Origin of the sequence: Streptomyces sp. NPDC087844, assembly GCF_044742785.1 — a bacterium.
In the GTDB taxonomy this organism is placed as follows: Bacteria; Actinomycetota; Actinomycetes; order Streptomycetales; family Streptomycetaceae; genus Streptomyces.
Window position 1 is genome coordinate 170,848 of sequence record NZ_JBIUVD010000017.1, and the last position, 41,621, is coordinate 212,468.

General features: G+C 70.8%; 33 protein-coding genes, 6 tRNA genes and 1 riboswitch (1 of these 40 running past the window's edge). Of the genes, 21 read left to right on the forward strand and 18 right to left on the reverse strand.

The annotated features are described in order from the left end of the window. Together ACIOKD_RS29315 and bldC are read left to right on the forward strand one after the other, a co-directional pair. Positions 1 to 489, forward strand: partial view of a hypothetical protein gene (locus tag ACIOKD_RS29315; RefSeq protein WP_402089938.1) — the 3' portion only. The gene continues 378 nt to the left of window position 1, outside the view; only the last 489 of its 867 coding nucleotides appear in the window; its start codon lies beyond the left edge, outside the window; it ends in the stop codon at positions 487 to 489. A 498-nt stretch (positions 490 to 987) separates the two neighbouring features. Next, complete coding sequence (bldC, locus tag ACIOKD_RS29320; RefSeq protein ID WP_003949541.1) at positions 988 to 1,194, forward strand: developmental transcriptional regulator BldC; 207 nt, start codon at positions 988 to 990, stop codon at positions 1,192 to 1,194. Positions 1,195 to 1,710: 516 nt separating this feature from the next. On the opposite strand, the gene ACIOKD_RS29325 is transcribed toward bldC, so the two are convergent. From ACIOKD_RS29325 to hrpA, 3 genes are all read right to left on the reverse strand, one after another. Further along, complete coding sequence (locus ACIOKD_RS29325) at positions 1,711 to 1,893, reverse strand: DUF6274 family protein (RefSeq protein ID WP_402089940.1); 183 nt, start codon at positions 1,891 to 1,893, stop codon at positions 1,711 to 1,713. A gap of 301 nt (positions 1,894 to 2,194) precedes the next feature. Further along, positions 2,195 to 2,269 (reverse strand) — tRNA-Asp (locus ACIOKD_RS29330). Positions 2,270 to 2,362: 93 nt separating this feature from the next. Continuing rightward, the gene (hrpA, locus tag ACIOKD_RS29335) at positions 2,363 to 6,379 is read right to left on the reverse strand and encodes an ATP-dependent RNA helicase HrpA (protein WP_402089942.1); all 4,017 of its coding nucleotides are present in this window, start codon (positions 6,377 to 6,379) and stop codon (positions 2,363 to 2,365) included. Between the two features lie 148 nt (positions 6,380 to 6,527). On the opposite strand from hrpA, the gene ACIOKD_RS29340 reads away from it, so the two are divergent. Then, a complete protein-coding gene (locus tag ACIOKD_RS29340) occupies positions 6,528 to 7,619 on the forward strand; it encodes an ABC transporter permease (protein ID WP_402090012.1) in 1,092 nt (363 codons plus the stop codon). Positions 7,620 to 7,880: 261 nt separating this feature from the next. Here the strand turns inward: ACIOKD_RS29340 and ACIOKD_RS29345 are convergent. The 4 genes from ACIOKD_RS29345 to ACIOKD_RS29360 all read right to left on the reverse strand — a co-directional run bounded on the left by ACIOKD_RS29345 (position 7,881) and on the right by ACIOKD_RS29360 (position 9,812). Then, positions 7,881 to 7,954: transfer RNA gene (locus ACIOKD_RS29345), tRNA-Phe, on the reverse strand. A 24-nt stretch (positions 7,955 to 7,978) separates the two neighbouring features. Next, positions 7,979 to 8,053 (reverse strand) — tRNA-Asp (locus tag ACIOKD_RS29350). A 49-nt stretch (positions 8,054 to 8,102) separates the two neighbouring features. After that, positions 8,103 to 8,175, reverse strand: a tRNA-Glu gene (locus ACIOKD_RS29355). An 80-nt stretch (positions 8,176 to 8,255) separates the two neighbouring features. Then, entirely contained in the window at positions 8,256 to 9,812 is a 1,557-nt protein-coding gene (locus ACIOKD_RS29360) for a metallophosphoesterase (protein WP_402089944.1), read from the reverse strand. Positions 9,813 to 9,926: 114 nt separating this feature from the next. Here ACIOKD_RS29360 and ACIOKD_RS29365 point away from each other — a divergent pair, with 114 nt between their 5' ends. From ACIOKD_RS29365 to ACIOKD_RS29385, 5 genes are all read left to right on the forward strand, one after another. Then, positions 9,927 to 10,277 (forward strand): metallopeptidase family protein, encoded by a 351-nt coding sequence (locus ACIOKD_RS29365; protein ID WP_067435541.1) that lies wholly within the window; start codon positions 9,927 to 9,929, stop codon positions 10,275 to 10,277. 166 nt (positions 10,278 to 10,443) lie between these two features. Then, on the forward strand, positions 10,444 to 10,965 hold the full coding sequence (locus ACIOKD_RS29370; RefSeq protein ID WP_402089946.1) for a hypothetical protein: 522 nt from the start codon (positions 10,444 to 10,446) through the stop codon (positions 10,963 to 10,965). Between the two features lie 252 nt (positions 10,966 to 11,217). Next, the gene (locus ACIOKD_RS29375) at positions 11,218 to 13,536 is read left to right on the forward strand and encodes a DEAD/DEAH box helicase (RefSeq protein ID WP_402089948.1); all 2,319 of its coding nucleotides are present in this window, start codon (positions 11,218 to 11,220) and stop codon (positions 13,534 to 13,536) included. Positions 13,537 to 13,750: 214 nt separating this feature from the next. Beyond that, positions 13,751 to 15,286, forward strand: coding sequence for an amino acid permease (locus ACIOKD_RS29380; protein ID WP_402089949.1), 1,536 nt, complete (start codon positions 13,751 to 13,753; stop codon positions 15,284 to 15,286). A 260-nt stretch (positions 15,287 to 15,546) separates the two neighbouring features. Next, positions 15,547 to 15,619: transfer RNA gene (locus tag ACIOKD_RS29385), tRNA-Lys, on the forward strand. Positions 15,620 to 15,670: 51 nt separating this feature from the next. On the opposite strand, the gene ACIOKD_RS29390 is transcribed toward ACIOKD_RS29385, so the two are convergent. Next, the gene (locus ACIOKD_RS29390) at positions 15,671 to 15,961 is read right to left on the reverse strand and encodes a GntR family transcriptional regulator (protein WP_402089951.1); all 291 of its coding nucleotides are present in this window, start codon (positions 15,959 to 15,961) and stop codon (positions 15,671 to 15,673) included. A 187-nt stretch (positions 15,962 to 16,148) separates the two neighbouring features. Here ACIOKD_RS29390 and ACIOKD_RS29395 point away from each other — a divergent pair, with 187 nt between their 5' ends. Genes ACIOKD_RS29395 through ACIOKD_RS29410 form a run of 4 tightly spaced genes read left to right on the forward strand, consistent with a single transcriptional unit; the run spans position 16,149 to position 17,411 of the window. Continuing rightward, positions 16,149 to 16,379 carry a hypothetical protein gene (locus ACIOKD_RS29395; protein WP_402089953.1) on the forward strand — a complete coding sequence of 77 codons (231 nt, stop codon included), beginning with the start codon at positions 16,149 to 16,151 and terminating at the stop codon, positions 16,377 to 16,379. Next, positions 16,379 to 16,711, forward strand: coding sequence for a hypothetical protein (locus ACIOKD_RS29400; protein ID WP_402089955.1), 333 nt, complete (start codon positions 16,379 to 16,381; stop codon positions 16,709 to 16,711). Before ACIOKD_RS29395 ends, ACIOKD_RS29400 begins: the two co-directional genes overlap by 1 nt. Positions 16,712 to 16,740: 29 nt before the next feature. Next, positions 16,741 to 17,088, forward strand: coding sequence for a DUF6247 family protein (locus ACIOKD_RS29405; RefSeq protein ID WP_366781467.1), 348 nt, complete (start codon positions 16,741 to 16,743; stop codon positions 17,086 to 17,088). Beyond that, the gene (locus ACIOKD_RS29410; RefSeq protein ID WP_402089957.1) at positions 17,085 to 17,411 is read left to right on the forward strand and encodes a hypothetical protein; all 327 of its coding nucleotides are present in this window, start codon (positions 17,085 to 17,087) and stop codon (positions 17,409 to 17,411) included. The genes ACIOKD_RS29405 and ACIOKD_RS29410 overlap by 4 nt, the downstream gene beginning before the upstream one ends. 16 nt (positions 17,412 to 17,427) lie before the next feature. On the opposite strand, the gene ACIOKD_RS29415 is transcribed toward ACIOKD_RS29410, so the two are convergent. The 3 genes from ACIOKD_RS29415 to ACIOKD_RS29425 form a co-directional block, all read right to left on the reverse strand. Next, complete coding sequence (locus ACIOKD_RS29415; protein ID WP_402089959.1) at positions 17,428 to 17,892, reverse strand: hypothetical protein; 465 nt, start codon at positions 17,890 to 17,892, stop codon at positions 17,428 to 17,430. Between the two features lie 64 nt (positions 17,893 to 17,956). Continuing rightward, positions 17,957 to 18,586, reverse strand: a complete 630-nt coding sequence (ribA, locus tag ACIOKD_RS29420; protein WP_402089961.1) for a GTP cyclohydrolase II — start codon at positions 18,584 to 18,586, stop codon at positions 17,957 to 17,959. A 123-nt stretch (positions 18,587 to 18,709) separates the two neighbouring features. After that, the gene (locus ACIOKD_RS29425) at positions 18,710 to 19,225 is read right to left on the reverse strand and encodes a MarR family winged helix-turn-helix transcriptional regulator (protein ID WP_402089963.1); all 516 of its coding nucleotides are present in this window, start codon (positions 19,223 to 19,225) and stop codon (positions 18,710 to 18,712) included. 81 nt (positions 19,226 to 19,306) lie between these two features. Here ACIOKD_RS29425 and ACIOKD_RS29430 point away from each other — a divergent pair, with 81 nt between their 5' ends. The 4 genes from ACIOKD_RS29430 to ACIOKD_RS29445 all read left to right on the forward strand — a co-directional run bounded on the left by ACIOKD_RS29430 (position 19,307) and on the right by ACIOKD_RS29445 (position 23,451). Further along, positions 19,307 to 20,452, forward strand: a complete 1,146-nt coding sequence (locus tag ACIOKD_RS29430; protein ID WP_402089965.1) for a dihydrofolate reductase family protein — start codon at positions 19,307 to 19,309, stop codon at positions 20,450 to 20,452. A 52-nt stretch (positions 20,453 to 20,504) separates the two neighbouring features. Then, positions 20,505 to 20,578, forward strand: a tRNA-Met gene (locus ACIOKD_RS29435). 209 nt (positions 20,579 to 20,787) lie between these two features. Beyond that, on the forward strand, positions 20,788 to 21,918 hold the full coding sequence (locus ACIOKD_RS29440) for a PP2C family protein-serine/threonine phosphatase (RefSeq protein ID WP_402089967.1): 1,131 nt from the start codon (positions 20,788 to 20,790) through the stop codon (positions 21,916 to 21,918). A 311-nt stretch (positions 21,919 to 22,229) separates the two neighbouring features. Continuing rightward, a riboswitch (cyclic di-AMP (ydaO/yuaA leader) is annotated at positions 22,230 to 22,387 on the forward strand. A gap of 11 nt (positions 22,388 to 22,398) precedes the next feature. Further along, the gene (locus ACIOKD_RS29445; RefSeq protein ID WP_402089969.1) at positions 22,399 to 23,451 is read left to right on the forward strand and encodes a M23 family metallopeptidase; all 1,053 of its coding nucleotides are present in this window, start codon (positions 22,399 to 22,401) and stop codon (positions 23,449 to 23,451) included. Positions 23,452 to 23,523: 72 nt separating this feature from the next. Here ACIOKD_RS29445 and ACIOKD_RS29450 read toward each other — a convergent pair whose 3' ends face one another. The 4 genes from ACIOKD_RS29450 to ACIOKD_RS29465 all read right to left on the reverse strand — a co-directional run bounded on the left by ACIOKD_RS29450 (position 23,524) and on the right by ACIOKD_RS29465 (position 28,944). Continuing rightward, complete coding sequence (locus tag ACIOKD_RS29450; protein ID WP_402089971.1) at positions 23,524 to 24,816, reverse strand: PrsW family intramembrane metalloprotease; 1,293 nt, start codon at positions 24,814 to 24,816, stop codon at positions 23,524 to 23,526. Between the two features lie 69 nt (positions 24,817 to 24,885). Beyond that, complete coding sequence (gene trmB / locus ACIOKD_RS29455; protein WP_402089973.1) at positions 24,886 to 25,770, reverse strand: tRNA (guanosine(46)-N7)-methyltransferase TrmB; 885 nt, start codon at positions 25,768 to 25,770, stop codon at positions 24,886 to 24,888. Between the two features lie 224 nt (positions 25,771 to 25,994). Continuing rightward, positions 25,995 to 27,206 (reverse strand): L-2-hydroxyglutarate oxidase, encoded by a 1,212-nt coding sequence (gene lhgO / locus ACIOKD_RS29460; protein WP_402090014.1) that lies wholly within the window; start codon positions 27,204 to 27,206, stop codon positions 25,995 to 25,997. A gap of 313 nt (positions 27,207 to 27,519) precedes the next feature. Next, a complete protein-coding gene (locus tag ACIOKD_RS29465; protein ID WP_402089975.1) occupies positions 27,520 to 28,944 on the reverse strand; it encodes an MFS transporter in 1,425 nt (474 codons plus the stop codon). A 774-nt stretch (positions 28,945 to 29,718) separates the two neighbouring features. Here ACIOKD_RS29465 and ACIOKD_RS29470 point away from each other — a divergent pair. Next, complete coding sequence (locus ACIOKD_RS29470) at positions 29,719 to 31,809, forward strand: asparagine synthase-related protein (RefSeq protein ID WP_402089977.1); 2,091 nt, start codon at positions 29,719 to 29,721, stop codon at positions 31,807 to 31,809. 148 nt (positions 31,810 to 31,957) lie between these two features. Continuing rightward, on the forward strand, positions 31,958 to 32,716 hold the full coding sequence (locus ACIOKD_RS29475; RefSeq protein WP_402089979.1) for a hypothetical protein: 759 nt from the start codon (positions 31,958 to 31,960) through the stop codon (positions 32,714 to 32,716). On the opposite strand, the gene ACIOKD_RS29480 is transcribed toward ACIOKD_RS29475, so the two are convergent. Together ACIOKD_RS29480 and ACIOKD_RS29485 are read right to left on the reverse strand one after the other, a co-directional pair. Next, on the reverse strand, positions 32,696 to 34,600 hold the full coding sequence (locus tag ACIOKD_RS29480; RefSeq protein ID WP_402089981.1) for a sigma-70 family RNA polymerase sigma factor: 1,905 nt from the start codon (positions 34,598 to 34,600) through the stop codon (positions 32,696 to 32,698). The two genes, ACIOKD_RS29475 and ACIOKD_RS29480, sit on opposite strands and share 21 nt — an antisense overlap. Before the next feature lie 265 nt (positions 34,601 to 34,865). Further along, positions 34,866 to 35,669, reverse strand: coding sequence for a TetR/AcrR family transcriptional regulator (locus ACIOKD_RS29485; protein WP_402089983.1), 804 nt, complete (start codon positions 35,667 to 35,669; stop codon positions 34,866 to 34,868). A 379-nt stretch (positions 35,670 to 36,048) separates the two neighbouring features. On the opposite strand from ACIOKD_RS29485, the gene ACIOKD_RS29490 reads away from it, so the two are divergent. Both ACIOKD_RS29490 and ACIOKD_RS29495 read left to right on the forward strand, forming a co-directional pair. Then, a complete protein-coding gene (locus ACIOKD_RS29490) occupies positions 36,049 to 37,416 on the forward strand; it encodes an NAD(P)/FAD-dependent oxidoreductase (protein ID WP_402089985.1) in 1,368 nt (455 codons plus the stop codon). 129 nt (positions 37,417 to 37,545) lie between these two features. Next, positions 37,546 to 39,204, forward strand: coding sequence for a SpoIIE family protein phosphatase (locus ACIOKD_RS29495; protein ID WP_402089987.1), 1,659 nt, complete (start codon positions 37,546 to 37,548; stop codon positions 39,202 to 39,204). Positions 39,205 to 39,235: 31 nt separating this feature from the next. Here ACIOKD_RS29495 and ACIOKD_RS29500 read toward each other — a convergent pair whose 3' ends face one another. Next, positions 39,236 to 40,507 carry an MFS transporter gene (locus ACIOKD_RS29500; protein ID WP_402090016.1) on the reverse strand — a complete coding sequence of 424 codons (1,272 nt, stop codon included), beginning with the start codon at positions 40,505 to 40,507 and terminating at the stop codon, positions 39,236 to 39,238. A 147-nt stretch (positions 40,508 to 40,654) separates the two neighbouring features. Here ACIOKD_RS29500 and ACIOKD_RS29505 point away from each other — a divergent pair, with 147 nt between their 5' ends. Then, positions 40,655 to 41,200, forward strand: a complete 546-nt coding sequence (locus ACIOKD_RS29505) for a MarR family winged helix-turn-helix transcriptional regulator (protein WP_402089989.1) — start codon at positions 40,655 to 40,657, stop codon at positions 41,198 to 41,200. Positions 41,201 to 41,621: the final 421 nt, after the last annotated feature.

A 41,621-nucleotide genomic window follows, 5' to 3' on the forward strand; every position in this document is an offset into this window, starting at 1 on the left:
CTGACCCGCAACCCGGACGCCCGGCCCTGGATCCGCACCTCGACCTGGCAGGTCCCGCTGCACTGGTTCGTACTCGTCTCGGACGAGGAGCGCGAGTACGACAAGGGGGCCGGGTCCGGGGGCGGTTCGCGGGCCGGGGAGGACGCGCCCGTGCTCCGCTACCGCACGCCGATGGTGCAGGCGCGGCGGCGGGTGGCGCGGGCCCTGCGGACGCTGCGGGACACCCTCGACGAGGGGCCGCTCATCGACGGCCTGGTGGACGTGGGGCGCTGGCTGGAGGAATTCCATCCGCGCTCGCTGGTGGAGCTGGACTACGGGGGCCTCGTCCACGTCCTGCCCGCGGGGGAACTCGACGGCGACCACTCCGCCGCGGATGTCGCCGAGGGCATCGAGGCGTTGCGTACGGGCGACGGGCCCGGCGCGGGTGAGGCATACGGTCGGCTCGTGGAACGGTGGCGTTCGGTCCGGGACCGCCGCTCGGCGAACTGAGGGCGGCGCGAAGGCTCTTCAGGGCCGACGGTTCCTGTGCGTCACGCAGCCTGACAGGACGTAAGTCCCGATCCGGGTCGTACGGGGTAAGCGTGACGGACGGCACTAACACGGACCTTGCGCCCAACGCCCCTCCTCATGCCAAAATAGGACAAGGAGTCCGGGGAGGGCTCCCTCTGCCCGCTTTTGGGTGGAATCTCGGCATTGCGCTGCAGGGGGGTCCCGTGACTCCTGACGCCTCTGTGACTGATCGTCACAGAGGCGTGACTGTCCGCTATGGCATGGTCCATCGGCTTCCGTCGCTGATGAACACCTGGGAGGGCAATTCCATCGGTTTGGCCGACGTGGCTGGACGGATGGTGTAGTTGTAGTGCCGAGGACAAGCCGTTCGTCCTATAACCGACTCGACCCGCATCCGCCATTTCGGGCAACGCGGGTCAAGGTGCAGAATTTAGAGGAAAGAACCGAGAACGATCGGTTCTCCCGAGGAGGCCGCTCATGACCGCTCGCACCCCTGATGCCGAGCCGCTGCTGACCCCGGCTGAGGTCGCCACGATGTTCCGCGTGGACCCGAAGACGGTCACGCGGTGGGCGAAGGCCGGCAAGCTCACGTCGATCCGTACGCTCGGCGGGCATCGCCGTTACCGCGAAGCAGAGGTACGTGCACTGCTCGCGGGCATCCCGCAGCAGCGCAGCGAAGCCTGAACAACAACTGCATAGCCACATAGCAGGGTATTTCGGCAGGTCCCCCAACTTGTCGGTAGGGCCCTGACGCAGTACCGCTCAAGCGTCACCCAAGCACCACCCAGGTACCAAGCGACGCGGATCCCGCCCCAACGGGGTCCCCGCCCGAGCAAGAACCACAAGCACTGTGGGTGCGTCGTAGATCGCGCTGGACTCCGCCGGGTCCAGCGCGATCTTTTTTGTGCGCTGGTCATGGGGCGTGCGCGCTTACAGGGTCGGTCTGTGAGTGGCCTTGTCGCAGTCTGGGCGAGGCTGTCGGATCGGCTGTGAGTCCCTTCGGGGCTCAGTGCAATTGCACATATTAAATTGACCAGTTGTAGGTGGGGGGTAAGATCCGCAGGTTTGAAAACTTATGCGGTGACACCCGTCACATGTCGTGGTCCTTGTTGCGCGTGGCATACCTGCGCTAATGGGGGACGCGTTCATCTGGGGCCATGTGAGGGGTAGTTGATACGCGGCCATCGCTCAGGCGGTCGCTCACGCCGGGGAGGGGCCCTCGTCCTCCGAGGTGCCCTCCAGGTCCTCGGGGCCGGACTCCGAGGCCAGCCGCAGGAGGCGATGGCAGATCGGGCAGTGCCTCGTCCGGTGGCGGTGGCCGGAGGCGGCCGACAGATGGGCGCGGAGCAGGGCTCGCGTCTCATGCCGAGCGGTTGTCGCCATGGTCACCTCCGGTGGGGTCTGGGGCCCTGTTTTCTAGGTACTTCGGGAATGTGCCCGCGTCAAGGGCGCGTGGTTGCGGGGCGGGCCCGGAGGGGCTTGTGGGGGTGGTGTTGGCATCTGTGCCGGCCGGTCGGTGGGCTTGTTGCGCAGTTCCTCGCGCCCCTGGGGGGTGGGGAGGCGGGGATGTTCGTCGGCTGCAGGCCGGTGAGGGCTGGCCGGGCCGTTCCCCGCACCCCTGAAAGGGCGCACGAAGAAGGCCCCGCTTCCGTTGCTGGAAGCGGGGCCTTCTCTTCTTCTTCTGCGGTCCTGACGGGATTTGAACCCGCGGCCTCCACCTTGACAGGGTGGCGAGCACTCCAAGCTGCTCCACAGGACCTTGTTTCGCAGTGCGATCTTGCGTTGCGCTGCGAAACAAGACTGTACAGGAGGGTCGGCCCCCCGAGCGAACTCACCCGGTGTGCGGACGCCGTTACGGTGCGGCCGCGTCGATCGCCTTCACGATGCGCTTGTCGGAGACCGGATACGCCGTGCCCAGCGCGTGCGCGAAGTAGCTGACGCGCAGCTCCTCGATCATCCAGCGGATGTCCCGGACGGAGGAGGGGACGGGGCGGCCCTGCGGCAACTGCTCCAGCAGCCAGGCGTACTCGTCCTGCATCTCGTGGACCTTCTCCATCCGGCTGGTGTCCCGCTGCGCGTTCGTCGGCATCTGCTGCAGACGGCGGTCCGCGGCGACCAGATAGCGCATCAGGTCCGGCAGCCGCCGCAGGCCCGTCGCCGTGACGAAGCCGGGCCGCACGAGGGCGTCCAGCTGCGTCCGTACGTCCGTCAGGTTGGCGAGGAGCACAGGGCTGCGTACGCCCTTCAGACGGCGTTCACAGGCGTGCCAGGCGGCCAGCACCTGTTCGACCTGGCCGACCGTACGGACCGTCGTGTCGACGATCTCCGCGCGCACCTTCTCGTACAGCTTCCGGTACGACTCCTCGTCCCAGGCCGGGCCTCCGAAGTCGCCGATCAGCTTGTCGGCGGCGGCCGTCGCGCAGTCGTCGAACAGGGCCTGGATCGACCCGTGCGGATTCGCGGACAGGGCCAGCTTCTGGGCGTTGGTGAGCTTGTCCGACGCGAACTTCGCCGGATTCACCGGGATGTTGCGCAGGATGAGCCGCCGCGTGCCCCTCCACATCGCCTGCTGCTGCTCGGCCTCGGTGTCGAAGAGGCGTACGGAGACGGTGTTCGCCGCCGGGCCGTCGTCGACCAGCGCCGGGTACGCCTTCACCGGCTGGCCCGCCCGGCGCGTCTCGAAGAGGCGGGTGAGGGAGCCGATGGTCCAGTCGGTCAGCCCCGTGCGCTCCAGGGACTCCCCGCCCTCCCGCTGGGCGGTGGCCGCCGCGGCCTGCGAGATCGCCTGGCGCGCCTTCGGCTTCAGACGGACCTTCAGCGCCTCCAGGTCCTTGTCCTCGGCCAGCTTGCGGCGCCGCTCGTCGACGATCCGGAAGGTGATCTTCAGATGGTCGTCGAGCCTGGACCAGTCGAAGTCGTCGGCCGTGAGCGGCACTCCGACCATGCGCTTCAGCTCGCGCGCCATCGTCACGGTCAGGGGCTCCTGCAGGGGCACCGCCCGCTCCAGGAACCGCCGCGCGAAGTCGGGCGCGGGCACGTAGTTGCGGCGGATCGGCTTCGGCAAGGAACGGATCAGCTCGGTGACGACCTGTTCCCGCAGCCCGGGGATCTGCCACTCGAAGCCGTCGTCCGTGACCTGGTTCAGCACCTGGAGCGGAACGTGGACGGTCACACCGTCCGCGTCGGCGCCCGGCTCGAACTGGTACGTGACGGGGAACTTCAGCCGCCCCTGCCGCCATGAGTCCGGATAGTCGTCCTTGGTGACCGCCCCGGCCGTCTCCCGGATGAGCATCGAGCGCTCGAAGTCGAGGAGGTCGGGCTCCTCCTGGTGCTTGTGCTTCCACCAGGAATCGAAGTGGGCGCCGGACACGACATGCGCGGGCACCCGTTCCTCGTAGAAGTCGAAGAGCGTGTCGTCGTCGACCAGGATGTCCCGGCGCCGCGCCCGGTGCTCCAGCTCCTCGACCTCGGTGAGGAGCCGGCGGTTGTCGGAGAAGAACTTGTGGTGCGTACGCCAGTCGCCCTCGACGAGCGCGTTGCGGATGAACAGCTCGCGGCTGGTCTCGGGGTCGATGCGCCCGTAGTTGACCTTCCGCTGGGCGATGATCGGCACGCCGTACAGCGTGACCTTCTCGTACGCCATCACCGCCGCCTGGTCCTTCTCCCAGTGCGGTTCGCTGTACGTGCGCTTCAGCAGGTGCTCCGCGAGCGGCTCGATCCACTCGGGCTCGATCCTCGCGTTGACGCGGGCCCACAGCCGGGACGTCTCGACGAGTTCGGCGGACATCACGAAACGCGGAGGCTTCTTGAAGAGGGCCGAGCCGGGGAAAATCGCGAACTTGGCGTTGCGGGCGCCGATGTAGTCGTTCTTCGCGCTGCTCCTGCCGCCTTCGCGCCCGCCGTCCTTCCCTCCGGAGTCCTTCCCGCTCTCCTTCACGTCCTTCATGCCGATGTGCGAGAGCAGGCCGGCCAGGAGGGAGAGGTGGACATGCTGCTCGGGTGCGTCGGTACCCGTCGCGGACTCCTCCAGATGGAGGCCCATCTGCTTGGCGACGGTCCGCAGCTGCGAGTAGATGTCCTGCCACTCGCGGATGCGCAGGAAGTTCAGGTACTCCTGCTTGCACATGCGACGGAAAGACGACGAGCCGCGCTCCTTCTGCTGCTCGCGCACATACCGCCAGAGGTTGAGGTACGCGAGGAAGTCGGACGTCTCGTCCTTGAAGCGGGCGTGCTGCTGATCGGCCTGCGCCTGCTTCTCGGCCGGCCGCTCGCGCGGGTCCTGGATGGAGAGCGCCGCCGCGATCACCATGACCTCGCGCACACAGCCGTTCTTGTCGGCTTCCAGGACCATGCGGGCCAGCCGCGGGTCGACGGGCAGCTGGGCGAGCTTGCGGCCGGTGTCCGTGAGCCGCTTGCGGGGGTCCTTCTCCGCGGGATCGAGGGCGTTCAGCTCCTGGAGGAGCTGGACGCCGTCGCGGATGTTGCGGTGGTCCGGCGGGTCGATGAAGGGGAACTTCTCGATCTCACCGAGCCCGGCCGCGGTCATCTGGAGGATGACGGACGCCAGGTTCGTACGGAGGATCTCGGCGTCGGTGAACTCCGGGCGGGCGAGGAAGTCGTCCTCGGAGTAGAGCCGGATGCAGATGCCGTCACTCGTACGGCCGCAGCGGCCCTTGCGCTGGTTGGCGCTGGCCTGCGAGATCGCCTCGATGGGCAGGCGCTGGACCTTCGTGCGGTGGCTGTAGCGGGAGATGCGGGCGTTGCCCGGGTCGATCACGTACTTGATGCCCGGGACGGTCAGGGAGGTCTCGGCGACGTTGGTCGCCAGAACGATCCTGCGCCCGGTGTGGGCCTGGAAGACGCGGTGCTGCTCGGCGTGCGAGAGCCGCGCGTAGAGAGGAAGTACCTCGGTGAATCTGTACTTCCTCTTCTCCAGCGCGTCCGCCGTGTCCCGGATCTCCCGCTCCCCGGAGAGGAAGACCAGGATGTCGCCCTTGCCCTCGCCCTGCAGTTCCTCGACGGCGTCGCAGATCGCGGTGATCTGGTCGCGGTCGGCGTCGTCACCGTCCTCTTCGAGGAGCGGGCGGTAGCGCACGTCCACGGGGTACGTGCGTCCGCTGACCTCGACGATCGGCGCGTCCCCGAAGTGTCTGGAGAAGCGCTCGGGGTCGATGGTCGCGGAGGTGATGACGACTTTCAGGTCCGGCCGCTTCGGAAGGAGCTGGGCCAGATAGCCGAGCAGGAAGTCGATGTTCAGGGACCGTTCGTGGGCCTCGTCGATGATGATCGTGTCGTACGCGCGCAGCTCACGGTCCGTCTGGACCTCGGCGAGCAGGATGCCGTCCGTCATCAGCTTGACGAAGGTGGCCTCCGGGCTGACCTGGTCGGTGAAGCGGACCTTCCAGCCGACGGCCTCGCCCAGCGGGGTGTCCAGCTCCTCGGCGACCCGCTCGGCGACGGTACGGGCGGCGATACGGCGGGGCTGGGTGTGCCCGATCATGCCGCGGACGCCGCGGCCCAGCTCCAGGCAGATCTTGGGAATCTGGGTCGTCTTGCCGGAGCCGGTCTCGCCCGCGACGATGACGACCTGGTGATCACGGATGGCGTCCGCGATCACGTCCTTCTTCTGGCTGACGGGCAGCTGCTCGGGGTACGAGACGGTGGGCACGCGGCCGCGCCGCTCGGCCATACGGGTCTCGGCCTTCGCCACCTCCGTCTCGATCTCGGCGGTGACGGTGGCGCGGGCCTCTGGCTTGCGGATCCGGCGCGCGCCTTCGAGTCTGCGCCCGAGCCGGTGCGCGTCGCGCAGTGACAGCTCGGCCAGACGGGAGGCGAGATCGCCGAGGGCGGGGGCAGGATGCGTAGACATACGCGGTCCAGGATCTCACCTCGGGGAAACGTGCGGCGAACGCTTTTGCGCCGGGGGTGCTCCCGCTGTGAACGTCCGGGGTACTCCCGCGGCGGACGTCGCGAAGAAATATCCCGTACGTCCCTTTAGCGTGGGGCGTATGTCCGAGATGTCGCACGGTGCCCATGGCAGACCGCCCACGCGGCGCGAACGCTGGACCTCCTTCAAGGAGTCCCCCTTCCTCCCCGCGTCGGTGCTGGTGCTGATCCTCGCCGCGGCGGCGGGCCTCTTCGCGGGCTCGTACACGTACTCCATGGCGAACCCGACCCCGCGCCATGTGCCGACCGCGACGGTGGGCTCGTACGAGGAGGGACGGGGCAAGGCGTTCCTCGCCGGGATGGAGAAGGAGCTCGACGCCTCGCTGAGGATCCACGCGTACGACAGCCGGGCGGCGGCCGTGCAGGCGGTGAACGACCAGAAGGTCTTCGCGATCCTCGATGCGCGGGACGACGGCAGGGCGGTGGTCCTCGACGTCTCCGCGGCGTCCGGGGCATCGGTCGCGGATCTGCTGGAGCAGGCGGCGCCGGCCGTCGGCAAGGCCACGGGAGTGGCGGTCACGGTCCGGGACATCAAGCCCCTCCAGGAGGGCGACCCGCGCGGCCTGGCCATCTTCTACATCTCCCTGGCGGCCGTGATCATCGGCTTCATCGGGGCGATCCAGCTCAGCGTGCACGCGCGGGGGCTGAACCCGATGGAACGCATCGCGTTCACCGCCGCGTACGCCCTGCTCGGCGGTTTCGCGATCGTGGTGGCGGTCGACTGGGTCCTCGGAGCCCTGGATCTGCCGTTCGTCGAGTCCTGGCTGATCCTCGCGCTGACCATGTTCACGTCCGGCATGGTCTTCACGATGTTCAACACCCTGTTCGGGCGCTGGGCGATGCTCCCCACCTGGGGGCTGATGGTCATGCTCGGCAACCCCTCCTCGGGCGGCGCGGTCTCCTGGCCCCTGCTGCCGTCCCCGCTCGGCGTCATCGGCCGCTGGCTCCCGCCCGGGGGCTCGGTCAACGCCCAGCACACGGCGGTGTACTTCGCCGGCCACCAGCACATCTTCCCGTTCCTGGTCCTGGGCGGCTGGGCCCTGATCTCCTGCGCGGTCTTCTGGACCTGGCGCCACCGCCACCCGGGCGGCCGCGACTCGGGCCCGTCCCACGCGGCGGGCACCCCACCCCCGGAGAGCCCCGGCCCCGGGACGGCGACCTGAGCGTCACGCCGGCGCCCTTCAGGGCCGCTGGAAAGTGCGCGTCACGCCGGCGTCCTCAGGGGCGCGGGAAGGTGCGCGTCACGCCGATGTCTTTCAGGGGCGCGGGGAGGTGCGCGTCACGCCGATGTCTGTCAGGGGCGCGGGGAACTGCGCGACCAGCCACGACGGACCCGCAGCCGAACACTCCGCCACCGGCCACCAACCACCAACCACCAGGCGCACAGCAAAGGCCCCGTCCACCCGGACGGGGCCTTCGAACTGTGGCTGGGGCCGGGATCGAACCGGCGACCTATCGCTTTTCAGGCGATCGCTCGTACCAACTGAGCTACCCAGCCACGCGATCCGATGAAGAATCGCAGCGGTCCTGACGGGATTTGAACCCGCGGCCTCCACCTTGACAGGGTGGCGAGCACTCCAAACTGCTCCACAGGACCCAGCTGTTGTGCGCGAGCAAGCGAACTCAGTCTCGCACACGGTGTTGCGTGCCCCCAACGGGATTCGAACCCGTGCTACCGCCTTGAAAGGGCGGCGTCCTAGGCCGCTAGACGATGAGGGCTATCGGCCCGCCTGGGCGCTTCGCAGCGCGTCGGGGACGTCAGAAGCATATGGGATGTCGGGAGAGATCGCCAAAACGGTTTACGGGGTGGGGGCGGAAGGGGTGGTGGAGACGGGCGCGCCGGGTTGGTTCTCCTTCGGGAGATGGCGGCTGACCTCGGCCGTTGTCAGTCCGAGGCCGCCCAGTTCGATCTCGTCCCAGGCCTGGAGGCGTCGGGTGTCGCGGTCCAGATAGAGGATCGACGTCTCGATCGGGGCGGGATCGTCGCCCTCCAGCGCGCGCAGGCCGCCCCCGCCGGTCGAGCCCTCGACGCGCAGCCGCGTCCCGTACTTCATGACCTCCATCTCCTGGTGGTGGACATGGCCCGCCAGCACCAGCGGCACGTCCCCGTCCGTCTCGCGCGCGGCCGTCGGATTGTGCGCGACGGCGATGTCGACCGGGGTCCCGGCCGCCTCCTGGTCGCGGAGGGAGGAGGCCAGGCGGGCGCCCGCCAGCTCCTCGGACCGGCCGGCGCCGCCCGCCCCGGCCGAGCGGTCCGGGGTGAACTGCGGGTCGCCGATCCCCGCGAAGCGCAGGCCCGCGACCGAGACGGCCCGGCCGTCGTCGAGCACATGCACGTTCTTCATGCGCTCCAGGTAGTCCTGGGTGACCCGCCCGTCGTGGTTGCCGCGCACCCAGACGTACGGGGCGCCGAGGTCGGCCGCCGGGTCCAGGAAGCCGTTCTCCGCCGCCGTCCCGTGGTCCATCGTGTCGCCGGAGTCGACGATGACATCGATCTTGTACTGCTCCACCAGCGACGCGATGATCTTCCAGCTCGCCGGGTTGAGATGGATGTCGGAGACGTGCAGGACCCGGATCGTGGAGGGGTCCGGCGCGTACGCGGGGAGCGTGGACGTGACGTCGTACAGCTTCGTCACGTTCGTCACCAGGCGGGCCAGTTCCTTCTGGTAGACGTCGAACTCGCTGACGATGCTGCGGGCGTTGCCGACGACCGAGGGTGCCGAGGAGAGCAGGCCCGAGAACCTCGGCTCAAGGACCGACTTGGGGTTCCAGGTGGCGAAGGCCGTCGCCCCGCAGGCGGCCAGCAGCGTCAGCGCCAGGCCGCCCGCCGCGAGGGCGCGGCGCGGGCGGCGGTAGACCGCCAGGCCCAGCCCCGTCGCACCGGCGACCACCGCGACACAGGACCGTACGGCCAGGTCGAGCGTGCCGGCGCCGACGTCCTCGGCGACCTCGTCCTGGAGGCCGGAGAGCCGTTCCGGGTGGTCGACGAGCGCCTGCGAGCGGACCGGGTCGAGCTGGTCGACGTCCACGTCGAGCCGCAGGGGAGCGGTGTGGCTGCGCAGTTCGAGGGCGCCGAGCGGAGAGACGTTGATCTTCGTGCCGCCCGTGAGCGAGGGGCGCAGCGTCATCGTGGTGTCCATCGGGCCGACCGGCGCCCGGACGTTCCCGACGACCAGCAGACCGAGCCAGGCGCCGAGCAGCACGACGGCGACGAGCCCGAGCGCACGGGTGTAGGGGTGCGGCTGGTGGACGAGTTCGATGACGGGGTGGGAACGCCGTGAGCGGTAGTGACGTACGAGGATGCGGGGAACCTTCCGTACGCGGAGCAGAGCGGCGGCAGCGGGGACGCGGGCCATTGGGCCCGTATGCCCAAGTGGTGGGGCGGGTATGCGGCGCCCCGGCCGCCGTCCGTCATGGGTCCCGTACGCGGCAGCCCTACCGTCCGGGCGTCCGTACCGGACAATGGTCCTGTGCTGGAGATGACGCGCGAGGAGTTCGAGGAACTGGTCGCCGAGGCCCTGGACCGGATTCCTCCGGAGCTGACACGATTGATGGACAACGTGGCGGTGTTCGTCGAGGACGAACCGCCCGCCGACGATCCCGAACTGCTCGGGCTCTACGAGGGGACTCCGCTGACCGATCGCGGTGAGTGGTACGCCGGGGTGCTGCCGGACCGGATCACGATCTACCGGGGGCCCACGCTGCGGATGTGCGGGTCGCGCGAGGAGGTGGTGGCCGAGACCGAGGTGACGGTGGTGCACGAGATCGCCCACCACTTCGGCATCGACGACGCGCGCCTGCACGCCCTCGGGTACGGCTGACGTCCGGCCGGACGCGGCCGGCATCCGACCCCGGGCGCACGGGCCGGCGTACGGCCGCGTGTCCTCTCGCGGGCGGCGGGAGTTGGGCAGGGGGACTCCTCGTACCCATCCCCGCGCTCCCGGCTCCGCCCGGACAGGAGGGGACCCCATCCGGAGGTAGCTGCCCGTGCGCGCCATGTACGTACCCGTCCGTCTGGCCGCCGCGGCCCTGGCAGTCGCCGCCTCAGCGGGCTGCATGAGCGTCGGTGACGACGAGGGGAGCGGCCGGGCCGGACCCTCCCACTCGGCGGGACAGCAGGGCGGCGAGGGACCCGACGGGGGGTCCGCGGTGAGCCGCGGGGTCTCCGGCCGACACGGGACGAGTGACGGAAAACACGCCAGGGTGAAGCCGGGCGGTTCCGCGTCGGGGTCGGCGTCGCCGTCGGCGGGGGAGAGCGGTTCGGCCGCGCCGAAGAAGCCGGTCAAGGGCGACACCGGCAGGAAGAAGCCCAGGCCGGGGATGCCTTCTCCGACCAGGGAACAGCCCACGCCGACGCGTCAGGACCCGGAGCCGACGCCCTCCAGGGAGACCCCGCCGCCGTCCCCGGACCCGACCACCGCCGAGCCGTCGTCCTCGGCACACCCGGAGCCCGAACCGCAGCTCGTCGAGCGTCGGGAGCCGGCGCCGGTGGCCGGGATCGCAGCCTGAGCAGGGTCCGGCCGCCTCCGGTGTGGGGGTGTCGTGCGGGCCTCTGACCTGGACATTCGGGCCCGGTTTGCCTTGAGTGGCAGAGGGTGCGTATGGTAGTAGATCGTTTGATCCCATCGCCCGGCGCCATCACAGAGCGCCGCGTGGCGCGTACTCTCCCTTGCCGTGGCTGACCGCATTGAGGCGGTCGTTTGCGAAATCACGGAGTTGACGGGCGCGTGCCGAAGAGACTCCGGAAGGTTTCGCATTCGCATGTCCATTTCCAGTACTGATCACATCGTCGTGCCCGAGAACGAGGCGCCCGAGGTGACCGAAGAGACCGCGGCCCCCGAGCTTTCCGCGGCTCCCCAGACCTCTGAGGCCCCCGAGACCACTGAGGCCGCCGAGACCACTGAGACCCCCGAGACCCCTGGGGTCACCTTCACCGACCTCGGTCTCCCCGAGGGCGTCGTGCGCAAGCTCTCGCAGAACGGTGTGACCAGCCCCTTCCCGATCCAGACCGCGACCATCCCGGACGCCCTGGCCGGCAAGGACATCCTCGGCCGCGGCCGTACCGGCTCCGGCAAGACCCTCTCCTTCGGTCTGCCGCTGCTCACGCAGCTCTCCGGCGGTCACACCGAGAAGAAGAAGCCCCGCGGCATCATCCTCACGCCGACGCGTGAGCTCGCGATGCAGGTCGCGGACGCCCTCCAGCCGTACGGCGACGTGCTCGGCCTGAAGATGAAGGTCGTCTGCGGCGGTACGTCGATGGGCAACCAGATCTACGCCCTGGAGCGCGGTGTCGACGTCCTCGTCGCCACCCCGGGCCGCCTGCGCGACATCATCGCCCGCGGCGCCTGCTCCCTGGAGAACGTCCAGGTGGCCGTGCTCGACGAGGCCGACCAGATGTCCGACCTGGGCTTCCTGCCCGAGGTCACCGAGCTGCTCGACCAGATCCCCGGCGGCGGCCAGCGCATGCTGTTCTCGGCCACGATGGAGAACGAGATCTCCACGCTGGTCAAGCGCTACCTGACGAACCCGGTGACGCACGAGGTCGACAGCGCCCAGGGCAACGTCACGACCATGACGCACCACATCCTCATCGTGAAGCCCAAGGACAAGGCGCCGGTCACCTCCGCGATCGCCTCCCGCAAGGGCCGCACGATCATCTTCGTCCGCACCCAGCTGGGCGCCGACCGTATCGCCGAGCAGCTGTGCGACTCCGGTGTGAAGGCCGACGCGCTGCACGGCGGTATGACCCAGGGCGCCCGTACGCGCGTTCTTGAGGACTTCAAGAAGGGCTACGTCAACGCGCTCGTCGCGACCGACGTCGCCGCCCGCGGCATCCACGTCGACGGCATCGACCTGGTCCTGAACGTGGACCCGGCCGGTGACCACAAGGACTACCTGCACCGCTCCGGCCGTACGGCCCGTGCGGGACGCAGCGGCACGGTCGTGTCGCTCTCCCTGCCGCACCAGCGCCGCCAGCTCTTCCGTCAGATGGAGGACGCCGGCGTCGACGCCACGCGTCACATCATCCAGGGCGGCGCCGCCTTCGACCCGGAGGTCGCGGAGATCACGGGCGCCCGGTCGATGACCGAGGTCCAGGCCGAGTCCGCGGGCAACGCGGCACAGCAGGCGGAGCGTGAGGTGTCGCAGCTCACCAAGGAGCTGGAGCGCGCGCAGCGGCGTGCCGTCGAGCTGCGCGAGGAGGCCGACCGCCTGGTCGCCCGCTCCGCGCGTGAGCGTGGCGAGGACCCGGAGACCGCGCTGGCCGAGGCGGCTGCGGTCGTCGAGGCCGCCGCGGCGGCCGTGGCCCAGGAGCCGGTGGCGCAGGCCGCCGAGCAGGTGCGCGACGAGCCGCGTCAGCGTCGTGACGACCGCGGCAACTACGAGCGTCGTGACAACCGTCGCGACGACCGTCCGTCCGGTGGTTTCCGCCGTGACGACCGCGGTGGCGACCGTGGCGGCTTCCGCCGTGACGACCGTCCGTCGGGTGGCTCCGGTGGCGGCTTCAACCGTGACCGCCGTGACGGCGACCGTCCCTCGGGCGGCGGCTTCAACCGTGACCGTCGCGACGACCGTCCGTCGGGTGGCTCCGGTGGCGGCTTCAACCGTGACCGCCGTGACGGCGACCGTCCCACCGGCGGCGGCTTCAACCGTGACCGTCGTGACGAGCGCCCCTCGGGTTCCGGCGGTTTCCGCCGGGACGACCGCGGTGGCGACCGTGGCGGCTTCCGCCGCGACGACCGTCCCTCGGGCTCCTCCGGCACCTCGGGCAGCGCCGGTGGCGGCTTCAACCGTGACCGCCGCGACGGCGACCGTCCCACCGGCGGCGGCTTCCGCCGTGACGACCGTCCCTCGGGCGGCCACCGGGGCAGCGACCGTCCGTTCAACCGTGACCGGCAGAGCGACCGTCCCACCGGCGGCGGCTTCCGCTCCGGCGGCCACGACCGCCCGTCCGGCCGTCGCGACGACCACCGTGGCGCGGGCTCCGGCGCGGGCACGGGCACGGGCTCCGGTTCGAGCTCGGGTACCGGCTCCTCCTTCGGCCGCCGCGACGACAAGCCGCGCTGGAAGCGCAACGGCTGACGTCCGCTGACGTCGTAGCAGCAACGTAGTAGGCGAAGGGCTCGGACGACCTCGGTCGTCCGGGCCCTTCGGCGTTCGTTCCCGCAGGTCCGGGGCGCGTGCCGGAGCCGGGCTGCGTCGACGTCTGCGTCGATGCCGTGTCGGGGCCGTGTTTCGGCCAGATGAACCGCACTGTGGCGCATGTCATACCCCCGGCGAGGGAATTGCTGGGGGCATGACAGAAGACGCCAGAGTGAGTGGGCTGTCGGACGAAGAGCGGCTGGCCCAGCTCGGTTACACGCAGGTTCTCGCCCGCCGCATGTCGGCGTTCTCCAACTACGCGGTCTCCTTCACGATCATCTCGGTCCTGTCGGGCTGCCTGACGCTCTACCTGTTCGGCATGAACACCGGCGGGCCCGCCGTGATCACCTGGGGCTGGGTCGTGGTCGGGCTCATGACCCTGTTCGTCGGGTTCGCGATGGCCGAGATCTGTTCGGCGTACCCGACCTCCGCGGGCCTGTACTTCTGGGCCCACCGTCTCGCCCCGTCGCGTACGGCGGCGGCCTGGGCGTGGTTCACGGGTTGGTTCAACGTCCTCGGCCAGGTCGCGGTGACCGCCGGCATCGACTTCGGGGCGGCCTCGTTCCTGGGCGCGTACCTGAACCTGCAGTTCGGCTTCGAGGTCACCCCCGGCCGCACGATCCTGCTCTTCGCCGCCATCCTGATCCTGCACGGCCTGCTGAACACCTTCGGCGTACGCATCGTCGGCCTCCTCAACAGCGTCAGCGTGTGGTGGCACGTCGTGGGCGTCGCGGTCATCGTGGGCGCGCTGACCTTCGCGCCGGACCAGCACCAGTCGGCGTCCTTCGTCTTCACGGAGTTCGTGAACAACACGGGCTGGGGCAGCAGCTTCTACGTGGTGCTGCTCGGCCTGCTGATGGCGCAGTACACCTTCACCGGGTACGACGCCTCGGCGCACATGACGGAGGAGACGCACGACGCGTCCACGGCCGGGCCCAAGGGCATCGTCCAGTCCATCTGGACGTCGTGGATAGCGGGCTTCGTCCTCCTCCTCGGCTTCACCTTCGCGATCCAGTCGTACGACGGCGCCCTCACGTCGCCGACGGGCGTACCGCCGGCCCAGATCCTCCTGGACGCGCTGGGCGCGACGGCGGGCAAACTCCTGCTCCTCGTCGTCATCGGCGCACAGCTCTTCTGCGGCATGGCGTCGGTGACGGCCAACTCCCGCATGATCTACGCCTTCTCGCGCGACGGGGCGCTCCCGTACTCGAACCTCTGGCACACGGTGAACCCGCGCACACGTACGCCCGTCGCGGCGGTGTGGCTCGCGGCGCTGAGCGCGCTGGTCCTCGGCCTGCCGTACCTGATCAACGTGACTGCGTACGCGGCGGTGACGTCGATCGCGGTGATCGGCCTCTACATCGCGTACGTCATCCCGACCCTGCTGCGGCTGCGGAAGGGCGAGGCGTTCGAACGGGGCCCGTGGCACCTGGGCCGCTGGTCCCGCCCGATAGGCATCGTGGCGGTCGCCTGGGTGGGCGTGATCACGGTCCTGTTCATGCTCCCCCAGGTCTCCCCGGTCACCTGGGAGACCTTCAACTACGCCCCCATCGCCGTCCTGGCGGTCCTCGGCTTCGCGGCGGCGTGGTGGTTCGCCTCGGCCCGGCACTGGTTCCTGAACCCGGACCACGAGCGCACCCACGCCCGCGAGGCGGCTCGCGCGGGCGCCCCGAAGCCGCTGGACCCGTGACGTCCGGGCCCGCCCTGGAGCCGGTTGATCCGTAACCTCCCGACCTGCCCTGGAGCCGCTGAATCCGTAACCTCCCGACCTGCTCTGGAGCCGCTGGATCCGTGACGTCCCGGCCCGCCCCGAGGCCGGTTGCTCCGTGACCTCCCGACCCTCCGGCGCGGCCGGGACACCGATACCCGATCGGAGTCCCGGCCGCGTCCGGCTATGCTCGTTCCTGCGTCGACCACGGTCGGTGCGCGCGTCGGCGTTGCCCGGCGCGGGGACCCTTAGCTCAATTGGCAGAGCAGTGGACTTTTAATCCATTGGTTGTGGGTTCGAGTCCCACAGGGTCTACGCGAAAGCCCCCAGCTCAGAGGCACTTGAGCTGGGGGCTCGTTTCGTTCGTCATGCCTGACGGGGTTCGCCCTCGTCGCCGGGAGGCCGTTCCACGACGAAGGACCCTTTGCCGCGCACGGTGACGATGAGTCCGCGCTCACGCAGTTCCTGAGCGGCACGCCGGGCGGTCAGCCGGGCCACGCCGTACTCGTCGGCGAGATGGTTCTCCGAGGGGATGGGCCGGTCGGGCGCCAGCTCGCCGGACGCGATCTTCCCCGAGATGACGTCGGCCAGCTGCGCGTAGAGCGGCCTCGCGCTCATCGGATCCAGGACAGCCTTCGGCTCTTCCTTATCGCTCATGTGTCCAACGTAGAGCAGCAGAGATACCCACGAACGTGTGGATCCCTCTCCACTTGTATGTAGAGGGCTGCACCCTGATATAGCTTCACAGACATAAGGACCCCGGCGAGGTGGCAAGACCTCCCGGGGCGTGGTCAACGCCAAATAGGAGCGTCAACATGCTCGACCTTATCCGCCGCACCCTCCAATGGATGCGGCTTCTTTTCTGTCCGGGTACCGCAGGCGGCGGCGCACTCGCCATCGCGCCCGCCTCTGCCTGCACATCACCGCCGTACGGCACCCCTCCCCGTACGAGCTCGTCGCCCGCGACCCGCAAGCGGCACTCCAGCAGCGTCGCCGGCTCGCCCTCGTGCTCGCCGCCGATCTGGGGATCGACCTCGACTCGCATCTGATCGGTGCGCGGGAGGTGGCCGCCTGATGGGGCGCCCCGCCGACCCCGCACCCCGCCTGCTGCCCTGGCAGTCGCTCGACGGGAAGCCCTGTTATCTGGTCACGGACGACAGTGGCGGCCGGCATCTGTCCCGGCTCGCCGACGACCTGGAGGCCGTCCTGCTCGCCACGGGCACCGACGTGCTCGACCTCGCCCGCCCGTTGCTGGACGACCCGGCGTCACCGCCCGCGGAGCTGCGCTTCGCCGGCCGCCGGCTCGCCGAGTGCCTGACCGACGCCCTGCGCGTCGCCGAGTCCCGGGGCATGCGCCTGTCCGCCCCGCAGGCCCCCCGCACAACCGGGAGCGGACTATGGTCGTAACCACGACGCGTCGAAGGAGTTCACCGGTCATGACCGCTCACGCCGCCGAACCGACACCGGCCGTCCCACCCATGCCGGAGCGGAATCCGAAGGCACTGCGCGAGGCCATCGCCGAGTACGCACCGCAGCTCCTTGCCGACTTCGACGAGCACTGGAAGTGGGCCGTCGCCGACGCGTACGACATCAGCACGGTCCCGGCGTTCATGGCCCGTTGGTGGGGCCAGTACGCGATAGCCCGCGATCCGGGGCTCAACGCCCACGTGGCCGACCTCGAACAGCGCGCGGCGGAGTCCACCGACCTCGCCGAAGCCAAGGCGCTCGTCGAAGAGGCATCAAACATCCGCCACCAGGTACGGCGGCTGGAGCCCGGCCAGTGACCGACGAAGGATTCATGGGTCCGCCGTGGCAGATGGACTGGACGCTCAAGGCCCAGGCGGCCCGCGACGCTCTGCCCGAGAACGTGCGAAAAATGGTCGATGCCGCGCGGGCCGAGCTGGTCACTGCGAAGGACCCCTATTTCCGGGGCATCGACGCCGATGTGGATCTTCCTCGCGACATGAAGGTCCGGCCGGTCGACTCCAGCAAGCCGAAGGGAGCCCGAGTCCTCCTCTTCGACAACGGACACGGCTGGATGACCTACACCTTCATCCGGCGCACCGAGGATCCCCAGGTAGTCGTCGAGGAGATTTTTTGGCAGTGATCCCTACAGCTCCGGCTCACGTGATCACCAGCAGCGCCGTCCACATCACCGCCGCCAGGGACGGCAGCAAGTAGGCGATCAGGACGATCGAGCGGCCCCGGCCCCGGCCTCGTACCTGGCCGCGCGTGGACCAGCTCGACCACGTCGCCGCGTACTCCGGCAGGCGTTCCACCGCTCGGCGCTGTACGTGCTGGTAGTACAGGCGGTGCCGGTGGCCCACGTACAGCCAGGTGAGGGCCAGTACGAGGCCGAAGGCTGCCAGGACGCGTGCTGCCACCAGGTGTCGCTCCGAGGTGAGGAGCGTCGTGTACGCCACGGCGAAGAGCGACTGGCCCACCAGGAAGAGGTTGCCCCGCTGGAACAGCATCGTGTTCTCGTGCAGCGCGTGCTGCCAGAGCCGGCCGTCCTCCGCCATGCGCTGTGTCTCCGCCAGCGCCAGCGCCTGTGCCTGGGCGTCGGTGTCACTGTCGTCGTCCTCCATGTCACCGTTCTGCCCCGCCGCACCGCGGAGCCACCGCTTCCGCGCGGCGGTGCCAGCAGCGGTGTCAGCCCGCCGTCAGCTTCGCCAGCGGGAGCGTGTGCTGGGTCTGGAGGACCTTCGCCCGGAGGTAGAGGACGTTGTGGGCCGTCGTGAACACACCCGTAGGGACACGGTGCTGTACGTCGATGCCGAGCGCGCGGAGCTGTTCCGCCTTGTCGGGGTTGTTGGACAGGAGGTCCAGCCCCGTGATGCCGAGCGACGTGAGCATCTGGGCCGCCGCCGTGTAGTCGCGGGCGTCCTCGGGCAGGCCCAGGGCCGTGTTGGCGGCGTACGTGTCGAGGCCTTCGTCCTGGAGGGCGTACGCGTCGAGCTTGTTGTAGAGGCCTATGCCGCGGCCCTCCTGGCGGAGGTAGAGGAGGACGCCGCCGCGCTCGGCGATCTGCTCGACGGCCTCGCGCAGCTGGGGCCCGCAGTCGCAGCGCGACGAGCCGAACGCGTCACCCGTCAGGCACTCGGAGTGCAGGCGGACCAGGGGCGTGGCGCCGGCCGGGTCGCCGAGGATCATCGCCACGTGTTCCTGGCCGTCGGTCAGGCCGTGGAAGGTAACCAGTTCGGTGTCGACGCTGTAGCCGTCGTGGAAGCGCAGGGGCACCCGGACGCGCGAGCGCTGGGTGGCGGCGGGGTAGTCGGGCATGCGGGTACTCCGGTCCACGTTCCTTATCTGCTTCAGATTTGAAGCAGATCCTCGAACCGAGACCCTAGCTCATACTTTAAAGTTGAAGCAATGCAATTCTCGCTGCGGATCCTGGGCGAGGGGCTACGTGCACGGGCCCGGCGAGCGGCGGCGCCACGGGACGTCGTCCGGGGCCGCCCGGGGGTCGTCGCCCTCCAGGCCCCGCGCGACACTCGCGCAGATCTCCTCCAGTTGCCCCACCTGCTCCGGAGTGAGGCGGTCGAAGAGCGCCGCGCGGACCGTCTCCACATGGGCGGGAGCCGTACGCTCCAGCAGCGTCATCCCCTCGTCGGTCAGGACCGCGGTACTGCCGCGCCTGTCGCTGGGGCAGCCCTCACGGCGTACCGCCCCGTCCTTCTCCAGGCGGGTCACCGCGTACGTCAACCGACTGCGGGTGATCTTCGTCCGTCCGGCGAGATCGGTCATGCGCAGGCGGCGGTCCGGCGCCTCGGAGAGGTTGGCCAGGATGGAGTAGTAGACATGCGGCATACCGGCGTCCTGTTGGAGCTGCCGGTCGAGCACGTCCTCCAGGAGGTGGGAGGCGGCGATGTAGGCGCGCCAGGCGCGCTGCTCCTCGGGAGTGAGCCAGCGGGTCGTCATGCCTCCAGTGTAAGTTTGCTTCAAACTTGAACCAAGCGCGGCGTCCAGCCCGGGGCCGCGCCGCCGAAAGAGAGAGCGTCCATGCCCCACCCCTACGTCCTGTTGTCCGCCGCCGTCTCCCTCGACGGCCGCCTGGACGACACCGGCCCCGAACGGCTGCTGCTCTCCGGCCCCGCCGACTTCGACCGGGTCGACGAGGTACGGGCCGACTCCGACGCCATCCTGGTCGGCGCGGGCACCCTGCGCGCCGACAACCCCCGGCTCCTCGTCAACTCCGCCGAGCGGCGCGCCGCCCGTGTCGCCGCGGGCCGGCCCGCGTACCCGCTGAAGGTCACCGTCAGCGGCACCGGCGACCTGGACCCCACCGCCAACTTCTGGTCCACCGGCGGCGAGAAGGTCGTCTACACGACGGACGAGGGTGCCGTGACGGCCGAGCAGGCCCTGCGCGGCCTCGGCGTCGACGTCGTCCCCCTCGGGGCCGGCCTGGACTGGCGGGCCGTACTCACCCACCTCCACGACGTCCGCGGCGTACGGCGGCTCATGGTCGAGGGCGGCGGCCGGGTCCACACCCAGCTCCTCCAGCAGGGCCTCGCCGACGAACTGCAGCTCGCCCTCGCCCCCCTCGTGGTGGGGCAGCCCCACGCGCCGAAGCTGTTCGGGGAGGGCGAATACCCCGGCGGGCCCCGCAACCGGCTGCGGCTGACCGAGACCCGGCCCGTCGGAGACGTGGTGCTCATGCGATACGTGCCCACCGCACCCGGCACCGGGCCCGTACCCTCCGCCGCCGACCACCGGTGGCTGCGGCTGGCCTGCGAACTGGCCGCCGAGTGTCCGCCCTCGGCGACCGCCTTCAGTGTCGGCGCCGTTGTCGTGGCGGCCGACGGTACGGAGCTGGCCCGCGGGTACTCCCGCGAGTCCGACGCCGTCTCGCACGCCGAGGAGGCCGCGCTCGCCAAGATCGAGCCGGGCGACCCCCGGCTCCCGGCCGCCACGGTCTACAGCAGCCTGGAGCCCTGCGCCCGCCGCGCCTCGCGGCCCGCGCCCTGCGCCCGGCTGATCCTCGACGCGGGCGTGCGCCGGGTCGTCACCGCGTGGCGCGAGCCCGACACGTTCGTCGCCGCCGCGGACGGGAACGGGCTGCTCGCCGCAGCGGGCGCCGATGTCCTCGTACTGCAGGAGTACGAGAGCGCGGCAAAGGAGCCCAACCAGCACCTGAACCGAGGCTGACATCCACCCGTGTGCGTCGGGTCCCGCGAATGGCGTACAGTGGTCTTAACGACGCGGGGTGGAGCAGCTCGGTAGCTCGCTGGGCTCATAACCCAGAGGTCGCAGGTTCAAATCCTGTCCCCGCTACTGAAGGCCTGAGGTCGGAATCCAATGGATTCCGGCCTCAGGTGTTTTTCGGGGCGCAGAGGCGCCACGGCACAGAGGTACCGGGCCACAGGGGTTCCAGGGCTCAGAGGGCCCCGTGCTCGCTCGCTCACCCGCCCGGCCCCCGTCCGCTCGCCCCTCCCCGCCGGTCCCGGAACTCTGGACTGAGCGAGGTCGAGGGCAGGAGACGTGTGAACGGGCGACGAGCGGTCGAGCAGCGGTCGCCGGGTTCCGTCGAGCCGCCGGACAAGCGGACCGGACTGTACCCCCGCACCCGTGCGGTCGTCCGCGTGCTGCCCGCGCTGCTGATCGTCGCCGGTGTCCTCTACGACCTCCTCACCCCGCGGTACTTCACCGCCGCGCCCTTCCTCTCGGCCGCCTCGCTCGTCGCCGCGCCCCTGCTGTCGCGCGGCGCCACCGTGTGGACGGGCGTCGCGGGGACGGCGGCCATGGTCCTCGTGAGCCTGCGGTTCGCCATCGACGCGAGCGGGATCACCGAGATCGCCACCGTGGCCGTCGTGGCCTGCCTCGCCGTCGTCATCAACCGGCTCGTGAGCCTGGGCAACGCCCGCCTGGCCTCCGCCCACGAGATCGCCGAGGCCACCCAACGGGCCGTACTGCCCGAACCGGCCGCGCGGACCGGCGGGCTCGACCTCGCGGTCAGATACGTGGCGGCGCAGACCGACGCGCTCATCGGGGGCGACCTCTACGCCGTGCAGGACACCCCGCACGGCGTACGGCTCGTCGTGGGCGACGTCAGAGGGAAGGGCATGGGCGCGGTCGCCGCCGTGGCCGTCGTCATCGGTGCGTTCCGGGAGGCCGCCGAACAGGAGACCACCCTGGAGGCGGTCGCCCAGCGGCTGGAGCGGTCACTGATGCGTGAGGGTGTGCGGCGCGACAGCGTCGAGGTCTTCGAGGGCTTCATCACCGCCGTGCTCGCCGAGATCCCGCACGGCGCCCAGCGCGTCCGACTCGTCAACCGCGGCCACCCCGGACCGCTCCTGCTGCGCGGCGACGGAACCGTACACACGCTCGCCGCGGCGGAACCCGCGCTGCCGCTCGGGATGGGCGACCTGGGCGCCTGGCCCGACCGCGCGCAGGAGGAGGAGCTGCCGTGCGGCGCCATGCTGCTCTTCTACACGGACGGGCTGTCCGAGGCCCGGGACGAGCGGGGCGTCTTCTTCGATCCGGTGCGATGGCTGTCCGGGCGGGACTTCGCCGGCCCCGACGCGCTGCTCGCCGAGCTGGTGGACGACGTGGCCCGGTACGCCGGGGGCGGGGGCACGGACGACATGGCGCTGCTCGCCGTGCGACGGCCGTAAGGGCTGGGGGCTGGGGGCTGAGGGCTGAGGGCTACGGGCTGACGGCTACGGCTGGGAGGGTGTTGGGCGCCGCTCCGGACCTATATCACCTGCAGTAGTCGAACGACGCCCCTGCGCATAGCAACTGACGCACCATCAACAAAAGCGGTACCTGTGAATGGCGAGCAACTCGCCCGATTTACCCCGCTCACAGTGTTTAAGTCCAGGCCGGGAGCCGTAACGATCATCAAGAACAGCTTGGAATCCGGTGCCTGCGTCTATTAACGTTCGATAACGCAGCGCGGTGTCCCAGCCGTCACAAGAGACGGCTCCGTGCGCACGCGCCGAATCCCGCAAGGGAACCGGGGAACCACCTACATGGGGTGAATCGCGGGTCTTTCGTGGTGGTGAACACCGCGGTTGACGCGCGTAGGAGACCTTCCTGCTCCGAACCCGTCAGCTAACCCGGTAGGCGAGAAGGAAGGAAAGGAGCGCGCCCACGTGGCGTTCAACAGGCCTGCCCCCACACCGTCGTTCATACCGGACGAGGTGACGGGAGAGACCTCGGGCGAGAAGAAGCCCGACACCTTCGCCTTCGGCGCCCGCAAGGACGACGAGACCTGGGAGGTCTGGAATCCGAGCGCGGAGACCGTTCCTCCCGTCCGCGGCCGGCACCGCGTCTCCAAGCAGCGTGGCGGGGGACTCGCCCGCAGCTCCACCGTTCTGGGCGTCGGTGTCATAGCCGCCGTCGGCGCGGGCGGCATGGCCTCCGCGCAGACCGGCAAGCCGCCGGTGTCGATCTCGATCCCCGACCTGCCCAACGTCGGCTCGCTGATCTCCGACGACGAAGAGGCCCCGGAGGGTTCCAGCACGGCGCTCACCGCCGCCGGCCTCACCGAGGCCGACGCCGAGGAGGGCAACGCCGACGCCGGCGAGGCCCTGCGCTCGCGCATCATGCTCCAGGCCGAACTCCAGCAGGACCAGGTCGACCGCGAGGCCCAGGCCGCCGCCGAGGCCGCTGCCGCGAAGAAGGCCGCCACGCTCGCGGCCAAGGAGCAGGACGCGGCGAAGGCCAAGGCCGCCGCCGCGAAGGAGAAGAAGGAGGAGGAGGCCAAGGCGAAGGCCGAGGCCGCGCGCTTCGCCGCGCTCGCCAAGCAGTTCACACTGCCCACCTCCTCGTACACGATCACCTCCACCTTCGGGCAGTCCGGCTCGCTGTGGTCCTCCGGTCAGCACACGGGTCTGGACTTCGCCGCTCCCACGGGTACCCCGATCAAGGCCGTTCACAGCGGCACGATCACCGAGGCGGGCTGGAACGGCTCGTACGGCTACCGCACGGTCCTCACGCTCGACGACGGTACGGAGCTCTGGTACGCCCACCAGTCGTCGATCGGCGTCAGTGTCGGGCAGAAGGTCAGCACGGGCGACGTCATCGGGCGCGTGGGTGCCACCGGCAACGTCACCGGGGCGCACCTCCACCTGGAGGTCCACACCGGCGGCGGCACCGGGATCGACCCGATGGCCTGGCTGCGCGGCAAGGGCCTCAACCCGTAAACCACATCTCGGCGGCCGGCGTCGCGGCGGGTGTCCTGTGTCTTCAGGGGCGCGGGGAACTGCGATACGGCGTCAGGACCGGTACGGGTTGTACACGGGGTACGGAGGCGGATACCCGTACCCCGGCAGAGGCCACGGCGCCGGAGGCGGAGCCGTCGCCCGCGCCGCGTACGCCAGCGCGGGGCGCGCCGGCTCCCGCCGCGCCCACAGCTCGTGCAACAACTCCCGCTCGCGCACGGCGAAGTCCGCACCCGCACGCCCCCGCCGCCCCCGGTGCCGCAGAAACGCCAGCGACGTCGCGTACGCCTCGTACTCCGCCACCGCACGCCCCGCGTCCCGCCCGCCATGATGCGTGGCGTACTCCCGGGCCAGCCGCCGTGCCTTCATCGAGCCGAGGACGAACGGCTCGGGCGCGGCCAGCCACCCGGCCACGGCGTACGAGGGCAGTTCCGTACGGACCGTGCCCAGTTCGCGCTGGCGCGTCCAGACGGCCAGCCAGGTGAGCAGCCCGAAGGACGGGACCATGAAGGCCGCGTAGACCGCGAAGAAGCCGTACTCACCGAAAGCCGACGAGCCGTTCCACATCGCGTGCATGCCCATCGCGAGCAACAGCCCGGTGAGGGGCAGGAGGACGCGGCGCAGCCGGTGGCGGTCCGCCGAGAGCGCCGCGATGCCGAAGCCGATGCCCGTCAGCACGGTGAACAGCGGATGGGCGAAGGGCGACATGATCACGCGTACGAAGAAGGTCGCCGCGGTGACGGAGAAGACGCCCGTGTCGCCGGTGAGCTGGTCCGTGCCGAAGGCCGTGCCCAGGTAGAGGATGTTCTCGGTGAACGCGAAGCCGGTCGCCGTGACGCCCGCTATCACCACGCCGTCGACTATCCCCGTGAAGTCCCGTCTGCGGAACAGGAAGACGAGCAGGACGGCCGCCGCCTTCGCCGACTCCTCGACGATCGGCGCTATCACCGTCGCGCCGAGGGTGTCCGCGTGGGACGGGTCCGCCGTGGCCGTCGCTATCCACTGCGTGGCGAAACTGTTCGCGACGATGGCTATCAGCGCGGCCGCGCAGGCGCCCCACGCGAAGGAGAAGAGCAGGTTCCTCCAGGGACCCGGATCGACCCTGTCCAGCCAGCGGAACGCGGCGACGAGCAGGGGGACGGGGAGTACGGCGAGGCCGAGGCCCACCAGGAAGCCCTCCGTGCCGGTCTGTCTGCGGACGAGGGCCAGGATGACCAGGCCCGACAGGGCGAGCAGGGTGGTCAGCGCGGCGTAGCGCACCCACGTGCGCTGCCACCAGCGAGCGTGCCGACGGGCGCCTCCGGCGGGGATGCCGGGGGGTGTCGGGGGTGGAGGGCTGGTGGCCATGACAAAAACCCTAACGAGGGAGGGGCTCGGCCCGCGAGAGCGCCCCGTCCCGGGGGGTGGGGGAGGGGCTCAGGTGCTCGTGCTGTCCGTACCGCTTTCCGTGCTGTCCGTACCGCTGTCCGTACCGCTGTCCGTACCGCTGTCCGTACCGCTGTCCGTACCGCTGTCCGTGCCATGCGGTACGCGGCGGAACAGGAGATCGTTCACCACGTGGCCCTTGTCCAGGCCCTGGCCCTCGAAGCGGGTCAGGGGGCGGAAGTCCGGGCGGGGCGCGAAGCCGCCGTCGGGCCGGGTGTTCTCGAAGTCCGGGTGGGCGGAGAGAACTTCCAGCATGACTTCGGCGTACGGTTCCCAGTCCGTCGCGCAGTGCAGCAGCGCGCCGGGGCGCAGGCGGGACGCGGCGAGTGTGAGGAACTCCGGCTGGATCAGGCGCCGCTTGTGGTGGCGCTTCTTGGGCCAGGGGTCCGGGAAGTAGACGCGCAGGCCGGCGAGGGAGTCCGGGGTCAGCATCTCGCGGAGCAGGATGATCGCGTCGCCGTTGGCCACGCGGATGTTGGACAGGCCGGCCCCGTCCGCGAGGTTCAGCAGGTTGCCCTGGCCGGGTGTGTGGACATCCACGGCGAGGATGCCGGTCCCCGGGTCCGCGGCGGCCATCCGGGCGGTCGCCTCGCCCATGCCGAAGCCGATCTCCAGGACGACGGGGATGTCGGCCGCGAAGAGTTCGGCGAGGTCGAGGGTTCGCTGCCCGTCGATGTCCAGGCCCCACTTGGGCCAGAGCCGCTGCAGCGCGTCCGACTGGCCCTGGGTGACGCGGCTGCGGCGGGGCTGGAAGCTGCGGATCCGTCGCTCGAAGTGCGAGCCTGCGGGGTCGGGCTGGGGGCCGTCGGGGAAGCGGGGTTCGCTTTTCGGGCGCGGGCGCGGGTGTGGGCGCGGGGTTCGGGATGCATCAGACACAGTGCGTCGATTTTACGTCCGTTGTGAGGCGGGCCGCGGTGGGGCGGGGTGGGGCCGTGGTGGGTCGGGGCCGTGCCGGTACGTCGAGTCCGCCGCAGCCGGGCATACGGAACTCCGCTGCCGGGGCGGGCGAGGTTCGGAAGGGGTACGCGGCGGACCGCGACGTACCGGCACGGCCCCTCGCGTGCGATCCCGGCTGCCGCTCCCTTGCGCTTGGTATGCCATCAGGTGGCTGCCAGGGCCTTGAGGGCTCTCTGGGCCACCTCTCGGCCGATGGGGAGGGAGGCTGTGGCCGCGGGGGAGGGGGCGTTGAGTACGTGGACCGTGCGGGGGCCCTCCTGGATCAGGAAGTCGTCGACCAGGGTGCCGTCGCGCAGGACCGCCTGGGCGCGGACGCCCGCCGGGGTCGGGATCAGGTCGTCCGAGGTGATGGCCGGGAGCAGGCGGCGGACCGCGCGGGTGAAGGCGGACTTGGAGAGTGAGCGGTGCAGTTCTCCGGTGCCGTAGCGCCAGTGGCGGCGGGCTATGTGCCAGGAGCCGGGCCAGGCGAGGGTCGAGCCCAGTTCGCGGGGGTGGACGGTTCGCCAGTCGTAGCCCTCGCGCGCCAGGGCCGGAACCGCGTTCGGGCCGACGTGGACGCTGCCGTCGATGCCGCGGGTGAGGTGGACCCCGAGGAAGGGGAACGCGGGGTCGGGGACGGGGTAGACGAGACCGCGGACCAGGTCGGGGCGGGCGAGGGTGTAGTACTCGCCGCGGAAGGGGACGATCCGCATGTTCGGTTCGTCGCCTGTGAGGCGGGCGATCTCGTCGCAGTGGAGGCCGGCGCAGTTGACCAGGACGCGGGCGCGGACGATCGTGCCGTCGTCCGTGCGGACGGCCACGCCGAGGTCGGGGCGGCGGTCGATGTACGCGGCCTTCGTGCCGTACCGGATGAGGGCGCCGGAGGCGTCCGCCAGGTGTCGGGCCACGGCGGCGTAGTCGCACACCCCGGTGGTGGTGACGTGGATCGCGGCGAGGCCCCGTACCTCGGGTTCGTACTCCTCGATCTGGGGGGCGCCCAACTCCCGCACCGGAATGCCGTTCTCCCGGCCCCGCTGGACGAGCGCGTGCAGGCGGGGGAGCTCGTCCCGCTCGGTCGCGACGATCAGCTTGCCGGTCACCGCGTGCGCGATGTCGTACTCGGCGCAGAACTTGACCATCTCGGCCGCGCCGCACGCCGCGAACTGTGCCTTCAGGGAGCCCGGGCGGTAGTAGATCCCGCTGTGGATGACTCCGCTGTTGCGTCCCGTCTGGTGCCGGGCCGGGCCGGCTTCCTTCTCCAGCACGGTCACGCGCGTGCCCGGTGCGGCACGCGTGATCGCATACGCCGTGGACAGACCGACGATCCCGCCGCCGATCACCAGCACGTCACAGTCGTAAGCGATCTCCCGCACCATCCGCCCGCCCACCTCCGTTTCCGACTCCGCCACCTCCGATAGTGCACTGCGCCACTGACAACGCCCTCAAACCACGAATCCGGACGAACGGCGAGCGGACATCGCCAAGGGGGCATGACCGGGGTACTGGTGCTGCTACTCGTGCCGGTGCCGGCACCGGGGCCGGTTGGGGCTGGGCGCCCCGGTTTCTGGGGCGCGGGGAACTGCGCGACCAGCCACAGCGCACCCGCGGCCCCAAGACCTCCGCGGCCTCAGGACCTCCGCGGCCCCAAGACCTCCTCAGCCCCGCAGACGCACGGGGAAGCCTTTACTACTAGGCCGGCGCCATGAGCAACGGCCTGGCCCGTTCCCGTAGCTCGACGACCCGCGGCTCGTCCCCGTACGGCTCCAGCCGATGGAGGAGATCCTTCACGTACTCCGTCGTGCGCGCCGAAGAGATGCGCCCGGCGACCTCCACCGCCCGCACCCCCTGCTCGCACGCCGCATCCAGATTGCCCGATTCGAGCTCGGCGACCGCGGAGACCACCAACCGCAGCCCGTGTGAGCGTACGAACTCCTCCGTCGGCTGCGACAGGGCCTGCTCGGTGAAGCGGCGGACCTGGCGCGGAGCCTTCAGATCGCGGTAGCACTCCGCCGCGTCGGCCGCGAAACGGTCGTACGAGTAGAAGCCGAGCCAGGACGGATCCTGGTCGCCGTCCCGGGCGCGCTCCAGCCAGCCCTCGGCCGCCTTCAGGGCGCCGCCGGCCGCGTGGGCGTCACCCGCGCGCGCGTGGGCCCGTGCCTCGACCAGCCGGAAGAAGCTCATCGTGCGGGCCGTGGACAGCCCCCGGTTGCGTTCGAGGGCGGCCTGCGCGAGGTCCACGCCCTCGTCGCCGAAGCCCCGGTAGGTCGCCTGGAGGGACATGGAGGCCAGTACGTAGCCGCCGAGCGGTACGTCCGCCGCCGCGCGGGCCAGCCGAAGGGCCTGGATGTAGTAGCGCTGTGCCGCTTCCTGCTGACCCGTGTCGAAGGCCATCCAGCCGGCGAGCCGGGTGAGTTCGGCGCTCGCTCCGAAGAGGGAGCGGCCGACCTCGTCCGAGTACGAGCCCAGGAGCAGCGGTGCCGCCTCGACCCGTAAGCACTCCGGCACCATGGACGAACGCCAGTCGCCGCCTCCGTATTTGGAGTCCCAGCGCCTGGCGTCCTCGGCGGCCTCCCGCAGCTTCAGCACGTCGCTGTGGCCGACTTTCAGTGGCGCTGCGGAACCTTCCAGCGGGCCGGCGTCCCGTGCCACCGAGGTGTCGGCCGGGGTTATCAGCCACCGGGACGCGGGGGTCGCGTACGCGCTCACCGCGAACGATCCGGCGAGCGACTGCCAGATGCCGCCGGAGCCTGCCCGGCGTCCGGCGAGGTCGAGGCGGTACAGATCCGTCGCCGACCGCACGGCCTGTCCTACGTCGCGGGGGAAGGCGAGGCCCACCTCCGGTGCGGGATCCGCGTCCGCCAGGCCGATCTCATGGAGCGGCACCGGGCGGCCGAGTTTCTGGCCGATGGCAGCCGCGATGAGGTGCGGCGCGGCACCTTGCGGCACCATGCCTTTCGACACCCAGCGCGCCACCGACGTCTTGTCGTAGCGAAGAGTCAACCCGCGTTGAGCGCCAAGATCGTTGACGCGACGCGCGAGTCCTGCGTTGCTGATTCCCGCGAGGGCGAGAACGGTGCCGAGTTTTTCGTTCGGCCCGCGTTGCTCCCTGGACATGCGCCACCCCTCGACACAGACGGCTGCCGCGCGGGTTCAGCCACGCGGCATTCGTGCTGTGTCTTCCCGGGCCGTCAACCCCTGGAACCCCACCCGCACAAGCACGTGGCTGAGCCCTCAGGAATATGCCTCCCGCGAAAACACAGGCAAACACAGGGTAGTTCGCCGCATCCCAAGCGTTAAGGGGCATTGTTCCGGATGGCGGGATTGTGGTCCGCGGGTCAGCACGGAGCGTCGTGTCGTGCTCCCGCTGTGTGGCAGTGCGCCCGTCCGTGCGCTCTTCTCCGGCCACCGGGGTAGCGCTTCGATGGATGGTGCGTGGGTCGGCCCGCTGTACTGGATCCAGTGGGCTGGGGGACACCGCCGCCTACATCCCCGCGGGCGGCGGACCGGTCCGGGAGGTGGAGTCCGCCTCCCGGACTGTGCGTTGCGCACAGCCTGCACGGAGCGTGTGCAAGCCTGTCTGTTCATCCCCGATTTGGCTGAATATCGCCCCTGTCCTCCGGGGTCAAAAACCGCGTCTACCACGGTACTTGAGGGCGCGTTGGATGTTTTTGGGGAGTGTTTCGGGGGCGCATTCAGGTCGTAGCCCGTGAGTCAATTCTTCGCGATCGCCTTTCGTCGTGCGTGAGTTCACCGCCGAGGGGGCATCTCCCAGGGGCGCACTCCGGGGAGCGCGAGCGGCCCCGTCGGCTCTCCGGTGCGCTTTCTTCGTGGCAGCATGGTGACCGGTTCGTGCGGTGCACTGGTTGTCCACAGCCTGTGGAGGCGGCGATGCGATGGTTGGTGGGATGGAGCAGCACCGCCGCTCGTGCGCCTGGGTTCGGTTCGGCGGGCGCGACCGGCGGCGACGGAGAGACGGTGCATCCGGTCGGGTCCCAGCTCCTGTGGGGCGACCCCGATCCGCTCTGGGCGGTCGGTGACTGGCGTCCCGACGAGGTGCGGGTCGTCAAGGCCGACGACCAGAACCGCATGGCGGTGCTCGGTACCTGCGGCGCCTCCGACGAGGAACTGCGCGTGGGCCTGTTCGCCGCGCGCGGCGGGGCGCTCCGGCATCTGACGGCCTGGTCCGGCAGTTACACGGCCGTCGTCCAGGTGGGCCGCCGTGTCATGGTCTGCGGTGATCTGGCAGGCGTCAGGCCGGTGTTCTACACCCCATGGGCCAGCGGTACGGCGTACGCGACCGCCGCCCTGCCGCTCGCCGACCTCATCGAGGCCAACCTCGACTTCGGGCATCTGGCGGCCCTGCTCGCGGCTCCCGACGTACCGGCCGCCCTCCAGGACTCGACCCCCTACGAAGGCGTGCGGCGCATTCCGCCGGGGCACGCGCTGATCCTGCGCACCGGGGCGCGCGAGATCGCCGGGTACGAGCCGGTGGCCTCCCTCGCCGTGGCGGCCCCCATCGCCGACGCCGACAGCGCGGTGGACGGCGTCCGGGACGCCCTGGTGGAGGCCGTACGCACCCGGCTCGCCGCACCCAGGCACGTACCGGGCGCCGACATAGACCCCGGGCCCGTCCCCGGAATGGGGCCCGCCGAGCGGCGCGCCGCACGCGGTATGCCGGTGCCGGGCATCGGGGCCGACCTCTCCGGAGGGCTCGCCTCCGGCACGCTCGCCCTCCTCGCCGCCGGCCTGCCCGGTGCCCCCGGCACCGTCCTCGGACACGGCACGGGCGCCGGTGAACGCCTGCTCGCGGTCACCTTCAACGACATGGTGGTGAAGGGCCGGGAGGCCGAACTGGAAAGGGCCGGCACGCTCGCCGCCAACCCGCGGCTGCACCACGTGGTGGTGGCCGGCGGCGAAGACGTCCTCCCCTACGCCGAGTTGGAGGGCCCGCTCACCGACGAGCCGGGCCCGTCCCTGGTGACGGCCGCCCGCCATCGCGCACGCCTGGCCTCCGGCAGCGCGGACCACTTCACCGGGTACGGCGCCAGACAGGTCCTGGACGCCCACCCGGCCCGCCTCGCCGACCTGCTCATGGACCGCAAACGACGCCACCTGGTGCGTCCGGTCGCGGCACTGACGAAGGCCGACGGTTCCGTCCTGGTCCCCGCGCGCATGTACGGCGCGGCCCGCAAACTGTCGCGTACGCCCTACCTGGTGGGCATAGAGGGTCTGGCCGACCGGCTGCTGCACAAGCGGTTCGAGGAGCCGGAGGGCGCGGTGGGAGCGTCCCTCGCCGCGCTCACCTGGGCCAGGCCGGGCCCCGCCGCGCGTTGGCTGACCGGCGAGGCCCTCGCTGAAGTATCGGTTCGCCTGACGGGTGCGACGACCCGCGCGAGCGTCGGGCCCGGTCAGCGGCCGGGCGATTTCCGGGCCCGCTCGGCGCTCACCCGGCACGCCGCGGACCTCCGGATCCTGGAGCAGGCCGCCGAGGTCCGCTTCCAGCGCCTGCACGCCCCCTTCCTCGACAACCAGGTCGTACGCGCCTGTCGCGCCCTTCCCGAGGCGCTGCGCGTCCAGCCCGGGGCACGGGCCGCGATCCTCCGTACGGTCCTGGAGGGCGCCGGGGTGACCGACCTGCCGTCCGGCTGGGGCGCACCCTCCCACGCGTCCTCGACCGCCGCCGCGCGCACCGGGCTGCGGGTCGCCGTGGACGAACTGGTGGCCCTCTTCGACACGCCTCTCCTGGCCCAGGCGGGCCTGGTCGAGGCGCGCGTCGTCCGCAAGGCCCTCCGGGCGGCGGCCGACGGCGAGCCCCTCCCGCTGGAAGGCCTCGCGGACCTGGTCTCCCTGGAACTGTGGCTCCGCCGCCTCCTGGACCGCCGAGGCACGTGCTGGACGGGCACACCGGCCCGCCAGCGCGCGGTGCCTGAGGGGATCCGGCCGCAGCGGGGGGCGTTGGGTGCCGGTGCGGGGAGGTAGACGGGGCTTCCGCCCCTGCCTCGGGGGCGCTGCCCCCGAACCCCCGTTGTCCTCGGACGCCGGACGGGCTGTCTCTCCTAGCCCGTCCGGCGTGTGAGGACGAGCGCGCAGCGCGATGAGGGGGGCGAGGGGGCGCAGCCCCCATGCAGTGACGGGGAGGGTAGGGGCGGCGGGCGGCGAGGCGGCCATGGCGCGCAGTCGGTTCGGAGAGGCCAAGGGGGAGTTCGAGGAGGCGCTGCGGCTCGCCCATGAGGTGCGGGCGTACGCGGAGAAGCCGCTTCTCATCGCACGGCTCGGCGAGATCGCCTACCGCGAGTTTGACCGGGTGGCGGCTCTCCGTGCCCTGGACGAGGCGTCGGCAGCGGCGGACCGTTACGCGGTGCCGGACTCACGGGCGTTCGTCCTCCTCGTACGGGCGCGGATGGCCGTCGACGACCGGGAGTTCGACCGGGCACGCGAACTCTGGGAGGCGGCCCGACAGGAGGCGACCCGGGGCACCCCGCCGCCCCAGTTCCTCGCCGCGCTGAACGGCGTCGACGGGCTTCTCACCGCGGTCGAGTCGGGTCCCGGCCAGGGGCTGCTCCGGCTGGCCGACGCCCTGCGGGGGGCCGTGGCGTGGAGATGCGCGGAGGTGGTCCTCGCCACCCTGGCCGAGCAGGCGGCGGGAGTGCTGTCCGGCATCGGCGAGCACGCGCGCGTGGTCCGCGTTCTCACGGCCGCCTCCCACTGGCGGGAAGGTCACCCGCGCCCGCTGCCCCAGCGGGGGCAGCTCGAACGCGTCGAGGCGACGGCTCTGGCCGAACTCGGCCGTCGGGCCTACGACACCGAGCGCGCCACCGGTGCCGCGCTCACCCGGGACGACGTCCTGAAGGAACTGACCGAGGCGTCACCGACACCGGAAGCGTGAGTCGGCCCAGTCCGCCAGAGCCGCCGCGCCGAGACCGGAGCGCGGTTCGACGACCAGGCGGATCGTTTTCCTGCCCGTCAGATCGACGTGCACGGGCACCGCGCTCCGGCCTCCCCGGACCAGCTCCGACTGCCACCTCCGCACACCGTCCGCGAACACGGAGAACCGCACCTGACCGAGGCCCGTCGTCAGGTCGTCCACGCCCACCATCGCGTCGTACGAGGAACACGCGCGGTTGAGATCGATGGTGACCGACGAGGCGCCGTGCACGGAGACACCGTTCGTGTACCGCTTGCCGGCGATGGACATGCCGTACCGCTGCCAGACCCAGCTGCTCTCGCCGAGCCGCATCTCGGGCTCGGTGCCGTCCCCGGTGACGCCGTACTCCAGCTCGTTCCACTGGAAGTCCTCGGGAGCCGGTGGCGGCGGAGGGGGAGCGGGAGCGGGAGCGGGGGGCGGCGTGGGCTTCGGTGTGGGTGCCGCGGTGGGTGTCGGCCTCGGCTTCGGGGTGGGCTCGGGCGCGGGCGTACGGGTCGGTGCCGAGGCCGGCCCCGGTTTCGGCGCCGCCGCGGCCACCACGGGTTCGTTCCCGGCGCTCGGCGGCGGCGGTTTCGAGGACGGAGACGGCGACTGAGACGGTGACGGTGACGGTGAGGGCACGTTCGGTTCGACGACCGGGTCGGGCGGGCGCGGCCCGGCCTCGTCCTTCTTCACCGCCGTGTCGTCGCCCGCGAGCGCGAACACCACCGCGGCGACGGCCGCCGCGACGACCCCCGCGACGATCCCGGCCTTCGCGGGCGTGCCGAGCCCCTCCGCCGCCGCCCCGCCGGCGCCACCCGAGCCGCCACCGGCCGCGGACGCGGCTCCCGCGGCCCCGGCCGCACCGACCCCGGTCCCACCTGCGACGAGGGCAGCCGCCTTCGCGTACCCGGCGGCGCCGAACCAGCCGATGACGGCGACCGGTACGACCGCGGGAATGCCGCTCGCGACATCCTTGATCTGGCCGGCGGCGAGCCGGCACTTGGCGCACTCCTCCAGGTGTTTGCGCAGCCCGCGCTCGGCGCGCGTGCGCAGCCCGCCACGCGCGTACGCGCCGAGCCGGTCGGCGTAGCGCGCGCACTCCTCGTCCGCGGTGAGCGTGGCACTCACATGGGCCTGCAGATAGGCCTGCTTGAGGCCTTCACGGGCCCGGCTGGCCAGTACACGTGTGCCGTTGGCGTCCAGCCCGAAGAGCGTGGCGACCTCGCTGGGCGACTCGTCCTCGACCTCGGTGTGCCACAGCACGGCCTGCCAGCGCTCCGGCAGCGACCGGAACGCCTGCATGGCCATGGACTGCTCGGCCTCGTGCATGGCCTGTACGTCGGCTCCCAGTTCGTGCCCCGCTCCGAAGGAACCGGCGGGCGCGGTGTCGTCCGACATCTCGGAGCCGCGCGCGGCCTGGGCCGCGAACACGGCGAAGTCGTCGACCAGGTGCTCGCGCCGCGCCGATTTCGTCCAGCCCGCCGCGACGCGCCGTACGGTCGTCAGCAGATAGGCGCGTACGGAGTGCTCGGGCCCGCTGCCGCCGCGGACGGCCTGGAGCATGCGGGCGAAGACCTCGGCGGTGAGGTCGTCCGCCGTGTGGGCGTCGCGACAGCAGGTACGCGCGTACCTGCGGACGGCGTCCGCGTGCCGCCGGTACAGCTCCTCGTAGGCAGTGTCGTCGCCCGAGCGCATCCAGTCGATCAACTCGGCGTCCGCAGGCGGCGGTTCGACCATCTGGGCAGGAGGCGGCAACACTCCGCCGTCACCCTGATCACGCCACTCACGCCGCTCGCGCTGCGGCGGAACAACGGCTTCCGGTACGGCGCTCCTGAGCGGCTCGTCCTGATCGTCAACGCTCATCGCGGAAAGCCCCCGCCTGCACACTCGGACCCGGACACCGGGAAAGAGTGCCACAAGCACCCACCGCTGTTACCCACAGGAACGCAGTAACCACTCATCCGTATGGATCACCCGAACGGGGCTTGACGAACACACAAAACCCACTCGGCACCCCCGCCAGGGGCGCGGGGAACGACGCGCTCCACCCCCACGCCCCCCGCACCCCGTCAGGGGCGCGGGGACGGGCAACCGCGCACCAAAGGCCAAGCGCTACGCGGCTACCCGGCTACGCGGGACGAGACCGAAGCCCCTCCAGCAGAATGTCCAACAGCCGCGCGGACGCCGCAGCCTGCTGCGCGGCATCCGGCAGCGACGGCGCCGCCGTGGCTATCACCAGCAGTACGTCCGACACCGTCACATCCGCCCGCAGCTCACCCGCACCGCGCGCCCGGTCCACAAGCCGTCCCACGACCTCAAGCAGCTGGGCCGCCCCGGCGTCGTCCTCGTCCGGCTCCCCCGGAGAAGCCGACCGCTGCTCCACGAGCCGCAGATCGGGCCCGCCGGGCTGGGACCGCTGCTGCGGCACCCGCGCCCCGTCGCGCACCGACGCTCCGTCGAGCACCGAGGTCCCGTCGAGGACCGAACCGTCCTCGCCGACCCCCACCCGCAGCACCTGCGGCGGCAGCAGCCGCCCGGCGCCCGAGGCCACCGACGTCCGCAGGAAGCGCGAGAGCGCCGACCACGGCTCGTCCTCCTGTCCGAGCGCGGAGCGCGCCTGATCGGTCAGCCGGGAGGTCTCCTCCTCGGCGATGCGCCGGACCAGGACGTCCTTGCTCGGGAAGCGCCGGTACACCGTGCCGACACCGACCCGCGCACGCCGTGCCACGTCCTCCATGGGAGCGCCGTACCCCAGCTCCCCGAAGACCTCACGTGCCGCACGCAGTACGTGCTCCAGATTGCGCTGTGCGTCCACCCGCAGTGGCGTGGTGCGCGATACATCCGCCGCGCGTCCGTTCCCCGCCGCCGCCCCGGTCGCGCCGCCCGTTGGAAGGGCGGACGCAGAGGTCCAATGAGTGTCCTGAATATGCATGTGTGTTCCCCCGGTAATGACGTCTCCCCCCGGAGACTCTCCCCGCCATCGACAGACCGGAGTCAGCGGAACAACCTTCGCCGTAGGACCCCGCCGTACGGACCCGTCGAGCGCATCCCCCTACACCCCGATGACACACGAACATAGTTGAGGCGGAGTCAATTCAGAAGGGGGAGGTTCCGCACGGAGCGCCCCCCGATCGGAGTACGGGCCGCTTACGTCCCGGTTGCGCCCCCTAATGCCACCCGGCTCACACCTGCTGACCTGCGAAACTTCCGCGCGCTCCGGCGAATCGAGCCGCTCCGCGCGTCTTCGGCGGCCGGTCACACAAATTGACGGGCCTGTGGACAAACGCCCGTGGCCGGTGCGTCATGGGTGAGTGAAGGAACGTGCGCGCATTCTCGTTGTCGGCGGCGGCTACGTCGGGATGTACACCGCCCTGCGTCTCCAGCAGAAGCTCAAACAGGAGCTGAAACGGGGAGACGCGGAGATCACCGTGATCACCCCCGACCCGTACATGACCTACCAACCCTTCCTGCCCGAGGCGGCCGCGGGCTCCATCTCGCCTCGCCACGTCGTCGTACCCCTGCGCCGCGTCCTCGACCGCTGCCGCGTCGTCATCGGAGAGGCCACGTCGATCGACCACGCCAAGCGCACCGCGACCGTCGCGACCCTCGCCACCGAGGAGGAGGGCACGGGTCCCGACCAGCTCTCGTACGACGAACTGGTGCTGGCCCCCGGCTCCGTGTCGCGCACCCTTCCGATCCCCGGTCTCGCCGAGTTCGCCATCGGCTTCAAGACCGTCGAAGAGGCCATCGGTCTGCGCAACCACGTCATCGAGCAGATGGACATCGCCTCCTCCACCCGCGACCCCGCGATCCGCGACGCCGCCCTGACCTTCGTCTTCGTAGGGGGCGGCTACGCCGGAGTGGAGGCGCTCGGCGAGCTGGAGGACATGGCCCGCTACGCCTCCCGGTACTACCACAACGTCAAGGCCGACGACATGAAGTGGATCCTCGTCGAGGCCTCGGACCGCGTCCTCCCCGAGGTCGGCGCGGAGATGGGCAAGTACACCGTCACCCAGCTGCGCCGCCGCAACATCGACGTACGGCTTCGGACCCGCCTCGACTCGTGCACCGACCGCGTCGCCGTCCTCAGCGATGGGGCCCGCTTCCCGACCCGTACGGTCGTGTGGACCGCGGGCGTGAAACCCCACCCGATCCTCGCGGCCACCGACCTGCCGCTGAACGAACGCGGCCGGCTGCGGTGCACCGCCCAGCTGACCGTGGACGGCACCACGCACGCGTGGGCCGCGGGCGACGCCGCCGCCGTGCCCGACGTGACCGCGTCCGAGCCCGGCACGGAGACGGCTCCCAACGCCCAGCACGCGGTCCGTCAGGCCAAGGTCCTCGCCGACAACATCGCCCGCTCCCTGCGCGGCGAGTCGCTGGAGACGTACTCCCACACGTACGTGGGATCGGTCGCCTCCCTGGGGCTGCACAAGGGTGTCGCACACGTCTACGGGCGCAAGCTGAAGGGATACCCTGCCTGGTTCATGCACCGCGTCTACCACCTGAGCCGGGTGCCCACCTTCAACCGAAAAGCCCGCGTGCTCGCCGAATGGACCCTGTCGGGCCTCTTCAAGAGAGAGATCGTTTCTCTCGGTTCGCTCGAACACCCCCGCGCGGAGTTCGAACTCGCGGCCGGTGGAAAGCCTCCCCAGGACCACCCGAAGGGGTCGTCCTGACCGGAGTCAGGAACTCCGCCCGCGGGACCGGCGTCTGACGAATGTCGGTCCCGTCGGACACACTGGTCCATCACGACCATGGGCGGGCCGACCGCTCGCCCTTCGATCCCCCACGAGGCCTGTCCCACAGTGAACTTCACGCGCTGGAGCGCTCGGCTCCCCGGAACGCAGCGTCGCGCGGCGGCGCGGGCCGACGGACTGCCCACGGCACTCCCCTCGGAGAGCTCCGTGCCCGCGGCGCGCGCCGAGCGGCCGACCGCCGAGGGCACCTCGGTCGCGCTCGCCCCCGCCGTGGACGAGCTGCCGGTCCGCGAGGTCCTGGACCGCATCCCGGCCCTCGTCGCGCTCGTCCACGGACCGGAGCACCGCCTCGCGTACGTGAACGACGCCTATGTGACGGCCTTCGGAGTCCGCCCGCCCGGCGAACCCGCGCGCGAGGCGCTGCCCGAGCTGGCCGAGATCGGCCTCCTGCCGCTCCTGGACCAGGTCCTGCGCAGCTCCAAGCCGCGTACGGTCAAGTCCCGCAAGGTCCCCGGCGGCCGTTCGTACACGTTCACGTGCACGCCCGTCGAGGTCTCGGCCACCCCGGAAGGGGGTGGCGTACTGATCTTCGCCGCGGACGTCACCGACCACGCCGAGGCCGCCGAGCGGCTGCGGGCCAGCGAGCGCCGGCAGCGCGAGACCGCCGTCACGCTCCAGCGCTCCCTGCTCCCGCAGGAACTGGAAGAGCCGGACGACCTGCGCGTCGCCGCGACCTACCACCCCGGCGGCACGGAGGCCGCGGTCGGCGGCGACTGGTACGACGTGATCACCCTCGGCGGCGGCCGCACGGCCCTCGTCATCGGCGACGTGATGGGCCGCGGGATCCGCGCGGCGGCCGTCATGGGCCAGCTCCGCACGGCGGTCCGCGCGTACGCACGCCTGGACCTGCCCCCGCACGAGGTCCTCCAGCTCCTCGACGGCCTCGCCATGGAGATCGACGCCAACCAGATCGCCACGTGCGTGTACGCGGTCCACGACCCGAACGAGGGACGGCTGGTGTACGCCTCCGCCGGCCACCTCCCGATCCTCGTCCGCGACGAGAGCGGCACCGTCCACCGCGCCGACGAGCCCACCGGCCCCCCGCTCGGCACGGGCGGCTGGATGCACGCCTCCGGCTCGGTGCCACTGGGCCCCGGCTCCACCGCGGTCCTCTACACCGACGGCCTGGTCGAGCGCCGGGACGCGGATCTCGACGAGGGAATCGCCTCCCTGGAGGGCGCACTCGCCGGCGCCACGGGCACACCGCAAGTGGTCTGCGACCGGCTGGTCCGCTCGATGGGCGTGACAGCCGAACACGACGACGACGTGGCCGTCCTGGTCCTCCAGCACCCGGCGCGTACGGGTCCCGACAGCGACCTCTTCCGCAACGCGGCCCTGGAGCTGCTCGGCGGCACGGAAGCGGCCCCACGCGCGCGTGCGTTCGCCTCCGGCGTCCTCACCAGCTGGCGCTTCGCACCCGACCTGCACGACCTCGGGGTACTCGCCGCCAGCGAACTCGTCGCCAACTCCCTCCAGCACGGCACCCCGCCGATGCGCCTGCGACTGCGCCGCACCGACCGCCGGCTGATCGTGGAGGTCACCGACGGCGACGACCACCTGCCGCGCCGCCGCCGCGCCGAAGCGGCCGACGAGTCCGGCCGCGGCATCGCGATCATCGCCACGATCGCCTCGAACTGGGGCTCCCGGCGCGCCCCGGGCGGTGGCAAGGCGGTGTGGTGCGAGTTCGCACTCCCACGCCCCACCTGACCCGGCAGCCGCACGTGCCCCGTCAGCCCCGTCAGGCCGCGGTCTGCACCGACTCCGCGGAAGCTCCGCCCCGCACCACGACCCGGCTCTTCGCGAGCGAGGGCTGGTTCTGCACAGGAGTGAGCTGCCGCCCCAGCCGCACCGCCAGGACCGTGATCCCCAGCGAGAACAGCAAGAACGTCACGATGTACGGAGCGTGCAGCGAGGCACCCATCGGGCCGCCCACTGCCGGGCCCACCGCGAGGGCCAGCTGCTTCACCAGGGCGAAGGCCGAGTTGTACTGGCCGGCCAGCCCGCTCGGCGCCAGGTCCGCGACCAGCGGAGCCACGGTCGGGGACAGCATCGCCTCCCCGAGCCCGAACAGCGCGTACGTCGACACGAACGCGGCCGTCGCCATGGCCTGACTGCCGTGTCCGAGCCCCGCGTACCCGGCGACGACCCAGGCGAGGGCCCAGATCAGCCCCACCGCGGCGATCACCCGGGACCGCTTGCGCCGCTCGATGAACTTCAGCACGGCGAACTGCGCGACGACGATCACCGCCGTGTTCGCGGCGAGAGCCGTCCCGAGCGCGGAGGTCGAGATACCGGCCGCCTCGACGCCGTACGCGCTCAGCCCCGACTCGAACTGTCCGTAGCAGGCGAAGAAGAGCACGAAACCCACCACGCACAGCTGCACCATGGCCCTGTTGCCGAGCAGCTGCTTCCAGCTCCCCCTGGCCTGCCCCGGCGCACCCGCGACCTTGGGCACCCGCGGCATCCGTACGGTCGCCATGACCACCACGAGCAGCAGGAACATCGCCGCCTCGATCGCGAACAACACAGTGAACGAGCTCGCCCGCGAGGCGTCGACGAGGTGACCGCCGATGAGCCCGCCGACCCCGAGGCCGAGATTCTGCAGGAAGAACTGGGTGGCGAAGGCGCGCGAGCGGGTCTCGGCGGTCGAGCAGTCGACGATCATCGTCGCCAGCGCGGGCTGCATCACGGCCTGCCCGGCACCGAGCGCGGCCGCGGACATCAGTACGGCGGTGGAACTGCTCGCCAGCCCCAGGCTCAGCGAGCCGACGGCAGCGGTGACCAGGGCGAGGAGCAGCACGGGCATCGGCCCCCGCCGGACGATGGCCCGCCCGGCGAACGGCAGCACCACGAGCGCGGCCACGGCGAAGACGGCGAGCACAAGACCCGCCGTCATGACACCGAGATCCCGTACCTGCGCCACATAGACGTACAGATACGGGACGGTAAAGCCGAGGCCGAACGCACTGAGTGCGTTGCCCACATGGATCCGGCGCATCTCCGCGCCCATCGCCCTGGTCACTTTCACCTGCCCTGATCAAGAAGTCCTACGTCTCCCTCATAAGTTAGGAGTGAAGACTTCGAAGCTAAAGTTAGAGGCTAAACAATACACTCCGAAGGACTTCAATGCCAAGCGGGCGCGTGCCATACTGCGGCTATGGGTGACCCCGCCGCGAACGAGCCGACGCTGGACGAGCAGATCGCCGCCTACCAGCGCGAGTTCCAGGATCTCGACCCCCAGGTCGAGAAGATCGTCTCGGCGCTCGGCCGCCTCAACCGCCGTATGAACGTCGCGTACGGCCGCCAGACCTCCGCCCTCGGCATCAGCAACGCCGAGTGGGAGGTCCTCAAGGCACTCGTCCTGTCGGGAGCGCCCTACTGCCTGGGTCCCAGCGACCTGGCGAAGAGGCTCGGCCTCACTCCGGCGGCCATGACCCACCGGATCGACCGGATGGTGGCGGAAGGGCTCGTCACCCGGGAGCGCGACGAGTCCAACCGGGTCCGCGTGATCGTGGAACTCACGAACGAGGGCCGTGACAAGTGGCTTGAGGCCATGCGCCTCGCGACCGTCTTCGAGGAGGACCTGCTCCAGGACCTTTCCCAGACGGAGCGCGGTGCCCTGGAAGACGTGCTGACCCGGCTGCTGCGACGCGTGGAGGACGCACAACCGGACGCCGGCGGCCGGCTCACCGACCTCGACTGAGGCCCGGACAGGCCGAGTTGGGGTTTGCCGGACGGCCACCCGGGGGAGACTTGACACTCCCCTCGCGGATCCGTAAGGTTCTTCGAGTTGCCACGGAGCCGTAACGGTTCTGCGACAACACCTCCGCCGCGGATGCGGCACACCAAACCATCAGCTGATCTCCCAACGGGATTGAATTCGGCGTGCCCGAATAAATTTCGATTTGGGGTCGGCGGCTCCGATTAGGAACTGCCGACAGGATCCGCTAAAGTTTTGGACGTCGGAACGGCCCAACAGCCGGGAAGACAACCCCACTTCGACTGGGAATCGGGCCTGAAAGGGTCTGGTAGAGTCGGACTCGCCGGAAAGGGAAACGCGAAAGCGAAAACCTGGAAAGCACCGAGGAAATCGGAACCGGAAACGGTCTGATAGAGTCGGAAAC

Excerpts from the sequence above, each read along its gene's own strand:
- ACIOKD_RS29415 (WP_402089959.1), bottom strand. The coding sequence starts at position 17,892 with ATGGAGGACGACGACAGTGACACCGACGCCCAGGCACAGGCGCTGGCG.
- ACIOKD_RS29340 (WP_402090012.1), top strand. The coding sequence starts at position 6,528 with ATGTCGCACGGTGCCCATGGCAGACCGCCCACGCGGCGCGAACGCTGG.
- ACIOKD_RS29400 (WP_402089955.1), top strand. The coding sequence starts at position 16,379 with ATGGGGCGCCCCGCCGACCCCGCACCCCGCCTGCTGCCCTGGCAGTCG.
- bldC (WP_003949541.1), top strand. The coding sequence starts at position 988 with ATGACCGCTCGCACCCCTGATGCCGAGCCGCTGCTGACCCCGGCTGAG.
- hrpA (WP_402089942.1), bottom strand. The coding sequence starts at position 6,379 with ATGTCTACGCATCCTGCCCCCGCCCTCGGCGATCTCGCCTCCCGTCTG.
- ACIOKD_RS29465 (WP_402089975.1), bottom strand. The coding sequence starts at position 28,944 with ATGTCCAGGGAGCAACGCGGGCCGAACGAAAAACTCGGCACCGTTCTC.
- ACIOKD_RS29425 (WP_402089963.1), bottom strand. The coding sequence starts at position 19,225 with ATGACGACCCGCTGGCTCACTCCCGAGGAGCAGCGCGCCTGGCGCGCC.
- ACIOKD_RS29505 (WP_402089989.1), top strand. The coding sequence starts at position 40,655 with ATGGGTGACCCCGCCGCGAACGAGCCGACGCTGGACGAGCAGATCGCC.
- ACIOKD_RS29380 (WP_402089949.1), top strand. The coding sequence starts at position 13,751 with ATGACAGAAGACGCCAGAGTGAGTGGGCTGTCGGACGAAGAGCGGCTG.
- ACIOKD_RS29395 (WP_402089953.1), top strand. The coding sequence starts at position 16,149 with ATGGATGCGGCTTCTTTTCTGTCCGGGTACCGCAGGCGGCGGCGCACT.
- ACIOKD_RS29325 (WP_402089940.1), bottom strand. The coding sequence starts at position 1,893 with ATGGCGACAACCGCTCGGCATGAGACGCGAGCCCTGCTCCGCGCCCAT.
- ACIOKD_RS29500 (WP_402090016.1), bottom strand. The coding sequence starts at position 40,507 with ATGGGCGCGGAGATGCGCCGGATCCATGTGGGCAACGCACTCAGTGCG.
- ACIOKD_RS29485 (WP_402089983.1), bottom strand. The coding sequence starts at position 35,669 with ATGCATATTCAGGACACTCATTGGACCTCTGCGTCCGCCCTTCCAACG.
- ACIOKD_RS29450 (WP_402089971.1), bottom strand. The coding sequence starts at position 24,816 with ATGGCCACCAGCCCTCCACCCCCGACACCCCCCGGCATCCCCGCCGGA.
- ACIOKD_RS29430 (WP_402089965.1), top strand. The coding sequence starts at position 19,307 with ATGCCCCACCCCTACGTCCTGTTGTCCGCCGCCGTCTCCCTCGACGGC.
- ACIOKD_RS29405 (WP_366781467.1), top strand. The coding sequence starts at position 16,741 with ATGACCGCTCACGCCGCCGAACCGACACCGGCCGTCCCACCCATGCCG.
- ribA (WP_402089961.1), bottom strand. The coding sequence starts at position 18,586 with ATGCCCGACTACCCCGCCGCCACCCAGCGCTCGCGCGTCCGGGTGCCC.
- ACIOKD_RS29360 (WP_402089944.1), bottom strand. The coding sequence starts at position 9,812 with ATGGCCCGCGTCCCCGCTGCCGCCGCTCTGCTCCGCGTACGGAAGGTT.
- ACIOKD_RS29375 (WP_402089948.1), top strand. The coding sequence starts at position 11,218 with ATGTCCATTTCCAGTACTGATCACATCGTCGTGCCCGAGAACGAGGCG.
- ACIOKD_RS29480 (WP_402089981.1), bottom strand. The coding sequence starts at position 34,600 with ATGAGCGTTGACGATCAGGACGAGCCGCTCAGGAGCGCCGTACCGGAA.
- ACIOKD_RS29390 (WP_402089951.1), bottom strand. The coding sequence starts at position 15,961 with ATGAGCGATAAGGAAGAGCCGAAGGCTGTCCTGGATCCGATGAGCGCG.
- ACIOKD_RS29470 (WP_402089977.1), top strand. The coding sequence starts at position 29,719 with ATGCGATGGTTGGTGGGATGGAGCAGCACCGCCGCTCGTGCGCCTGGG.
- lhgO (WP_402090014.1), bottom strand. The coding sequence starts at position 27,206 with ATGGTGCGGGAGATCGCTTACGACTGTGACGTGCTGGTGATCGGCGGC.